This window comes from Alteribacillus sp. HJP-4 (genome assembly GCF_042139015.1).
Classification (GTDB): Bacteria; Bacillota; Bacilli; order Bacillales; family Marinococcaceae; genus JBHIKY01.
Genome location: NZ_JBHIKY010000008.1, coordinates 1 through 57,135 on the forward strand (window position 1 = coordinate 1; position 57,135 = coordinate 57,135).

The 57,135-nt window shown below is 41.0% G+C and carries 61 protein-coding genes, 1 tRNA gene, 2 pseudogenes and 2 riboswitches (1 of these 66 only partly in view); of the genes and pseudogenes, 11 read left to right on the plus strand and 53 right to left on the minus strand.

What is annotated here, in order from left to right; genetic code table 11:
* Window positions 1-159 precede the first annotated feature (159 nt).
* From ACE4RR_RS09050 to ACE4RR_RS09075, 6 genes are all read right to left on the minus strand, one after another.
* Entirely contained in the window at window positions 160-1,410 is a 1,251-nt protein-coding gene (locus ACE4RR_RS09050; RefSeq protein WP_375535100.1) for a dihydrolipoamide acetyltransferase family protein, read from the minus strand.
* Window positions 1,411-1,426: 16 nt separating this feature from the next.
* Window positions 1,427-2,410, minus strand: a complete 984-nt coding sequence (locus tag ACE4RR_RS09055) for an alpha-ketoacid dehydrogenase subunit beta (RefSeq protein ID WP_375535101.1) — start codon at window positions 2,408-2,410, stop codon at window positions 1,427-1,429.
* Window positions 2,410-3,363, minus strand: a complete 954-nt coding sequence (locus ACE4RR_RS09060) for a thiamine pyrophosphate-dependent dehydrogenase E1 component subunit alpha (RefSeq protein WP_375535303.1) — start codon at window positions 3,361-3,363, stop codon at window positions 2,410-2,412. Before ACE4RR_RS09060 ends, ACE4RR_RS09055 begins: the two co-directional genes overlap by 1 nt.
* Window positions 3,364-3,433: 70 nt before the next feature.
* Entirely contained in the window at window positions 3,434-4,855 is a 1,422-nt protein-coding gene (lpdA, locus tag ACE4RR_RS09065; RefSeq protein ID WP_375535102.1) for a dihydrolipoyl dehydrogenase, read from the minus strand.
* Between the two features lie 119 nt (window positions 4,856-4,974).
* The gene (gene bcd, locus ACE4RR_RS09070) at window positions 4,975-6,072 is read right to left on the minus strand and encodes a branched-chain amino acid dehydrogenase (RefSeq protein ID WP_375535103.1); all 1,098 of its coding nucleotides are present in this window, start codon (window positions 6,070-6,072) and stop codon (window positions 4,975-4,977) included.
* 130 nt (window positions 6,073-6,202) lie between these two features.
* A complete protein-coding gene (locus tag ACE4RR_RS09075; RefSeq protein WP_375535104.1) occupies window positions 6,203-7,972 on the minus strand; it encodes a sigma 54-interacting transcriptional regulator in 1,770 nt (589 codons plus the stop codon).
* 103 nt (window positions 7,973-8,075) lie between these two features.
* On the opposite strand from ACE4RR_RS09075, the gene ACE4RR_RS09080 reads away from it, so the two are divergent.
* Window positions 8,076-8,309, plus strand: coding sequence for a DUF2627 domain-containing protein (locus tag ACE4RR_RS09080; RefSeq protein ID WP_375535105.1), 234 nt, complete (start codon window positions 8,076-8,078; stop codon window positions 8,307-8,309).
* Between the two features lie 126 nt (window positions 8,310-8,435).
* On the opposite strand, the gene ACE4RR_RS09085 is transcribed toward ACE4RR_RS09080, so the two are convergent.
* From ACE4RR_RS09085 to ACE4RR_RS09205, 25 genes and pseudogenes are all read right to left on the minus strand, one after another.
* Entirely contained in the window at window positions 8,436-9,263 is an 828-nt protein-coding gene (locus ACE4RR_RS09085; RefSeq protein WP_375535106.1) for a hypothetical protein, read from the minus strand.
* A gap of 338 nt (window positions 9,264-9,601) precedes the next feature.
* Window positions 9,602-10,387 (minus strand): annotated as a pseudogene (spo0A, locus tag ACE4RR_RS09090) (sporulation transcription factor Spo0A).
* Between the two features lie 481 nt (window positions 10,388-10,868).
* Window positions 10,869-12,089, minus strand: a complete 1,221-nt coding sequence (spoIVB, locus tag ACE4RR_RS09095; protein ID WP_375535107.1) for a SpoIVB peptidase — start codon at window positions 12,087-12,089, stop codon at window positions 10,869-10,871.
* A 109-nt stretch (window positions 12,090-12,198) separates the two neighbouring features.
* Window positions 12,199-13,923, minus strand: coding sequence for a DNA repair protein RecN (gene recN, locus ACE4RR_RS09100; protein WP_375535108.1), 1,725 nt, complete (start codon window positions 13,921-13,923; stop codon window positions 12,199-12,201).
* A 27-nt stretch (window positions 13,924-13,950) separates the two neighbouring features.
* Window positions 13,951-14,400, minus strand: coding sequence for a transcriptional regulator AhrC/ArgR (gene ahrC / locus ACE4RR_RS09105; protein ID WP_375535109.1), 450 nt, complete (start codon window positions 14,398-14,400; stop codon window positions 13,951-13,953).
* A 143-nt stretch (window positions 14,401-14,543) separates the two neighbouring features.
* Window positions 14,544-15,359 carry a TlyA family RNA methyltransferase gene (locus ACE4RR_RS09110; protein WP_375535304.1) on the minus strand — a complete coding sequence of 272 codons (816 nt, stop codon included), beginning with the start codon at window positions 15,357-15,359 and terminating at the stop codon, window positions 14,544-14,546.
* On the minus strand, window positions 15,359-17,248 hold the full coding sequence (gene dxs / locus ACE4RR_RS09115) for a 1-deoxy-D-xylulose-5-phosphate synthase (RefSeq protein WP_375535110.1): 1,890 nt from the start codon (window positions 17,246-17,248) through the stop codon (window positions 15,359-15,361). Before dxs ends, ACE4RR_RS09110 begins: the two co-directional genes overlap by 1 nt.
* 273 nt (window positions 17,249-17,521) lie before the next feature.
* On the minus strand, window positions 17,522-18,400 hold the full coding sequence (locus ACE4RR_RS09120; protein WP_375535305.1) for a polyprenyl synthetase family protein: 879 nt from the start codon (window positions 18,398-18,400) through the stop codon (window positions 17,522-17,524).
* A gap of 5 nt (window positions 18,401-18,405) precedes the next feature.
* Window positions 18,406-18,654 (minus strand): exodeoxyribonuclease VII small subunit, encoded by a 249-nt coding sequence (gene xseB, locus ACE4RR_RS09125; RefSeq protein ID WP_375535111.1) that lies wholly within the window; start codon window positions 18,652-18,654, stop codon window positions 18,406-18,408.
* Window positions 18,644-20,032 carry an exodeoxyribonuclease VII large subunit gene (gene xseA / locus ACE4RR_RS09130; RefSeq protein ID WP_375535112.1) on the minus strand — a complete coding sequence of 463 codons (1,389 nt, stop codon included), beginning with the start codon at window positions 20,030-20,032 and terminating at the stop codon, window positions 18,644-18,646. The genes xseB and xseA overlap by 11 nt, the downstream gene beginning before the upstream one ends.
* On the minus strand, window positions 20,029-20,895 hold the full coding sequence (gene folD / locus ACE4RR_RS09135) for a bifunctional methylenetetrahydrofolate dehydrogenase/methenyltetrahydrofolate cyclohydrolase FolD (protein ID WP_375535113.1): 867 nt from the start codon (window positions 20,893-20,895) through the stop codon (window positions 20,029-20,031). Before folD ends, xseA begins: the two co-directional genes overlap by 4 nt.
* Before the next feature lie 13 nt (window positions 20,896-20,908).
* The gene (nusB, locus tag ACE4RR_RS09140; RefSeq protein WP_375535114.1) at window positions 20,909-21,307 is read right to left on the minus strand and encodes a transcription antitermination factor NusB; all 399 of its coding nucleotides are present in this window, start codon (window positions 21,305-21,307) and stop codon (window positions 20,909-20,911) included.
* Window positions 21,308-21,428: 121 nt separating this feature from the next.
* Window positions 21,429-21,830, minus strand: a complete 402-nt coding sequence (locus tag ACE4RR_RS09145) for an Asp23/Gls24 family envelope stress response protein (RefSeq protein ID WP_375535115.1) — start codon at window positions 21,828-21,830, stop codon at window positions 21,429-21,431.
* A gap of 29 nt (window positions 21,831-21,859) precedes the next feature.
* Window positions 21,860-22,246 carry a hypothetical protein gene (locus tag ACE4RR_RS09150; protein WP_375535116.1) on the minus strand — a complete coding sequence of 129 codons (387 nt, stop codon included), beginning with the start codon at window positions 22,244-22,246 and terminating at the stop codon, window positions 21,860-21,862.
* A gap of 289 nt (window positions 22,247-22,535) precedes the next feature.
* A complete protein-coding gene (locus ACE4RR_RS09155) occupies window positions 22,536-23,174 on the minus strand; it encodes a SpoIIIAH-like family protein (protein WP_375535117.1) in 639 nt (212 codons plus the stop codon).
* Window positions 23,174-23,833, minus strand: coding sequence for a stage III sporulation protein AG (spoIIIAG, locus tag ACE4RR_RS09160; protein WP_375535118.1), 660 nt, complete (start codon window positions 23,831-23,833; stop codon window positions 23,174-23,176). The genes ACE4RR_RS09155 and spoIIIAG overlap by 1 nt, the downstream gene beginning before the upstream one ends.
* A complete protein-coding gene (gene spoIIIAF, locus ACE4RR_RS09165; RefSeq protein WP_375535119.1) occupies window positions 23,826-24,452 on the minus strand; it encodes a stage III sporulation protein AF in 627 nt (208 codons plus the stop codon). The genes spoIIIAG and spoIIIAF overlap by 8 nt, the downstream gene beginning before the upstream one ends.
* Window positions 24,453-24,459: 7 nt before the next feature.
* A complete protein-coding gene (spoIIIAE, locus tag ACE4RR_RS09170; protein ID WP_375535120.1) occupies window positions 24,460-25,635 on the minus strand; it encodes a stage III sporulation protein AE in 1,176 nt (391 codons plus the stop codon).
* A 13-nt stretch (window positions 25,636-25,648) separates the two neighbouring features.
* Window positions 25,649-26,047, minus strand: coding sequence for a stage III sporulation protein AD (gene spoIIIAD / locus ACE4RR_RS09175; RefSeq protein WP_375535306.1), 399 nt, complete (start codon window positions 26,045-26,047; stop codon window positions 25,649-25,651).
* Between the two features lie 13 nt (window positions 26,048-26,060).
* Window positions 26,061-26,267, minus strand: a complete 207-nt coding sequence (spoIIIAC, locus tag ACE4RR_RS09180; RefSeq protein ID WP_375535121.1) for a stage III sporulation protein AC — start codon at window positions 26,265-26,267, stop codon at window positions 26,061-26,063.
* A 29-nt stretch (window positions 26,268-26,296) separates the two neighbouring features.
* A complete protein-coding gene (gene spoIIIAB / locus ACE4RR_RS09185) occupies window positions 26,297-26,809 on the minus strand; it encodes a stage III sporulation protein SpoIIIAB (protein WP_375535122.1) in 513 nt (170 codons plus the stop codon).
* 6 nt (window positions 26,810-26,815) lie between these two features.
* The gene (gene spoIIIAA / locus ACE4RR_RS09190; protein ID WP_375535123.1) at window positions 26,816-27,718 is read right to left on the minus strand and encodes a stage III sporulation protein AA; all 903 of its coding nucleotides are present in this window, start codon (window positions 27,716-27,718) and stop codon (window positions 26,816-26,818) included.
* 576 nt (window positions 27,719-28,294) lie between these two features.
* Window positions 28,295-28,852: an elongation factor P gene (gene efp / locus ACE4RR_RS09195; protein ID WP_375535124.1), complete on the minus strand. Its 558-nt coding sequence runs from the start codon at window positions 28,850-28,852 to the stop codon at window positions 28,295-28,297.
* A 68-nt stretch (window positions 28,853-28,920) separates the two neighbouring features.
* A complete protein-coding gene (locus tag ACE4RR_RS09200) occupies window positions 28,921-29,994 on the minus strand; it encodes an aminopeptidase P family protein (RefSeq protein WP_375535125.1) in 1,074 nt (357 codons plus the stop codon).
* 56 nt (window positions 29,995-30,050) lie between these two features.
* Entirely contained in the window at window positions 30,051-30,524 is a 474-nt protein-coding gene (locus ACE4RR_RS09205) for a YqhR family membrane protein (RefSeq protein WP_375535126.1), read from the minus strand.
* 265 nt (window positions 30,525-30,789) lie between these two features.
* Between ACE4RR_RS09205 and ACE4RR_RS09210 the strand changes: the two genes are divergently transcribed.
* From ACE4RR_RS09210 to ACE4RR_RS09220, 3 genes are all read left to right on the plus strand, one after another.
* Window positions 30,790-31,740, plus strand: coding sequence for a DUF1385 domain-containing protein (locus ACE4RR_RS09210; protein WP_375535127.1), 951 nt, complete (start codon window positions 30,790-30,792; stop codon window positions 31,738-31,740).
* Between the two features lie 33 nt (window positions 31,741-31,773).
* On the plus strand, window positions 31,774-32,148 hold the full coding sequence (locus ACE4RR_RS09215; RefSeq protein WP_375535128.1) for an SA1362 family protein: 375 nt from the start codon (window positions 31,774-31,776) through the stop codon (window positions 32,146-32,148).
* A 97-nt stretch (window positions 32,149-32,245) separates the two neighbouring features.
* Complete coding sequence (locus ACE4RR_RS09220; protein WP_375535129.1) at window positions 32,246-33,037, plus strand: phosphatase PAP2 family protein; 792 nt, start codon at window positions 32,246-32,248, stop codon at window positions 33,035-33,037.
* Here ACE4RR_RS09220 and ACE4RR_RS09225 read toward each other — a convergent pair whose 3' ends face one another.
* The 3 genes from ACE4RR_RS09225 to ACE4RR_RS09235 form a co-directional block, all read right to left on the minus strand.
* A complete protein-coding gene (locus tag ACE4RR_RS09225; RefSeq protein WP_375535130.1) occupies window positions 33,038-33,931 on the minus strand; it encodes a patatin-like phospholipase family protein in 894 nt (297 codons plus the stop codon).
* A gap of 272 nt (window positions 33,932-34,203) precedes the next feature.
* The gene (gene mntR / locus ACE4RR_RS09230; protein ID WP_375535131.1) at window positions 34,204-34,632 is read right to left on the minus strand and encodes a transcriptional regulator MntR; all 429 of its coding nucleotides are present in this window, start codon (window positions 34,630-34,632) and stop codon (window positions 34,204-34,206) included.
* Between the two features lie 409 nt (window positions 34,633-35,041).
* Window positions 35,042-37,588 (minus strand): vitamin B12-dependent ribonucleotide reductase, encoded by a 2,547-nt coding sequence (locus tag ACE4RR_RS09235; RefSeq protein ID WP_375535307.1) that lies wholly within the window; start codon window positions 37,586-37,588, stop codon window positions 35,042-35,044.
* A 354-nt stretch (window positions 37,589-37,942) separates the two neighbouring features.
* On the opposite strand from ACE4RR_RS09235, the gene dat reads away from it, so the two are divergent.
* Window positions 37,943-38,788 (plus strand): D-amino-acid transaminase, encoded by an 846-nt coding sequence (dat, locus tag ACE4RR_RS09240; RefSeq protein ID WP_375535132.1) that lies wholly within the window; start codon window positions 37,943-37,945, stop codon window positions 38,786-38,788.
* A gap of 78 nt (window positions 38,789-38,866) precedes the next feature.
* On the opposite strand, the gene ACE4RR_RS09245 is transcribed toward dat, so the two are convergent.
* Entirely contained in the window at window positions 38,867-39,703 is an 837-nt protein-coding gene (locus ACE4RR_RS09245) for a lipoate--protein ligase family protein (protein WP_375535133.1), read from the minus strand.
* A 275-nt stretch (window positions 39,704-39,978) separates the two neighbouring features.
* Between ACE4RR_RS09245 and ACE4RR_RS09250 the strand changes: the two genes are divergently transcribed.
* Window positions 39,979-40,359 carry a rhodanese-like domain-containing protein gene (locus ACE4RR_RS09250; protein ID WP_375535134.1) on the plus strand — a complete coding sequence of 127 codons (381 nt, stop codon included), beginning with the start codon at window positions 39,979-39,981 and terminating at the stop codon, window positions 40,357-40,359.
* A gap of 348 nt (window positions 40,360-40,707) precedes the next feature.
* On the opposite strand, the gene gcvPB is transcribed toward ACE4RR_RS09250, so the two are convergent.
* From gcvPB to gcvT, 3 genes are read right to left on the minus strand one after another with little or no spacing between them, the layout of a single operon-like run.
* On the minus strand, window positions 40,708-42,189 hold the full coding sequence (gene gcvPB, locus ACE4RR_RS09255) for an aminomethyl-transferring glycine dehydrogenase subunit GcvPB (RefSeq protein ID WP_375535135.1): 1,482 nt from the start codon (window positions 42,187-42,189) through the stop codon (window positions 40,708-40,710).
* Complete coding sequence (gcvPA, locus tag ACE4RR_RS09260) at window positions 42,189-43,538, minus strand: aminomethyl-transferring glycine dehydrogenase subunit GcvPA (protein WP_375535136.1); 1,350 nt, start codon at window positions 43,536-43,538, stop codon at window positions 42,189-42,191. The genes gcvPB and gcvPA overlap by 1 nt, the downstream gene beginning before the upstream one ends.
* Before the next feature lie 32 nt (window positions 43,539-43,570).
* A complete protein-coding gene (gene gcvT / locus ACE4RR_RS09265; RefSeq protein ID WP_375535137.1) occupies window positions 43,571-44,674 on the minus strand; it encodes a glycine cleavage system aminomethyltransferase GcvT in 1,104 nt (367 codons plus the stop codon).
* 117 nt (window positions 44,675-44,791) lie between these two features.
* Window positions 44,792-44,872, minus strand: a riboswitch (glycine riboswitch).
* Between the two features lie 2 nt (window positions 44,873-44,874).
* A riboswitch (glycine riboswitch) is annotated at window positions 44,875-44,967 on the minus strand.
* Window positions 44,968-45,105: 138 nt separating this feature from the next.
* On the opposite strand from gcvT, the gene ACE4RR_RS09270 reads away from it, so the two are divergent.
* The 3 genes from ACE4RR_RS09270 (at window position 45,106) to ACE4RR_RS09280 (ending at window position 47,857) form a co-directional block, all read left to right on the plus strand.
* Window positions 45,106-46,737: a DEAD/DEAH box helicase gene (locus ACE4RR_RS09270; protein WP_375535138.1), complete on the plus strand. Its 1,632-nt coding sequence runs from the start codon at window positions 45,106-45,108 to the stop codon at window positions 46,735-46,737.
* Window positions 46,734-47,528 carry a YqhG family protein gene (locus ACE4RR_RS09275; protein WP_375535139.1) on the plus strand — a complete coding sequence of 265 codons (795 nt, stop codon included), beginning with the start codon at window positions 46,734-46,736 and terminating at the stop codon, window positions 47,526-47,528. Before ACE4RR_RS09270 ends, ACE4RR_RS09275 begins: the two co-directional genes overlap by 4 nt.
* Before the next feature lie 182 nt (window positions 47,529-47,710).
* Window positions 47,711-47,857 carry a hypothetical protein gene (locus tag ACE4RR_RS09280; protein ID WP_375535140.1) on the plus strand — a complete coding sequence of 49 codons (147 nt, stop codon included), beginning with the start codon at window positions 47,711-47,713 and terminating at the stop codon, window positions 47,855-47,857.
* Window positions 47,858-47,882: 25 nt separating this feature from the next.
* Here the strand turns inward: ACE4RR_RS09280 and ACE4RR_RS09285 are convergent, their stop codons facing one another.
* Window positions 47,883-48,053 carry a DUF2759 domain-containing protein gene (locus tag ACE4RR_RS09285; protein WP_375535141.1) on the minus strand — a complete coding sequence of 57 codons (171 nt, stop codon included), beginning with the start codon at window positions 48,051-48,053 and terminating at the stop codon, window positions 47,883-47,885.
* 187 nt (window positions 48,054-48,240) lie between these two features.
* Here ACE4RR_RS09285 and ACE4RR_RS09290 point away from each other — a divergent pair, with 187 nt between their 5' ends.
* Entirely contained in the window at window positions 48,241-48,873 is a 633-nt protein-coding gene (locus ACE4RR_RS09290) for an MBL fold metallo-hydrolase (RefSeq protein ID WP_375535142.1), read from the plus strand.
* Between the two features lie 108 nt (window positions 48,874-48,981).
* Here the strand turns inward: ACE4RR_RS09290 and ACE4RR_RS09295 are convergent, their stop codons facing one another.
* The 10 genes from ACE4RR_RS09295 to comGA form a co-directional block, all read right to left on the minus strand.
* Window positions 48,982-49,224 (minus strand): DUF2626 domain-containing protein, encoded by a 243-nt coding sequence (locus ACE4RR_RS09295; RefSeq protein ID WP_375535308.1) that lies wholly within the window; start codon window positions 49,222-49,224, stop codon window positions 48,982-48,984.
* Window positions 49,225-49,369: 145 nt separating this feature from the next.
* Window positions 49,370-49,585 (minus strand): hypothetical protein, encoded by a 216-nt coding sequence (locus ACE4RR_RS09300; RefSeq protein WP_375535143.1) that lies wholly within the window; start codon window positions 49,583-49,585, stop codon window positions 49,370-49,372.
* Window positions 49,586-49,631: 46 nt separating this feature from the next.
* Complete coding sequence (locus ACE4RR_RS09305; protein WP_375535144.1) at window positions 49,632-49,976, minus strand: hypothetical protein; 345 nt, start codon at window positions 49,974-49,976, stop codon at window positions 49,632-49,634.
* On the minus strand, window positions 49,955-50,410 hold the full coding sequence (locus tag ACE4RR_RS09310; RefSeq protein WP_375535145.1) for a ComGF family competence protein: 456 nt from the start codon (window positions 50,408-50,410) through the stop codon (window positions 49,955-49,957). Before ACE4RR_RS09310 ends, ACE4RR_RS09305 begins: the two co-directional genes overlap by 22 nt.
* Window positions 50,394-50,738 carry a type II secretion system protein gene (locus ACE4RR_RS09315; protein ID WP_375535146.1) on the minus strand — a complete coding sequence of 115 codons (345 nt, stop codon included), beginning with the start codon at window positions 50,736-50,738 and terminating at the stop codon, window positions 50,394-50,396. The genes ACE4RR_RS09310 and ACE4RR_RS09315 overlap by 17 nt, the downstream gene beginning before the upstream one ends.
* On the minus strand, window positions 50,722-51,156 hold the full coding sequence (comGD, locus tag ACE4RR_RS09320; RefSeq protein WP_375535147.1) for a competence type IV pilus minor pilin ComGD: 435 nt from the start codon (window positions 51,154-51,156) through the stop codon (window positions 50,722-50,724). Before comGD ends, ACE4RR_RS09315 begins: the two co-directional genes overlap by 17 nt.
* Window positions 51,153-51,464 (minus strand): competence type IV pilus major pilin ComGC, encoded by a 312-nt coding sequence (gene comGC / locus ACE4RR_RS09325; protein ID WP_375535148.1) that lies wholly within the window; start codon window positions 51,462-51,464, stop codon window positions 51,153-51,155. Before comGC ends, comGD begins: the two co-directional genes overlap by 4 nt.
* Window positions 51,449-51,610, minus strand: coding sequence for a hypothetical protein (locus ACE4RR_RS09330; protein WP_375535149.1), 162 nt, complete (start codon window positions 51,608-51,610; stop codon window positions 51,449-51,451). The genes comGC and ACE4RR_RS09330 overlap by 16 nt, the downstream gene beginning before the upstream one ends.
* Before the next feature lie 20 nt (window positions 51,611-51,630).
* On the minus strand, window positions 51,631-52,659 hold the full coding sequence (gene comGB, locus ACE4RR_RS09335; RefSeq protein WP_375535150.1) for a competence type IV pilus assembly protein ComGB: 1,029 nt from the start codon (window positions 52,657-52,659) through the stop codon (window positions 51,631-51,633).
* On the minus strand, window positions 52,652-53,710 hold the full coding sequence (comGA, locus tag ACE4RR_RS09340) for a competence type IV pilus ATPase ComGA (RefSeq protein ID WP_375535151.1): 1,059 nt from the start codon (window positions 53,708-53,710) through the stop codon (window positions 52,652-52,654). Before comGA ends, comGB begins: the two co-directional genes overlap by 8 nt.
* A 134-nt stretch (window positions 53,711-53,844) precedes the next feature.
* Between comGA and ACE4RR_RS09345 the strand changes: the two genes are divergently transcribed.
* Window positions 53,845-53,919 (plus strand) — tRNA-Gln (locus ACE4RR_RS09345).
* Window positions 53,920-54,174: 255 nt separating this feature from the next.
* On the opposite strand, the gene ACE4RR_RS09350 is transcribed toward ACE4RR_RS09345, so the two are convergent.
* The 4 genes and pseudogenes from ACE4RR_RS09350 to ACE4RR_RS09365 all read right to left on the minus strand — a co-directional run.
* A complete protein-coding gene (locus ACE4RR_RS09350) occupies window positions 54,175-54,486 on the minus strand; it encodes an MTH1187 family thiamine-binding protein (RefSeq protein WP_375535309.1) in 312 nt (103 codons plus the stop codon).
* Between the two features lie 129 nt (window positions 54,487-54,615).
* Window positions 54,616-55,236: pseudogene (locus ACE4RR_RS09355) on the minus strand (DUF1385 domain-containing protein); the annotation flags it as partial.
* Window positions 55,233-55,850 (minus strand): hypothetical protein, encoded by a 618-nt coding sequence (locus tag ACE4RR_RS09360; protein WP_375535152.1) that lies wholly within the window; start codon window positions 55,848-55,850, stop codon window positions 55,233-55,235. The pseudogene ACE4RR_RS09355 and the gene ACE4RR_RS09360, both read right to left, overlap by 4 nt.
* A 66-nt stretch (window positions 55,851-55,916) precedes the next feature.
* Window positions 55,917-57,135: the 3' portion of a sigma-54 interaction domain-containing protein gene (locus tag ACE4RR_RS09365; protein WP_375535153.1), read on the minus strand. Its footprint extends 209 nt past the window's final position; 1,219 of the gene's 1,428 nt are visible here — the last part of the coding sequence; the start codon falls outside the window, past its right edge; its stop codon occupies window positions 55,917-55,919.

Sequence of the window (57,135 nt, forward strand, 5' to 3'; positions counted from 1 at the left end):
CTGCCCACTTCACTTCATTTGAATATACGTTTTTGCCCATGCAAAAACACCTCCGAATTAGTACTTTGTTTAAGTGTACCATTCCGAAGGTGTTTTATAGTGTCTCGTTAATTTAGGTTAGTCTACTCCCCCTATCGGGGCAGGACCGGCTTTTATTCTTTAGTATACAGAGTCTTTAAACTGATCAAAGTTTTCAAGCTTTTCTTTTATCCGTGCTAAAAATCTACCGCATATAAGCCCATCAAGAACCCGATGGTCAAGGGAAAGACACAAATTAACCATACTTCGGACAGCCAGCATATCTCCTTGCATTACAACCGGTTTTTTTACAATAGACTCAACAGACAGGATAGCAGCCTGAGGGTAATTAATGATAGGTACAGATTGAACAGATCCGAATGAGCCGGTATTATTTATAGTAAAGGTTCCTTTTTTCATGTCTTCACCGCTTAATTTTCCGTTCCTTGCTTTCTCAGCCAGTCTGTTTACTTCCTTCGCAATACCTTTTATGCTTTTTTCATCGGCATGTGGGATTACTGGTACATACAGGGCATTATCTGCAGATACTGCTATTGATACGTTGATGTCCTTTTTTTGTAATATGTGGTCCCCGCCCCAGACAGAATTTATTTCTGGAAATTCCTGCAGAGATTCGACGACTGCTTTGATAAAGAATGGAAAGAAGGTAATTGGAAAACCTTCTCTTCTTTTAAATTCCTGTTTTATCTGATTCCGGTATGCCACAAGATTAGTCACATCAACCTCTACCATTGTCCAAGCGTGCGGTATTTCCTGTGAACTCTGCTGCATCTTTGAAGCAATTGCTTTTCGAACTCCGCTCAATGGTACTTTTGCATCACCGGCATTAGATGATATGTGAGGATGTTTTTCATTGTCGGTATCCCCTGGTTCTGCTGAACTTCCTGCAGAAGAGACTTCATTATTAATGATGGATTCTAAATCCTTACGGGTAATTCTTCCACCTCGTCCGCTTCCTGTTACTGCAGTAAGATCTATATTATTATCCTGTGCCATTCTTAAGACAGCAGGAGAATACCTGTGTTTTAAAGATTCAGCTGCTGTGTTTTCCTCAGGTGATGCTATTTCACTAGAATCTGTAGGCTCTGTTTTCGGTGCATCGTCCTTGTCGATCTTACGCTTTTGAGTATCTGCTTCTGTTTCAATATAGCAGATTAAACTGCCAACCTGGACGGTTTCATCTTCTTTCACCATTAATTCTTTAATTGTTCCGGCTGCGGAGCAAGGCACTTCAGCGTTCACTTTATCTGTCATTACTTCCGCAATCGGATCATATTTATTCACTTTATCTCCCGGCTTAACAAGCCACTTTGTAATGGTACCTTCGGTTACACTTTCCCCAAGCTGCGGCATTTTGATTTCTTCTGTCATGACCTGTGCTGCCTCCTTAAAACTCCGCTAAGTCGCGGATCGCTTTTTCTACTTTATCCGGATTAATCATAAAATACTTTTCCATCGTAGGAGCATAAGGCATCGCGGGAACGTCCGGACCTGCAAGCCGCTGAATAGGTGCATCAAGATCAAATAAACATTTTTCTGAAATAATAGCAGCTACTTCACTCATAATACTTCCTTCTTTATTTGCTTCTGTCAAAAGAAGAACCTTCCCGGTTTTAGAAGCAGCTTTCGTAATTGCAGCAGCATCGAGCGGATAAACGGTACGAAGATCTAGAATATGAACCGAAATTCCTTCCTTCTCTAGTTTTTCCGCTGCCTGCAGTGCAAAATGCACACACAGCCCATAGGTTATAACTGTTACGTCGCTTCCTTCTTTTTTTATATCTGCTTTTCCAATTGGAAGAGTATAATCATCCGTGGGAACCTCACCTTTAATTAGCCGGTACGCACGCTTGTGTTCAAAAAATAACACGGGATCATTCGAGCGGATAGAAGCTTTTAATAGTCCTTTGACATCATAAGGAGTTGAAGGCATAACGATTTTCAGACCAGGTACATTTGCAAATAACGCTTCAACAGACTGTGAATGATATAAAGCACCATGCACTCCACCGCCGTAAGGCGCTCTTATAGTAATCGGACAATCCCAGTCATTGTTAGAGCGATATCGGATTTTCGCAGCTTCAGAAATAATTTGATTAACTGCAGGCATAATAAAATCCGCAAACTGCATTTCCGCTACAGGCCTCATTCCATACATGGCTGCCCCGATTCCAACGCCGGCAATAGCTGATTCAGCAAGCGGCGTATCGAGTACTCTCGCTTCCCCAAATTCTTGATAAAGCCCGTCTGTTGCCCGAAATACACCTCCCCGTGTTCCAACGTCTTCTCCGAGGATAAATACTTTGTCATCTCTTTTCATTTCTTCTTGAAGTGCAGTTGTAATGGCTTGAATATAGTTAATTATCGGCATTAATTTTCACCGCCTGACTCTTCGTAAACAAATCTTAGCGCAGATTCCGGATCTGCATACGGAGCTTCTTCTCCAATTTCAGTGGCCTCATCAATCAGCTTACGAATTTTTTCATTCATATTTTCTGCTATTTTATCAGTTAATACGTCTGCCTCTCTTAGGTATGTGGCAAAGGTATAGATTGCATCCTTTTTTTTCGCTTCCTCGACTTCCTCCTTCTCCCGGTAAGATCGATCATCATCATCGCTCGAGTGAGGAGTGAACCGGTAGGAAACAGTTTCGATCAGGGTAGGGCCTTTACCACTGCGTGCGCGTTCGGCCGCATTTTTGACAGCTTCATATACCGCAAGTGGATCATTTCCGTCCACTGTAATTCCAGGCATACCATAGCCTGCTGCCCGGTCTGATACTTTTTCACATCCCAGCTGCTTTTCGACCGGAACAGAAATAGCATATTTATTATTTTCACACATAAAAATTACCGGCAGGTTGTGAACTCCTGCAAAATTAAGGCCTTCATGAAAATCCCCTTGATTGGAAGAGCCCTCTCCAAAGGTAACCAGCGCTACAAAATTTTTTTTCTCCATTTTTCCGGCAAGTGCGATTCCTACTGCATGTGGAACTTGTGTTGTTACTGGCGAGGAACCAGTGACAATCCGGTTCTTTTTTTGACCGAAGTGACCCGGCATTTGACGGCCTCCTGAATTAGGATCATCCGCTTTTGCATAACCAGCCAGCATAATATCTGTCGCTGTCATGCCAAATGTAAGGACAATGCCTAAATCCCGATAGTACGGCAGCACATAATCCTGTTTTTTGTCAAGTGCCATTGCGGCACCTACTTGAGCCGCTTCCTGACCCTGGCAGGATATTACAAAAGGGATTTTTCCCGCCCTGTTTAACAGCCACATTCTTTCATCAATTTTTCGTGCAAAGAGCATTGTTTCATACATCGTCAACGCTTCGTTATCTGACAAACCAAGCTCTTTGTGCTTTACCTGACTCAAAGTAACGACCTCCTTATTACGAGTGGATAGCTTTCCCATCAACAGCCAATGCAGCTTCTCCAAAAATTTCAGACAGGCTTGGGTGAGGATGAATTGTTTCTGCGATTTCAAAGGAAGCCGCATCAACGAGCTTCGCGAGTGCTGTTTCAGATATTAGTTCCGTCACATGCGGTCCGATCATGTGAACCCCTAGTAAATCATCATTATTTTTGTCTGCAATTAACTTGACAAAACCGTCCTCATCACCTGCTACCAGCGCTTTGCCGATGGCCTGAAAAGAGAATGTTCCAGTTTTAAATTCAAATCCTTGTTCCCTCGCCTGCTTTTCTGTAATTCCGATACTTGCTGCTTCGGGTCTGCTGTAAATGCAGCGTGGAACCATTGAATAATCTAAAGGGGAAGGTTTTTGATTTAATAGATGCTCTACAGCTATTATTCCTTCTCGGGATGCCGCATGAGCAAGCTGCATTCCACCAATCACATCTCCGACTGCGTAAATATGGGATTCCTTTGTTTGAAAAAATTCATTCACAGAAATCTGATTTTCGACTGTTTCAATATCCGTATTATCTAGCCCGATATCTTTAATATTCGCTTTTCTTCCAACGGAAACCAGGACCTTTTCCGCTTCAAAGACCGCTTCTTCATTATTATGTGCAGCAAAAATGGTGACTTTATTTTGCTTCTTTGTTCTTTCCGGCTTTACGTCAGCACTGCATACCACTGTCACTCCACGCTTCTCTAATTGCTCTTTCATTGCTGAAGAGACTGCTGCATCCTCACTTGGTAAAATCCGTTCTGCATATTCAAGAACCGTAACTTGAACACCAAAGTCGGAAAACATCGAAGCCCATTCGATTCCAATCACTCCGCCTCCTATAATAATAATGGAAGAAGGCAGACTTTCTATATCAAGAGCATCGTCTGATGTCATTATCTGTTTTCCATCTGGTTCTAATCCGGGAAGATGGGCCGGGCGTGAGCCTGTGGCAATGATGACGTTCTTCGGAACAAGCATTTCATTCTCTGTGCCATCACTCATTTCCACTGATATAGTACCTGGAGTCGGAGAAAAAATTGATGGGCCAAGAATTCTGCCATGTCCCTCAAAAATATCTATTTTTCCTTTTTTCATCAGCTGACGCACGCCTTGATAAAGTTTATTGACAATTTTATTTTTTCTCTCCTGCACTTTATCAAAATGCAGCTCCGGGTCTGCAGCAGTGATACCATATGATTCACAATTTTTAATTTGAGCAAATACCTCCGCACTTCTCAGCAGAGCTTTACTTGGTATACACCCTTTATGTAAACATGTGCCGCCCACTTTGCTTTTTTCGACAACTGCTGTTTTTAATCCTGCCTGAGCTGCACGGATAGCAGCTACATAGCCGCCGGTGCCTGCTCCTAAAACTATTAAGTCATATTCCTCTGCCATTTCTAGTCCCCCTGACTGCATAATATCCCTCTGTGGCCTTCATGGTTTGGCACGAGGAAATTACAATACCTTGATTTTATCGTAATATCAAGGACTTTGCTGAGAATTTCCTTTACATATCAGCTTTTCCTGCTTAAAATATGATGTTCATCCCTTAAAAATTGTTTTCTGGACCGCTTCATCTTTTCAATTCTTTCTTCTGCAAGCCGGTCAGCTGCCCTGTAGGTTGGAATTTTATCGCGTTTTGCAATTTCTATCACTTTGGCAATATTGTCATATACACCTTCTACTTTTTTCATCGCTCTGTCGCGGTTATATCCATATAATTCGTCGGCCACATTGATTACTCCTCCAGCGTTAATTACGTAATCTGGAGCGTAGACAATACCATACTCATACAACATATCGCCATGTTTATTTTCTTTAAGCTGATTGTTAGCTGCACCAGCTATAACTTTTGCCTGCAGTTGAGGAATCGTTTCATCATTTATAATTGCCCCCAAAGCACAGGGACTGAAAATATCACATTTTACCTGATAAATGTCGGACGGATCAACAGATAGCGCTTGGAAATCATTGACTGCCCTCATTACGGAGTCTTTATGAATATCGGTCACTATCAGAGATGCTCCTTCTTCATTTAAATGTCTGCATAAATTATACGATACGTTGCCGACTCCTTGTACAGCAACTGTCTTTCCACCGAGATCATCTGTACCAAAAGCTTCTTTTGCTGCGGCTTTCATTCCTACATATACTCCGTATGCGGTGACAGGAGAAGGATTGCCGCTAGAGCCAAATGCTGGGGAAATACCTGTAACAAAATCGGTTTCTTCATGAACAATATCCATATCCTCTTCGGTCGTACCTACATCCTCAGCAGTGATGTAGCGCCCTGCCAGTCCTTGAATGTATCTGCCAAAGGCGCGGAACATTTCCTCATTTTTATCTTTCCGGGGATCTCCAATAATAACTGTTTTTCCACCGCCGAGATTCAGACCAGCTGCTGCATTTTTATACGTCATTCCTTTTGCAAGACGTAATACATCCTCAAAAGCCTCTTCCTCAGATTGATACTTCCACATACGAGTCCCCCCCAGGGCAGGCCCGAGGGTTGTATCATGAATAGCAATAATGGCTTTTAAACCCGAGGTCCGGTCCTGGCAGAGCACGACCTGTTCATAATCATACATTTCCATTTCATTAAATAACTCCACTGCTGTGATCCCCCTTCTATTTCTGCTTTATCTATACAAATATTATGCAAGGAGCATGCCAACTTATTTTTGCAAGCTGCACGAGAAGTTTAACCAATTCTTATATGAAAATTATTGCACACCCTGAAATTTATTGCATGCCATTTTTTGCAATATGATGACGTTCCATCTTATAGTATAGACTACGAAGGGATATGTTAAGCTGATCAGCAGTTTTAGTCTTATTAAATTCATTTTCCTGCAGCTTTTCGATAATTAATTTTTTCTCAAAACTATCTAATTTCTGCTGGAGTGTAAATTGTTCAGCACCCCACTCTGTCCGGGGGGACACTGCTGTTGAAACTTTTTTATACCGATTATGTAATTCAGGAAGATGAGCTGCCTGAATGACGTTTTCTGTATTGCTCATTGAAATAACAGCTCGTCCAAGTAAATTTTCGAGTTCCCTCACATTACCCGGCCAATCATAGCCGTGCAGCACTTGGATGGTCTCTTTGGATATTGCCGTAATATTCCTACCATAATCTCTGTTTATTCGAGTGATCAAATGGGTACAGAGCGGCTCAATATCCTCGATCCTGTCTCTCAGCGGTGGAATTTGAATCGGCATACGGTTTAGACGGTAATATAAATCTTCTCTGAATTTATTTTCCTGTAATGCTTTTTCAAGATTCACATTAGTAGCCGCGATCACTCTTACATCTACCTGGCAAGAGCGCGTCCCCCCTACTTTTATAAATTCCCCTTCCTGAAGAACTCGAAGCAGTTTTACTTGAGTAGATGCTGGTATCTCTCCAATCTCATCCAATAAAATACTGCCTTTATCAGCTTCCTCAAAAAAACCCTTCTTCCCACCATGCCTGGCTCCCGAAAAAGCACCTTCTTCATAGCCGAATAATTCGCTTTCTAATAACGTTTCTGGAATCGCAGCGCAATTTACTCGGATAAATGGATGAAATTTACGATTACTTTCATTATGAATTGCATGTGCAAACAATTCCTTGCCTGTACCGGATTCACCCCTTAATAATACTGTGACAGGCACATTTGCACTACGCTCAGCCTGTTCTTTTACCAGTGTCATTTCTCTGGAACTTCCGATAATATCATCAAAGCTGTATTTTGCTTCTAACGTCCTGATTAACTGTTTAGCTCGTTTCAGCTCTTCCGTGAGAGTTCTTATCTCTGAAACATCATGTATGACCCCCACACTGCCTTTTATATCGCCATCGACAATTACCGGAGCTACATTGACAAGCACATCTTTCTTATTCGGCCCAACTTTTAATCTCACGCCGCGCACTGGCTTTTTCGTATTTAAAACCTTCATATGCATACTTTCACCTTCTGAAATATCAGTATGGGCGGGCTTTCCAATAACCTCCATCGCCGGCAGTCCGGTCAGCCTGGTATATGCAGGGTTTATCATCATACCTAAACCATCTTCATCCACAACTGAAATAGCCTCTTCTGAAGAATTAATTATCGCCTCGAGCATCTGACGTATGCTTTTTAAACTTGTCACTTCCTCAGCTATCTTTTCTATATCTGTAACGTCTTTAAACACTGCAAGAGCACCGATGCATTTATCTCTATGCCACAAGGGCAGCCTGGTAGTTACAATTGTATTTCCATTTGTAAAGGTGAGTTTTTGATTCTCTTCTTCTTTTTTTCTTTGAAGAACCCTCAAAAGTCCGCTTTCCGGCAGTACTCTTTCGAGACGAGAGTCAAGGGCCAACTCCTGCGATATACCTGTTAAATTTGATGCTTTTCGATTAAATAAGACAATTAAACCATCTTTATTAATCGCGATCATTCCTTCATGAATAGCATCAAGAATAGTGCTGTGTATTCGGTGCTGAATTATTAATTCCTTCATCAGCCGGTATTTATATCTCAATAGTGTGACACCCTTCCTTTGGAGCAGACTTTGGACATCCATCTCTATATAGAGTACAATACAAATGACATGATCAACAGTTCATTTTAGGAGAGATTTTTTCATGCGCACAATAGCTCTGCTCATACTTGTTATTCCTGGTTTTTTTGCTGCGTTGGGGATTAAACTTATGAGAGATATGCTTTTTCAAATTCTTCAGCCGCCCTTCCCTTTTTTATGGCTCCAATTTGTAACAGGACTATTGCTGCTTATATTTGGGATCTGGTTTATCTCCGGATTTGTTCTTTACAGGGATAGAAAAAACAATAAAACCGGAGTGCGGTCGACTAAATTTTAGATAACACTATATCACCTAATAAATTGGAAAGAATGGTAACAGTCGATGCATTTATAAACTGTTGCCTTTTTTCTTTTCCCTTCGCGCGGAGGGAAACTTCCGGGAAGCATATATTCATTATTTATTTTAATTATTTGCTAATAATTCACGGAGAAGGTTTATATCCGGCTTATCTATAAGCTTTTTAGTTGTATGTATTTCCTCTTCAAGTTTTGAGAGTGTATTCTGCGTCTTTTCTAAAATTTCATTATCAAAAAATTGTTCCCAAATATCTTTTTTTAAACTTTTTAAGTGATCTTTTTCTGTTTCAAGTCTGAGTATGTGATGCTGTATTAAAAGTTTTTCGTCCATGTCATTTACTGAATTTAGTTTAGAATATAAAGTTTCAAGTTCTTTATAGTCCGGTACCTCCATACTAATTGCTGATCTGAATCGATCATAAAACCTTAGGTCTTCCATTATTTCTACCTGTAAATCGGTTCTTTCAACTTTATCAATATACTTAAGATTGGTTTCACGGAAATATTTTTCATTATATTTTATTTGATATGATTCTTCTTCAGTTAAATCTTTAAATTCCTTTAATAAAAAATCTCTATTCGATTCAGCTAACAACATCCCATTTACAGCATTAGTTAACTCTTCTTCCAGACTAATCAAAGCCGGCAATTGATCAATTGTCCTATTAAACTTATCCCGTAAGAGGTCATCTTCGAGCTGCCTATCCATCTGTTTTTTAACATTTTTAACTTGTGAACTTGCAATAAAATAAGCTACTGCAGCGCTAATTAGACTACCTGAATAACTTCCCCAAAAATTTAACCACGTATTTCCATTTCCAAATGCAAATCTAGAAGTTCCACTAAACAGAACAAAATTAAGGATAATTGGAAATATTAAGGCAAGTAAAGTTCCGGTAAGAAAAATTTTATTATGTTTTACCCATTTCTTCAATTAAGGTCACCCTTTTCCAATGTACGTTTTATTTGAATATCAGTGAAAGGCATTGGCGGGATAAAAATTGGTATAGAATTCGCACTTACGGTGGTGGACTTGAAGGAGCTCACAACCAGGGCACAAAATAAATCCAAGATTTCACATGGTTATTTTATTTTTTTAAGATAACATTTCATAAAATTTCATAAGAAACGCTTCCGACTATCATTATGATAAGCGGAAGCGTTTTTGTACTCTTCAAAAGCAGTTATTCCCCAATCTCAAATTAATCGACGCCTTTTCAGACTTTACGTTTGTATATTGCTATACCTTGTAACACCATATTGTTATTACTTTCAACTGACCTTGTGCTCCAGTCGGAGCTTATCAGCAACCATTGCAATAAATTCGCTGTTTGTAGGCTTCGCTTTTGAAACATTGATGGTGTAGCTGAACATTTTCGAAATTGAATCAAAATTTCCTCTGCTCCAGGCAACCTCAATTGCATGCCTGATTGCCCTTTCTACTCTGCTTGAGGTTGTATTGAATTTCTTTGCGATGTCAGGATATAAAACCTTTGTAATCGATCCTAACAATTCAATGTCGTTATATACCATTGAAATTGCTTCCCTTAAATACATATAGCCTTTTATATGAGCTGGTACTCCGATCTCATGAATAATATTAGTAATGCTCTGGTCAAGATTTATTTCAGCAGGTTTTGTCTCTTTATAGGATGAGTAGGCAGGCTGAAATACAGAACGTTCATTTCCACTTACTTCCCTAATGTTGGAAATAAGCGTTTCCATATCAAATGGCTTGAGGACATAATACGATGCTCCCAGGTTTACAGCTTTTTTTGTTACATCTTCCTGCCCAAAAGCTGTCAGCATGATTATCTTGGGGCGCTTTTCTTTCTGACCTGAATTAATTTTCTCTAAAACAGCGAGACCGTCCAAATGAGGCATAATAATATCAAGCACGAGTACATCCGGATTCTTCTAATCAACGACCTTTAAGCATTCCTGGCCATTATAAGCGTAACCTGTTGCTTCCATATCATCCTGAGCCCCTATATATTCAGTTAGCAGCCCTACTAATTCACGATTATCATCTGCCACACACACTTTAATTTTATCCACTATATTGTTCCTCCTCATGGTAAAGTACCCAAAGTCTATATATTCATTTCGACATGCAGATGAAATTCCCTTTATAATTTAAAAAAATGGTAAAAATAAATTTAAACCTCTAAAATCCTTTCAATATCTATAGGATACGACTTTATTCGACGTTTGACAAAACTCATTTTGTGTGTTTTTGTCGAAAAATATTTATATATATATTTTGTATCCATATTATCACAGTTGACATGACAAAAAAATGCCGCTCGGCATTTTTTTGATAACTGAATGAATTTTAAAAGTCCATATCGAACAGAAGATACGACAAGTCCTGTGCGTCGCGGTACAAGCTATACGTATGATTACTCCTCTACACGAAGAGAGGTTAATCATCTTTTATTTAATTAGGCAGCTTGCTGACGAGGAGGCTTAGAACAAGCCCGCGGTTATATATTCAAAATAGCAATTATGAAATGGATTCAACTGTATATTGGTTTTACTATCCAGCAGGTTTCAAATTATTTACGTTACTACTGTTCGTTTCATTAAGCATCCATTCTATATGACAGGCATATCCTGTCGTCGAATCATTAACAAATACATGAGTCACCGCACCTATAATTTTGCCATTTTGGATAATTGGGCTTCCGCTCATTCCCTGTATTATCCCCCCGGTTCTGTTTAGTAAATCTGGATCTGTCACTTTAATGACCATTCCTTTTGAAGCTGGATACAGCTGCGGAATCGTTTGGACAACTTCTATGTCAAACTCTTCTACCTCCTGGCCTTCCACCACTGTACGCATCTTCGCCGGGCCTTTTTTTACTTCATTTGATTTAGATATTGGCAGAGCTTGTTTTGATAAAACTTCTTCCCCTGTCCAGTTTCCAAAAATACCAAATGGACTGTTTTTAGTTACATTGCCAAGTAACTTATCCTTCGATTTTAAGACAGCCTGCTTTTCCCCCGGGTGCCCGTTGCTGCCTCTTTCAATAGCATTAACGGAGGAACTGACAATTTGTCCTTCCTTAATAGCAATTGGTTTCTTAGTGTCTGAATCACTAATAACATGGCCGAGAGCACCATATTTTTTTGTTTGTGGGTCTACAAAGGTAAGAGTGCCTACTCCCGTGGCTGCATTTCTAATGTAAGCTCCAATCACACTGCCTTCATCGTTTTCATACGCTTTTATTTTTTTTGTCAGTAACTCATTTCCGCGCTTTATTCTGGTGGTGAGAGTTTCTCCAGATTTAGCTGCCTGCAGTCTTGATACTACATCGTCAAGAGAATTCATGCTGATACCATCTATTTCTAAAATGATATCCCCTGCTTTTAAGCCGGCTTCTTCAGCTGGGGAAACTCTCCCATTTTCAGTAATGATCTCATGAAATCCAACGATAATTACCCCTTTTGACTGTAATGTGACTCCAATCGATTCTCCCCCAGGGATCACTTGACGTCTTTCTTCTGAATGAATTTTAATACTCTTTTCTGGAAACCCCGCTGTCTTTACAGCAGCGTAAGTTTCGTCTACCGCAGTAACCTCTGCATTGTCCTTAAGCCCCGACTGCAGTACTTCTTTTTTCTGCATCGGTGTCAATGCTTCATCTATTGCGATTTCGTCTGGAATCGCTAAAAATTGCTGTACATTCTGTTGAGTTAAAAAAACTGTGAGAAGGCACAGCAAGAATATTCCGATCCAGGTATTCCCCCTTTTCATATGGTTTCCTCCCCCGCAATTATTTCTGTGATATCCATAATGTTGCCTCTTCTTTTATTATTTATAAGCGGGAAACAATAGAAAAAGCTGGCTTTGTATGCAGCCAGCTTCAATGTGATCCTGTTTTTATCTTTTTTGCCATTGTCAAAAGCTCCATGGCATTCTCTTTTGTTAGTTCTGTTACCTCCACACCAGAGATCATTCGAGCGATTTCATCGGCTTTTTGTTTTTGGGTAAGCGGGTCCACGGAGGTAATAACCCTTCCGCTATTTTCCGTTTTTTTTATAAAAAGATGCTGATCCGCCATCGCAGCTACTTGTGGAAGGTGGGATATACACAATACCTGAGAACCCTTTGATACAAAGTGTATTTTTTCAGCAATTGCCTGGGCGACTCTGCCGCTGACGCCGGTGTCAATTTCATCAAAGATCAATGAAGTGACATGTTGAAAACCAGATAATATGGTCTTCATGGCAAGCATAATTCTTGATATTTCCCCGCCGGAAGCTACTTTCACTAACGGCTTTACAGGTTCGCCTGCATTTGTTGCCATCAAAAATTCGACTTTGTCCTTGCCGTTTTCATTAAAAATAAATCGATGTTGTTCATATTCGTATGAATAACCTTTTGATGGCTGCTGAAGAGCAATTTCCATTTTAGCTTTTTCCATATAAAGTGCCTGCAGCTCCAACTGAACGCTGCTCGTCAATTCTTCTGCAGCCTGTTTTCGAATGTCAGTTAATGTCTCTGCCTCTGCGAGCATATCCATTGCCGTTATTTCAAGTTCCTTTTCATACTCTGCAATTCGTTCGTCTTTGTTTGAAAGCGATTCTGCTTCTTCTCCAACCGAAGCAGCAAATTCTAATATTTCTGCGACACTCTGCCCATATTTTCTTTTCAGCTGATTAATTTCATCAAGTCGCTTCTCTACTTCATGGAGACGCTCTGGTTCAAACGAAAGAGAATCAATCTGTTCTCTTAAAGAAAATGCCGCTTCTTCAAGCATATAGTAAGAGGAATGAACGGCTTCTGAAATATCAATTAATTCTTCATCAATGGCGGCGGCTTCCTCCATGTTTGCCATAGCCAGACCGTTCCAATCAAGGGCCTTCCCCTCACCGTATAAATTTTCATAAGCCTGGGTTAATTTATTAAAAAGCTTTTCTGTGTTCGCCAGGATATACCTTTCCTTTTCAAGATGTTCGTCTTCTTCAGGCACGAGCTGAGCTTTTTCAATTTCCTGCAGTTGATATTGCATAAAATCAAGTCTGCTGGCCATCTCCTGATCATTTTCCTTAAGCTTTCTTAGTTGATTATGGATCGATATAAATTTTTTATACCTTCCTTTATAATCCAGTAAAGAATCCTGAAGGTTTTTACCGGCAAACCTGTCAAGCATGGGCAGATGCTTTTCAGGCTGCATTAATTCCTGATGTTCATGCTGTCCGTGTATGTCGACAAGCGACTGGCCGATCTCTCTTAGGATAGCAAGAGTAACGAGTTTTCCGTTTATTCTGCAGATGCTTTTTCCTTGATTGGTTATGTCTCTTCGCAGAACAATCATATTCTCATCCGTATCAATACCCGCTTCTTCCAATTTAAAATTTGCCGGATGCTGCGGTTCGATAATGAATAAACCTTCAATTTCTGCCCGCTTTTCACCATGCCGGACAAATTCAACGGACCCTCGTCCGCCGATGAGTAAACCAATTGCATCGATAATAATCGACTTTCCGGCTCCTGTTTCTCCAGTCAGCACGGTTAGTCCCTCACCGAAGGGGACTGTTAATTGGTCGATGATGGCAAAATTCTTTATGGAAAGTTCTTCGAGCATGCTACCACCTCGGAAATGTTAATTTCATTACAGCATATCTAAAAACCGATCTACCACTTCAGATGTTTTATCCTTTTCTCTGCAGATAATTAATATTGTATCATCGCCGCAGATAGTTCCTAATATTTCCTCCCAGTCAAGATTGTCAATTAATACTGCTACAGCATTAGCATTTCCGGGAAGCATTTTCATGACTATCAGGTTGTCTGCCTGATCAACTCCCACAAAGCTGTCGACAAGCGCTCTTTTCAGCTTTTGCATTGGATTAAAACGCTGGTCTGCAGGAAGGCTGTATTTATATCTTCCATCAATCATCGGCACTTTAACCAGGTGTAATTCTTTAATATCTCTTGATACTGTAGCCTGGGTGACGTTAAATCCAGCTTTTTTGAGCCGGTCTACAAGCTCATCCTGTGTTTCTATTTCATCGTTTGTAATAAGGTCTCTGATTTTTATATGTCGCTGTCCTTTATTCATAAATAATCCTCCTTTACTGTCCAAAAAACTAACTGTATCATACCTAATATTTTATATTTATACAAACTCATGAGTAAAAGAAAGTAATTGTGGAATAATAAAGGAGGGAAAAAGCAGGCTGTGCCTGCTTTTCTTATTTAAGATTATTTGAACTGATGTGTGGCCTTCATCACCACTTCCTGGATTATTACCGGGGAGCAGGGAGAGGTTGTGGATTGGTTTTTGGAGATATGCAATAAAAACTCGACGTTTCCATCCCCGCCGGTTATAGGCGAGTAGTCCAGCCCTGTCACAGCAAAACCGGTCGAATGTGCAAAATCACATATATTAGTTATCACTTCTTCATGTACAGCTGTGTCTCGAACGATTCCTTTTTTTCCAACTTTATCACGGCCCGCTTCAAACTGCGGCTTTATGAGAAGGCAGGCTTCTCCATCATCGCTTAGTATTTGATAAAGTGGCGGGAGCATTAATTTTAATGAAATAAAAGAAACATCGACTACAGCGAACTCCGGTTCTCCTTCAGTAAAATCTTCAGGAGATGCATAACGGAAGTTCATTCTTTCTTTTACAATTACCTGCGGATGTACTCTTAATGACCACGCGAGCTGGTTATAGCCTACATCCACGGCGTAGACCCTCGCAGCACCGTGTTGAATCGCACAGTCAGTAAATCCCCCGGTAGAAGCACCGATATCAAGTACTATCTTATTACTACACCTAAGATTAAATACTTGGATAGCTTTTTCAAGCTTTAAACCACCTCTGCTCACATACGGCATCACTTCACCCTTAATCCGCAGTACAGCATCTGTTTTCACTTTCATGCCCGGTTTATCCGCACATTCGTCATCTGCAAAGACTACTCCTGCCATAATTGAACGTTTTGCTTTTTCTCGTGTTTCAAAAAAACCTTTTTGGACAAGCAGAACATCAAGTCTTTCTTTTTTCATTGTAATTACGCCCTTTTGACTCTTCCCGGAATAAGTGATGTTAATCTATCGGCAACTCCTGAAGGTGTAAGGCCTATTTCTTCATACAGCTCAGGAACACTTCCGTGCTCAATATAACGGTCAGGAATACCCATCCGCTCCACGGTCATATGGTGGCAGCCATTATCATGAAAATGCTCTAAAACTGCGCTGCCGAAACTGCCTTTTAAGGACGCTTCCTCAAGAGTTAATATTGGTCTGTTTTCATCCTGAAGCTCCGAGAGCAATCCTTCATCCAGCGGTTTGGCAGATCTTGCATTTACAATGCGTACGTGGATATTCTTTTCTGCCATCAATTCGGCAGCCTGCTCTGCGACAGGAAGCATTGTTCCAAACGTTAATATCGTAGCTTCACTGCCATCCCGGACTATTTCCCATTTCCCGATCTCCATTTTTTTCAATTCATCGTCCATTTCAATACCATAACCGTTTCCGCGCGGATACCGGACGGCAATTGGGCCGGCATCATAACTGACAGCTGTAAACAGCATGTGCTGCAGCTCGTTTTCATCTTTTGGCATAAGTATCTTCATATTAGGAAGATGCCTTAAATAAGCGATATCAAACACACCCTGGTGTGTCTCGCCATCTGCTCCGACCAGGCCGGCTCTGTCAACTGCAAATACAACATTTAGGTTTTGTCTGCAAATATCATGAACGAGCTGGTCATAGCCGCGCTGCAAAAAGGTCGAATAGACAGCAAAAACCGGCTTCATTCCCTGAGTGGCTAACCCCCCGGCCATAGTGGTGGCATGCTGTTCAGCGATTCCTACATCAAACATGCGTTCAGGGAATTTCTTAGCGAACTGATCTAATTTCGTACCGCCGGTCATTGCAGCTGTAATAGCCACAATCCGGTCATCGTTTTCGGCAATTCGTTCAAGCGTGGAGCTGAATACTCCACTGTAACTTGGCGGGCCGGGCTTCTTCACAACTTCACCTGATTCGATTTTATATGGACCGAGTCCATGCCACGTCCCTTTTGCATCATTTTCTGCAGGAGCGTATCCTTTTCCTTTTTTAGTGAGAACATGGACAATTACCGGTCCTTTTGTGTTTCGGGCATATTTAATATTTGAGAGTAGATCATCCAGATCATGACCATCTACCGGACCGAGGTAAGTAAATCCCATTTCCTCGAAGAACATCCCTGAAACGAGCATATATTTCAGACTGTCTTTCACTCTTTCAGCAGTAGCAGCAAGCCTGCCGCCAAAAGCAGGGATTTTCTTTATTAAATATTCCAGATCATCTTTTGCTTTTTGATATTTTCCGGCCGTTCGCAGTCTTCCAAGGATACTGTGCAGAGCACCAACATTTGGAGCGATTGACATTTCATTATCGTTAAGAATAATTGTCAAATCCGTCTGTTCATGCCCGATATGGTTGAGTGCCTCAAGCGCCATACCGCCTGTCAGGGCGCCGTCTCCAATTATAGCCGCTATCTTATCATCTGTTTTTTTGAAATCTCTTGCCAGTGCCATTCCCATTGCAGCAGAAAGAGAGGTAGAACTGTGACCTGTTTCCCAGACATCATGGTCACTTTCATCCCTCTTAGGAAAACCGCATAGACCTTTGTATTTCCGCAGGGTATCAAATTGCCCTGCCCGTCCGGTCAAAATCTTATGCACATAACTTTGATGGCCAACATCCCATACTAATTTATCTCCGGGTGTGTCATACAAAGAGTGCAGCGCGAGAGTCAACTCAACAACTCCTAAATTCGGGCCGAGATGGCCACCGGTTACCGAAAGCTTCTGAACCAGGAAGTTTCGAATATCCTGAGCGAGTTCTTCTAACTCCTTCTGGTTATAAGTTTTTACAAAACCTGGGTCCTTTATCGTTGTAAGATCCATGAAATGAACCCCCACTTTCCATCATTTTAAGCATTCATACAGACTTTACTGCAAAAGTTGTGCCTATTGAAAAAATAGCCGCTAACACCAGCGTGATAACGGCAAAGGATTTATAATATTTCTTTTATATCATTATTTGTCGTAATTTGAAACGTTTTCACCTTATGTATATCACCGATATGGTGATTATAAACATAAACTGAAAGTAAGACCTGACACTTCTTAGTATATCAGAAAGGTATTTACAAGCACAATTGATATTCAGATCCAGCCTCAGTTTCGTCTTTCGACAATATAAGTGACAAATTCCTCCAGAAGACTTCTGTCTGCACTTGTTTTCTGCAGATAAGTCTTCGCTCTCTCAGCATGATATTTCAGTTTATCCTTTGAACCATCAAGTGACAATAGCTTCGGATAAGTACTTTTATCGTTCCCTTCATCACTGCCTGCTGTTTTACCCATTTCCTTTGAATCTCCCTCCACATCGAGAATGTCATCTTTAATTTGAAAGACAAGCCCAAGTTCTCTTGCGAAGGATCGCAGATTTTCAATTTCTCTGCCGGGTGCACCTGCCAATATTCCTCCTGCTACAATTGAAAAACACAATAAATCTCCAGTCTTATGATGATGAATATGTTCAAGTTTATCAATAGAAATTGTCTGTCCCTCTGCTTCAAGATCCGCAGCCTGGCCACCGACCATTCCTTCTGCACCAGAGGCTCTTGAAAGTTCTTGAATGAGAAGGATTTTATCAGCATGGGAAATTCCAGTAATATGACTAATTACTTCAAATGCTTTTGTCAGAAGAGCATCTCCTGCAAGGATCGCTGCTGCTTCTCCATAAACAATATGATTGGTCGGACTGCCTCTTCTGATATCATCATTATCCATCGCCGGCAGATCATCGTGGATGAGAGAATAAGTATGAATCATTTCTACAGCACAGGCAGCATCGTAAGCATGCTCAAACATTTCATGATATGCCTCTATTGTTGCAATCATTAACAAAGGGCGAACTCTTTTTCCGCCGGCATTCAAAGAATAAAGCATAGATTCTTTTAAGGAGGCAGGCGCGTGCTGTTCATTTATATAGCGGGGCAGGCGCATGTCGATTTCTTTCTTAAAACGCTCAATAAATGTCTGAAGGTCCATGACGGTCACTCTTCCTCCTCCTTATCAAGCAGAGGTTTAATTTCTCCGTCTTCCTCAACTATTTTATCCATCTGCTTCTCGACATTTTGAAGCTTTTCGTGACAGACCTTAGATAGAGTCATTCCTTCCTGGTACATTGTAATTGCCTTTTCCAGTGGAACCTCTCCTTCTTCGAGCATTTCCACGATTTCTTCCAGTTTTTCCATCGCATTCTCAAAAGTTATTTCGTCTGAATGCTTTTCGTTATTTTTCATAGCCCCCATCCCCCTTTTTAAAATAATTTTTGTTTTCCGATACATATACAACTTCCGCGTTGATTGTCCCATCCTTAACCTGGAGCTGAAACTCTTCCTCTTGACTCACCTGGGAGACTGATGAAACAATGCTGCCATCTTTATTTCTGGCTACGCTGTAGCCCCGCTCCATTATTTCTAAAGGATTTAAAAGCTGAAGCTTTTGCAGATTGTGGCGAAAATGCCAGGATTTATTATCAATACAGCGCTGCATACTTTTTTGCAGGCTGATGTTCTTACGGCTTAAAACTTCTCTGGACTGAATAAGAAGTTTTTCCGGGTGGCGGCGCTGAAGGCGCTGCTCTAAACTTTTCAAAATATCCATCTGGCGGACACTTTTACCTGTCATTGACCTTTCAAGTCTTTCTAGAAGACCATCAAGATCCTGTTCCTTCTGACGGAGTAATTGAGCAGGATATCGAAAGGCATAAGATCTTCTTATTCTATCAAGACGCTGTATTTCACGTGTCTTTTTTTCAAATAAGCTGCGGTAAAGCCTTGTCTTCAGTTGAGAGACCTGGCGCTGCAGTTCAGTAAGCATTGGAACTGCAAGCTCTGCTGCAGCTGTGGGGGTAGCAGCTCTTAAATCTGCAACAAAATCGGCGATCGTAAAATCTGTTTCGTGGCCTACGGCTGAAATAACTGGAATCGTGAGCTTGGCAATCATTCTGGCCACACTTTCTTCATTAAATGCCCACAATTCTTCAATAGACCCGCCTCCGCGCCCAGTAATAACAAGATCGAAGCCGCCTGCTTCATCGACTCTTTTTAAGGCGTTTGTAATAGAAAACGGAGCTTCCCGTCCCTGGACCAGTACCGGAAATAATGTGATAGAAGCAACGGGAAAGCGGCGTTTCAAAGTTGACACTATGTCTTTAATTGCCGCTCCTGTAGGCGAAGTAACTACTGCAATCTGAGTAGGAAAAGAGGGGATTGATTTTTTTCGTTCGGGAGAAAACAGCCCTTCTTCCTCGAGCATTTTTTTCAGCTTTTCGTACTGGATATAAAGCTGGCCGATACCGTCTGGTTCCATATCATTTACATATAGCTGATATTGTCCAAACGGTTCGTATACTGAAACATTACCTTTAATTAACACCTTCATTCCATTTTCAGGTTCAAAGGTTATGCGCCGGTTATTGCCGGCAAACATCACTGCTGATATTTTTGATTTTTCATCCTTCAGAGTGAAATACATATGGCCGCGACTGTGTCTTTTGAAATTAGAAATTTCAGCGCGCAGCCATACATGTTGAAGATCACTTTCCAAATCAAGCGTACGTTTTATAAGACTTGTTAAACGGGAAACACTCCACCATTTCCCAGAATCTATATTCATTGGCTATGACTCTTTTCATAAATCCTGGCAGCGGACAGGACTGTATTATGCAGAAGCATAGTTATCGTCATTGGTCCAACTCCACCTGGTACTGGAGTGATAAAGGAAGCTTTTTCAGAAGCTTTCTCAAAATCTACATCTCCGCAGAGCTTTCCATCATCTTTACGGTTCATTCCTACATCGATTACAACAGCGCCTTCTTTCAAGTGTGAATCGTTTATAATTTCTGCACGACCCACTGCTGCTATTACTATATCGGCCTGCTTTGTCATTTCAGAAAGATTTTTCGTGCGCGAATGACAGTATGTAACGGTGGCATTATTATTTAACAGCAGCTGGCCTACTGGCTTGCCGACAATATTACTTCTGCCGATTACGACCGCATGTTTGCCTTCCATTGTTATATTTTCTTGTTCAAGCATTTTAATTATGCCAAACGGAGTGCACGGCAAGAACGTTTCCTGGCCAGTCATCATTCTGCCTATACTGATTGGGTGGAATCCGTCCACATCCTTTGCTGGAGAAATGGTTTCAATAACTTTAGTTTCAGATATTTGCTCAGGCAGTGGAAGCTGAACCAAAATTCCATGTATTGAAGGATTGTTATTATAATCTTCTACAATTTGAAGAAGTTTTTTCTCTGTCACGTCTTCGGGCAGTTCACATAATTCAGAGTAAATTCCTGCCTGTGCTGAAGCCTTTTCTTTTCCTTTTACATAAGATCGGGAAGCAGGGTTATCCCCGACTAAAACTACAGCAAGTCCCGGTGTAATCCCTTTGTCAGTCAAATCCGCGGCATCGTTCTTTATTTGTTCCCTAAGTTGTGCGGCTACTTCTTTTCCACTTATCACTTTGGCTGCCATTTGAATCCCTCCACTAATTTTCTTCGTGTTCTTTTAATAGACTGGATAGTACTCCATTAGCAAATCTGCCGGCTTCTGATCCGCCAAATGCTTTTGCAAGTTCAATCGCTTCATTCACACTAACATGGAGAGGAATACTGTCCATATATATCATTTCGTATACAGCTTCCCTTAAAATAGCTCTGTCGACGTTCCCGATTCGCTCGAGAGTCCAATGATCGAGATGTTTTTTTAAGCGTGCATCAATATCTTGTTTATGTTCATTTATTCCTGACACCACTTCATTAATAAATTCATCAGCTGTTTCTTCCGGTTCGAGAGAATTTTCTACTGCCTCCCTCCATCCGGCTTCAGCGACATCCATTTGAAAAAGAGCCTGTACAGCTCGTAACCGTGCTAAGCGTCGATTCATTTCGTTTTACTCCTTTAATTCAATCTAAGATTGATAATAGCATATCTGACATTTGGAAAACAGGAAACAAAAAAAGGCTGGCTGGCAGTGAATTAAGTCACTTTACAGCAGCCTGAGAATATTATAGTTCCTGCTCTGCATTTTCTTCATTCGTTTCAAAATGAATCCCAAGCACGTGCACATTAATGTCGCCTATCTTGACAGAGGTCATTGTCTGAAGGGCCTGCTGAATGTTGGTCTGAACATTTTTAGCTACTTCCGGGACAGAAACGCCGTAATTCATAATCAGTGAGATGCTGATATTTACACCATCTTCTCCTAGATCTGTCTTAACGCCTTTTCCATGATTTTTACGGCCGAGCCGTTCAACAACTCCTGCTGCAAAATTACCTCTTAAGGAAAAAACCCCTTCAACTTCGGTTGCGGCAAGTCCCGCAATCACTTCAATTACTTCCGGAGATATTTCAATCTTTCCTAATTCGTTTTTTTCCTCTTCGAGTTCGGTGAGCTGGTTTTCACTCACTGAACATCACCTCCATGTAATTACAGTGCTTATTCATTTTCCGATACTTCGGCCTGCTGGCGTTCCAGCTGCTCTTTCTGTTCCGCTTCTTTTTGTAAATACTCTTCCTTATATTGACGGAATACAGGAAATTCAGAGAGATTGTCAGGAATTTTCCCATTTTCAAGCAGAATGATTTTTACGACGTTCTTATTTCTGGCCATATGATATTTTTCACCGTATTCATTTTCCTTCGTAAACTTCTTTAAATTTTGATAATCCTCTTCTTGTATTGATACAGTGTATGCACCGTCTCCCTCTCCATATTCATGCTTAAATCCAACTTCAAATTCTACAATTTGTATTTGATCATTTTTCATATTCCTTGTCTGTTCAAGCACCGCTTTGGCGCCATCCGTTAAATCATTCCAATCCATTTTCTATCTCTCCTTAATGGCAGGTTAACTCTCTGCTAATTTGCACGCATTGATTATATCATGATGACGATCTTTTTTCATTATGTCCGGGAGTGAGACAAAGATGTGCATGGAAAATCTTGAAACAAGTTTCTATGTATCCGCTCTGATCAAGCCTGTTTCATTGCTGAGAAATACAGTCTGATTTTTCAACAGGTCTGCAGCTGTGAAATATCGAATTGCAATGCCTTTTCAAGAATGTATAAAAACGGGACAGCTTATTATAAAAGCGGCCCCGTTTTTTATCATGCTACCGGTTTTGATTTTGATAACCGATAACAATATCTTTGATTCCAAGCTGCTCGCCAGCCAGACGATTCAGCGTAACTGCATCTTCTTTACTCATCTCTTCAGCCTGAACTATAATTTTTGCGTTGTTATCTTCTGTTAATACTACGGCTTCTTCATATCCTTCCGACTGAATTAGAGATTCAAGCATTTCCTCTGATTGTTGAAGCTGTTGAATTTCTTCTTTTTTGGCGAAGGCACTGCTTTTTTCTTCTGCTGACACTTCATCCGAAGCAATAACATTTGTGTACTCTTCCGCCATTCTGCTTCTTGCTTCTTCTCTTTGGATCCTCATTTCACTGAAGAAGTCGGCAGAGCCGGTATCATTTAAATTCACTTCAAGTTCTTCGGACGCTGCATCCTCAGCCTTGTCATTCTTTTCCTTGTTTTCACCCTTCGATTTTTCAGCATCCGGCTCCTCTTCTATATCTTCTTCAGCGAGCCACTCAATCCATTCCTCTTCACTCATTTCTGCAGTCATCGGCTCCTCTTCTACTGGTTCTTCAGCTGTTTCAGTAGGTGCCGTTATATAATATACTGCAAGTACAATTGTGAGACTTATCATTGTTAACAACCAGACTGTCTGTTTTTTTAATACCATTATTCATTTCCTCCCTCATCATTTCTTGGCATTACGGATACTTTATGAGGCGCGATATCAAGCGCTCTTGAAACAGCCTCTACAATCATTTCCTTTACTTGTAAACTTCCTGCACCTTCTGCGACTACAAGAACCCCTTCCACGTCTGGTTCAATTGTCTGCTGTATGAGAGGCTCTTCTTTATCACCATTTCGGATAATGACAATTTGGTCTTCTTTTGTTCCATCATCGAGTTTTCTTTCGCCCCCCTCTCTATCCTTTTCCGTCGTAGTCTGCTGACTGATTGTTGAATTTTTTTCATATATGTTTTTTTCGGTGCCGGCAACTTTTACCATAACGGCAACGCCACCCACTCCGGTAATATTTTCAAGCATTTCTTTCATGCGTCCCTGCAACACCGTTTCAATTGAGGAAATTCCTGCTTCCTCTTCTGGTTCAGCATTTACCGGCGCTGCCTCCCGCTCTTCTTCATCCATTAATTGCAATTCTTCTGAATTTGTTTCAGAGGAATCCGGGTTCCCGACAATCATGAATAGAATGCCGGCTAATAATAAAAATAAAACGTAAAAGGATATTGGTGCACGGCTTTTTAATCCGATCGCTTGATTCCAAATTTTTTTTATGTCGGGGAGCTTCGTTTTCTTATTATCATCACTCACGCGCACCTCCCTCCTCAGCGATAATGTGAATTTGCTTTTCTGATATACCCCACTGTTTACTTAAGAAAGAGCGGATGGATGCTTCTGTATCATCATTATTTTCTGTGTCCGCGTTTTCTCCTACGTTGACATCTATATCAATAGGTCCTGGAGCATCTTCCTCTTTCTCCTCGGAGGATGGAGTTAACGCGACCGTTACTTCAAGATCCTGCTGACGCTTATTATCTGTCCTCCAATTTGCATCGATGCTCGAAATCGACCATCCCCATTTTTCTTTCACCTGCTTGTTGACCTGATCTTTCAGCTGATCTGAAACTTTTTCTAAAATATATGCATCTTGTCCAGATTCTATTTCGATTTTCTTTTGTTCCATCAAATTTTTTGTAGTTCCTATTGCTGTCTGAGTGACTTCTTCACTTTCTTCAATAGCTCTCCACGCTTGATTTGCATCCCCTCGGACGATTGATAGAAGCGGATCTAGAATTAAGAGAATTAATATAAAAGACAATAGCAGACGAATATATTTTTGATAGGAAGTAGAAGGGAGCAATAGTTCTAGAAGAAAGGCCGTTAATAAAAATATAATAATGTTGATAACCCATGCTTGAAGCCAGTCCACTAGTGTCTCACCTCACCATCATCGAAATATTTCCAGATGCCACCATCAGCGTCAACGCCAAAAAAAACATAAAGGATAATGCAGCAAGTGCCGCAAACATAGAAAATACAGTTTTCCCGAGCACTGATAATGCCTCGAGCAGAGCTCCTTCCCCAAGAGGCTGAACGAGAGCTGCAGTAAATTGAAATATAAAAGCAATCACAAGCACTTTAAAGGCAGGAAATGCACAAATTAGAAATAAAATGCCTGCTCCTGCGAGTCCTACGGTGTTTTTAAGAAGCACAGAAGCTCCAAGCGCTGTGTCGGCTGCATCGGTAAACATTCTTCCGACAACCGGGATGAAGTTACCTGCAATAAATTTTGCAGTCCGCACTGCAAATCCATCAGTTACTGCTGCAGTTGCTCCCTGGACCGAAATCACTCCTAAAAAGACGGTGAAAAATACAGCGAGTGTGCCCATAGCTGCCGTCCGCATTAGATTCGCAAGCCTTGTAACCTTCACATGGCTGTTTAAGCTGCTGGTAATATGGAGCAAAGCCGCAAAAAACAATAGCGGCAAAATAACAAATTCGATTAATAATCCACTCATTTGCACGAGCATAACGACCAGTGGGTGGAATAAACCTGCGGAAACAAATGCTCCACTCGTAGCGAGAAGTGCCAGCAGCAGCGGCAGCAGTGCCATCATAAAATGGACCATTGCAGCTGCTGTGTCCTGCACGTAATTCATAGCTATATAAAAACTGTTTAATGCAATGATTAACAGAACAATAAAAACAATCGCATAAGCCGTTTTACTTACTGTTTCATTCTCAAATGCATTCTGCACAGCCTTCAATATTGCGCTGAACAGCGCCAGCAAAAGCAGTGTCCCCATTAATTTACCGTTGGCGGTGATTTCATGGAAAATAAAGCGCAAAAATGCGTAGCCCCATTCCTGCAGGGAAAATTTGTTTTCACCACTCATAAAATCCAGCAGAGATCCTTTTTGTGATTCAGGTAGAAAATGTCCATATTCAGTGGAAATTTCTTCCCAAAACTGAGAAATTTCCTGTAAATCTAATTCGTCAAGCTGCTGGTTTTTGTAATCCTCAGCTGTCAAAGTCGCCTTTTCCTCTTCTGCGGCCACAATTGAAGGAGCAAACAGCAAAAGACAGAATAAAATACTAATCGCTGTTTTCATTTGTCTCCTCCTTCTACAAGGCTTGTCCAGGCACGAGCTGCAGTATCGTTTCAATAAGCACCTCGAAAATAGGAATGGCAAGCATTATGATAAACAATTTTCCTGCAAGCTCAATTTTGGAAGCAATTGCCTGCTGACCTGCATCTTTTGCGATCTGTGCCCCAAATTCTGCGATATAGGCGACTCCAATTATCTTCAGCAGAGTCTGAATATATACATGCTCAATTCCAGCACGGTCAGATAACTTCTGCATGAGTTCAATAGCTGATTGTAACGGGGAAAGCAGTACAATAAATATAACGGCACCGACTGATAATACGATAAGCATGGCTATAGCAGGATTTTGGTCTTTAATTATTAAAATCAAAAAAGTGGCCACTAATGCAAATCCGACCACTTGCATGATATCGATGGGAACCGCCTCCTTACCCCTGGAACAAAAACACGCTTTTCATTTTTTGGAAAAGGTCATCAATGATAGATGCCACCATATAAAGCACCACAACAAAACCGATTAACGTCACCCAGTGGGCCCAGTCTTCCTTATCCATCTGTTTCAACACGGTGTGTATCATTGCGACAATAATACCGATTCCTGCAATTTGAAAGATGACGTTAACATCATATGCCATAGGTCTCCTCCTCGTACTGCGCCTTACGGTTATATGAACAGAATGACAAACAGCAGACCACATAAAAAACCAAGTGATTTTGCCATTGCTTCATATTTCTTCTGATGGTCTCTTGCTTCTATTTCTTCCTTCTCAAGATGAATCATTGCCAGCCGAATATGCTTTTGCTGCTGAAGGCGTTCATGTTTTCCAAGAGTTTCCCCGAATTGCTGCAAGATTTCTTTTTCCTGTTCTTTTAATGCGGTCCAATCCCAAATATCTTCTAAACTCCTATTCCACGCTGTGCTAGCATCCGCTTCCCCTTTTTTCAAATAATCTGAGAAGTTATGGAATAAATAGCTAATAGGCTTAGGCAGCTGAGAGCCGATTTTATAGCTTGCTTCAGTAAGAGGACTCATTCCATACATGATTTCTGCCTCAAAACTCTGCAGAGCCACCTTCAATTGACGAAGCTGTTTAGGGCGTTCTGTTATTTTCCTTGCTACTTCAAAGCCTGCCCAGGTGCACCCGCACAATATAAAAATGGCTCCAATCCAGCTCATAGCCTGTCAGCCCCCGTTTTTTTCTTTTCCTAAAAGCCGGCCAGCTTTATTATCATCCAGGATGATAAATTTCTGAAAAATGTCCTGAAGAAATAATTCCTGCAAAGCAGGTCTCTTTCTTACCACTTCTAACGTTCTTCCATGAGCAGTGCAGATTACATGTACTCCGGCAAGTACGGCATCCATAATTGCTTTAGCATCTTCAGCGCGTCCAATCTCATCCACGATAATAAATTCTGGACTCATCGAACGAATAGACATCATGATTCCCTCAGCTTTCGGGCAATTATCGAGTACATCTGTTCTTGGACCGACGTTAAAGGAAGGGATGCCTCTATAGCTGGCTGCAATTTCAGAACGTTCATCAATAACTCCTACTTTTTTGGAAGGGAGAAATTCAGAAATAGTGCCGCTGCTGATATGCTTTGCCAGCTCACGGATAAAAGTTGTTTTCCCAGACTGTGGTGGACCGATTACAAGAACGGAGCAATACTCATTGATAAACAGACGGCGGAGAAAAGAGAGCGGTACTACTGAGGTATCTTTTGCTACTCTAATATTCAATGAACTGATATGTTTAACAGTTAGCACACCGCTGCCGTCCTTGACTACTTGTCCTGATACTCCAACCCTGTGACCGCCTTTTGTGGTGACATAGCCCTCTCTCAGCTTATCCTGAATGGCGTATAACGAAAATTCACTCAGCTGATAAAAAGTGTATTCAATATCTTTTTCAGAGACTTCATGCATCCGGCCGGCTCTGTCCAGTGGGTAAACAACACCTCCGCTTGTAATCAGTTCTAACGGAGCATGTATACGGAGTCTGATTTCTTCTATTTTTCCGGATTCCGGGCTTTCAGTCACAAGGCTGCGAACAGGTTCAGAGAGAATGGAATATACCTCTTCCATTAATGAACCTCCCTTTTTGCTGGCTAGTCTATGTTTATTCGCGTTCAAATTCAGTAGAACAAAATCCTTGAACAGATACGAGTAAGCGTCAAAAGATCCACATCTTTGATTGAAGATGTGGACCTCTTATCTCTTATACTAACTATCCGAAACATCATTTACTCTGCAGTACTCGGGCAGATGATCGGTTCAAGGCAGGAAATCATGTGACGCCTCCGGCGTCTCTGTTAGACGTTATTATTTCCCGAGGAGTTGAGGCGGCGCCCATGGAAAGCGAACGGTTATTTTTCTAAATCAATAATAAAAGATAACAGAGTATCTATTGAAGATAAGTAAAGTATGGCACCTTAAACGAACATAAAGAAGGTGTGTTTGTTTTGACGCTTACAATACGATTTCAAACTGGAGAAAGCAAAAAAGCCCTCCATCAGGAGAGGGCACAAACCACTTGATATTAGACGAAAAGCGGTCCGTATGGAAATTAAATTCCACACAGACCACTTTATTAAAATTCTACTTTTCAAAGTCCTTCAGTTTTTCAGTGGCCTCCACGCAGGAAGGCTTTACTGCATATGTTTACGCTCTTGAAACATAGTCCCCTTTTCTTGTGTCAATTATAAGAACGTCTCCTTCATTGATGAAAAATGGAACCTGCACGGAATGACCTGTTTCAAGAGTGGCAGGCTTTGTTCCGCCGGAAGCTGTATCTCCTTTTATGCCGGGTTCTGTTTCTGTTACTTTCAGCTCTACAGTGTTAGGCAGTTCTAAACCAAGCGTTTCATCTCCGTAGGCAATGATTTGAACTTCCATGTTTTCCTTTAAGAATTTCAGCTCGTATTGGATTTGATCACCATTCAGCTCAATCTGATCAAACGTCTCATTATCCATAAAGGTATGAACATCTCCACTTGCATAAAGATACTGCATTTTTCTTCTTTCAATATGAGCTTTCCCTACTTTTTCTCCGGCTCGAAAAGTCTTTTCCTGAATAGAGCCAGAGCGCAGGCTGCGAAGCTTTGTTCTTACGAAGGCTGCTCCTTTTCCTGGCTTTACGTGCTGAAAATCCATCACCTGCCAAATGTCGTTGTCCACTTCAATCGTCAGGCCGGTCTTAAAATCATTAACTGAAATCATTGCGTTTCCTCCATATCTGCCAATAGTTCAAGCACTATTAAAACTATAACACAGCTGCTCAGCAGCGACTATGAATCTCCAATGATCATTAATTCCTTTTCCGAAAGAGTAAGGCGGGAATTTCCATTTTCCGTTATTACAATATCATCTTCAATACGGGTTCCCCCTGTACCCGGGACATATATTCCAGGTTCTACTGTTACGATCATGCCAGGCCTCAGGAGAGTATCGCCCTTTGGTGACAAACGCGGGTTTTCATGTACTTCCATTCCAAGCCCATGGCCCAATCCGTGTCCGAATGCCTCTCCATAGCCCTGTTTTTTAATATAGTCCCTTGCTACAGCATCCGCATCCGCACCGCTCATGCCTGGTTTAATTTCTTCCAGCGCTTTCATTTGTGCTTCGTAAACAGTTTGGTAGATCTTTTTTAATTCAGCAGATGGTTCTCCGACAGCAAGTGTTCTCGTAATATCCGAGCAATACCCTTGATAATAAGCCCCAAAGTCAAGTGTCACCAGTTCTCCGCTTTCAATTTTCTTATCACTGGCTACTCCATGTGGAAAGGCACTCCTTTTACCTGAAGCGACAATGATGTCAAAAGAAGAGGAAGCAGCTCCTTTCTTTCTCATGAAAAACTCTAATTCGTTACTTACATCAATCTCACGCATTCCCGGCTTAATATAATTTGTGATGTGATCAAAGGCTTCATCTGCTATAACGGCTGCTTTCTGCAGAACAGAAAGCTCATCCTTATCTTTATAAAGACGGATATCCTCTACGAGAGAGGATGTCGCTTTCAGCTCACAGGACATACGTGATTTTAATAATTCATATACTGCAAAAGTTACATGATCCTTTTCAAATGCAAGTGTTTTCACTTGAAAATCATCTGTCAATTCTGCAGCAGTGTGAAATATGGATTGTTTCTGTTCCACCATCTCAAAATCAGGACATTGATTTTTTGCCTGTTCAATGTATCTAAAATCTGTGATGAACATGGCTTTGTCTTTAGTAATTAAAGCTGCTCCAGCTGATCCTGTAAAGCCGGTTATGTATCTTCTGTTCACCGGGCTGTTAATAAAAATTCCACCGCATTCATTTTCAGTAAGAATTTCTCTTAATTTTCTCAACCGAGCTTTCATAAAACTTCCTCCTCTGCAAAAACAGATTAGTCCCTGTAATATTTTAGCATATCCCTTTATTTTTGGGTAGAATGGTCCCGCTCTCTCTTAATTTCATTATATTCATATGAAATTGAATAACCGATGAAAATCCCGTAAAGAACAAATAAACAAATTGTAGTAGTGATGGTTGCTGAACCAAGCCTTTCCACAGGAGGAAGATTTGGAAAGACGGGATGGAGCAGATAAAAAACGATAAGCCATAATATCAGTCCAAAGCACAACCCAGGCCAGATAGATTCTATTTCCTGGAGTGCGGCTCTTACGAGCAGGGTAAGTCCTAAAGAAATAATCGAGATAAATAGTATCCCAGCTATGTGCCCCAAGTAAGTGCTTTTCCATTCAGCAAGTGCCCAAGGATCCATAGCAATAGCAGGTCCTACCTTAGTAAAATGAAAAAAATGTGCCACATAACTTAGAATACTTACAAACAGCCCCCCAAAAAATCCAATTCCAGCAACCTTTTGTGTGTATGATTTATCATTACTCATTTTAACACCTCCATGTAAACAGTATGATCCTGCTTATAAGCCTTCATTCATTACATATAACAAGTAATGGAAGAAGGCAGGAGTGTAAAATTTCGATATTTAGGGAATAAATAAAATATATATACACCAGCCCCTGAAAACTGATATAATCAATTTTTCTCATTTATGTAATCATAGAGGAATGGAACGTTTTCGTGTAGAATATAAGGTATATATACCAAGCATGAAAATAGTTAGTGAATAAATTTGTAGGTTGGTGGCATAAATGAGCAAGTCCAAACAATTCTCATACGGCGGCCAGGCAATTGTGGAAGGTGTTATGTTCGGCGGAAAAAATACTACCGTCAGTGCTATTCGCCGAAACGATAGTTCTATTCATTATTATGAAGAGAAGAAACCGAACCGGCCTGTGCTCGCAAAAATCAAAAAAGTACCATTTTTAAGAGGAATTGCTGGAATTATTGAAGCAAGCGGTATTGGAACCAAACATCTAAATTACTCTACGGATCGTTATGATGTAGATCCTAAGGAAGATGACCAGATCGTACCGCAGGAAAAATCATCAAAAATGTCCATGATATTTGGAGCTGCGGCGGTTGGAATTTTATCCTTTCTGTTCGGCAAATTTGTTTTCACAATAGTGCCGGCACTATTAGCAGAGACACTTCGCTTTGCGTATCCTGGGCATGTAGCTCAGAATTTGATAGAAGGGGTCATTAAACTAATTCTACTGCTTGCCTATATTTACCTTATATCCTTGACCCCCCTTATTAAAAGGGTCTTTCAATATCATGGTGCAGAACACAAAGTGATCAATACTTTTGAGGCAGGAAAACCATTAACAGTAGATGAGGTTCAACGTCATTCAAGACTCCATTACCGCTGTGGAAGCAGCTTTATACTATTTACGGTTATCGTCGGGGTTTTCATTTACCTGCTCGTTCCTTTTGACTCTATGACAGAGAGAATTGTTCAAAGAATAGCATTGCTCCCTGTGGTGCTGGGGGTATCTTACGAAGTCCTGCAAGCCACCAATAAACTTCGAAAGATTCCGGTTCTAAAGTGGCTTGGTCTTCCAGGTCTGTGGCTTCAGCTTCTCACTACAAAAGAACCAAAAGCTGACCAGGTGGAAGTCGCAATTAAATCCTTTGAGAAACTTGTGGACCGAGAAGAACATTATGCCAAGGAAGAAGCGATAGGTGAAAAAGTCGTGTAATATTAAAGGTTTACCAAATGCGGAGGTGATAATATGTCCCGTTTACCGGCTAACCCTTTTACTCTCATATTGTTTGGCCTTGCAGTACTGGGTTTAGGTTACCAGCTTACAACTGATCCTCTTGGTCTTCTCACTTACCTGCTGGTTGGTGCAGCGGTGGCAGTGGGTATATACTTCTTGTTTACCCGTGTCATTTTAAAACGCACCATGATGAATCAATATAGAACGGCAGCGAGACCTAAGACTTCCCCTCGTCAACAGCCACCCGCGAAATCTGCGAAACTGTCGAAAAATACAGTCCAGCCAAAAAAACACCCCTCCCGCGCCATTACAAAAAAGCGCTCTGATCACAATTTAACGGTCATAGAGGGGAAAAAGAACCGGAAGAAAAACCGGGCTCTTTTTTAACCTGAGCCCGGTTTTTCTTTTTTCTATGCAGTAACAAATCCATTAAAGATTCCCGGGCCCACAGACTTTCAAAATGTTTTATCAGGGAGGGAAAGGAATGGGCGCCATGATAGACAATACAGTTACTATTATTTATCATGAATGGTTTTACTTTTTAATTATCCCATTAGTATATTGGCTCATTGATAAGTATACCGGCTTTAAACTACTGCTCGTATTTGGTCTCACTCTTTACTTTCATTCCTTGTTAACTGCAATATTTGAAGGCCGGTCAGCTTTTTCAGACGATCCCGTCTCATTTTCACTGTCTCTGCCGTTGGAAGTACAGCTATCTACTGCTTTCTTAGGTTATTTGATATGGGAAGTTGCCGACCGGCGCTTTACTTTTCTCGCATTTATGGCTATAAGTTTTATATCTTTATTTCGGCTAATAAGCCCAGCTTATTTATTTGAAGATATTTTTATGGCTATTGTTATTGGCGGCTTTACCGTTTATATTGTATATCGTTCGATGGACTGGATGGGAGGCGTTCCCGATGCATACGTTTTCTCTTTTTCTCTCGTACTTCCTTCTTCATTGCTGCTCCTTCATCCGGAAGCCGCTTCATATGCTGGGCTTTTACTTGGAAGTGGGGCTGGTTTCAGCTTTGAGCAGTTAAAGAATCGGATGAGTATATCGAGAGATGTAAAGAAAAAGCTTTCAGCCGCACTGCTGGGATCAGCCGGGCTGCTTATCCTGCTGTCAATCAGAGAATTTCTGACTCCTGTGCCGGTGACGATGTTTTTACATGCTGTACTAGTTACCCTTTGGATCACATATATTGCCCCTGCATTGTTTACAAAAGCAGGTATTTATCAGCACCAGGGCAATTTGAAGACAACTCATTAATTACCCTGTCCACGTTTTTAAATAAGACAGGGTTTGCTGTTGTCCCATATCAATTAACTGCTGTTTTTGTTCCAGCGATAAGGTAAATTGGGTGGTTTTCACATCATCCACTGTTAAAAATACGATGTTTTTAGCATCATTCTTTGATATATAACGTAAATCGTGCGCTTTTCTCATTGTATCAAAGAGGGACTGATACAAAATGACAGCATTTTTTATTTTTTTTACTTCGCCTTCCTCCATTGCTGGAGAAAGCTGAAACCCGATTACCGGGCGCTGCAGCTTTCCTTCTATATCATCTTGAAATATCCACATTGGAAAGTTACTTAACAGGCCACCATCTAAAATAAGGTGGTTTTTCTTTTTCGTCATTTTCCATTTAACCGGCTGAAAAAAATAAGGCAGACTACAGCTCATTCTAATTGCACGTGAAAGTGGAAAAGTGGATATATTCTTGCCGTAGCTGGGGATATCATCCGGAAATACAATCATTCTTCCGGCTGTTACATCCGATGCTATTATTTTAAGACTGCCCTCCGGCAGATCCCGAAAAGAATGCACTCCTTTTCTTCTCAGCAGCTCCTGAATCCAATTTTCGAGTTTCTCCCCTTTATAGAGGCCGAGCTTCCGGTACACTAGCAGCCAGGCAAGCCAGGGTAGATACTCGGTCACCAATGTTTCATCAAGAATGTCCTTTGATTCAACCGGCAGAAGGATTGAGGTTAGTTCCTCTGCTGTATACCCGGCTTTAATGAGAGCTGCTGTAATGGCCCCTGCACTGGTGCCAGCTACTCGTTCTATCGAATAATTGTTTTCCTCAAGTGCTTTCATTGCTCCAATAAAAGTAAAAGCCTTTACCCCTCCTCCGGCAAATACAGCATCGACCTTCATCATACCACTCCTCCCTTTTTCCATCGTATGAATTGGAAAAAGGATAGGTGTTTATTCTTACTATTCCTGCAGACGGATTTTTGTACATAAAACTATACCGGTCTCCGAACGTGGGTCCGGCGGCCGGAAGAAGAGCCAGCTTCCCTGTTATTGAGTCAATAGCAGCCTCCTTTTATGCCGCACTGCTTAACTGTCTTTGCTCCTCAACAGTCCAGCCGGTTTGTTCAGTCGAGTCTGTGAATGAGGGAATGGATCACCAAAACGTTATCGCAGAATTATTCTGAATCTATTTCATTTTGCTGCTGAATGTTTCTTAATTCCTTCACTCTGGATTCATTTTCCTGAAAATACTGAACTACGTCGCCTATTCGATCAATCGCATCCCAGCTTAGATGATGTTCAATTCCTTCTACATCTTCAAATATATACTTTCCTTCTACTCCAATTAATTTCAAAAAGTCTTCAAGTAATTCATGGCGGTAGACGAGCCTTTTTCCAACTTTTTTCCCTTTTGCTGTTAAAATTAACCCCCGGTACTTTTCGTAAATAAGATATTCTTTTTTATCAAGTTTCTGAACCATTTTGGTAACAGAGGAAGGGTGCACATCCAGTGCCTCGGCTATATCGGAAACACGTGCATAACCTTTCTCTTCTATTAACTGATAGATTCGTTCTAAATAATCCTCCATGCTTGGAGTTGGCATACGAACTCCCCCCAATGTCTATAACAATATAGTTTATTTAATGAAAAATTGTTGCACTTGCTTTAGTTTACATGAAAAGTTGACCACGCTCAAATCGATCCTATAAGGAAAGAAAGAAGCATTTACCTGAGTTAACGAAGAAAAGTCAAGAGGCTGGATTAGAAGTGAAGGAAATCATTGGAGATTCAGCTTATTAGGCAAAGGAAAATATCAACTACCCGAAAGAAAGTGAAATCAAACTCATTTCCAAATTGAAATAGAGGGCACAAACCTCTTAAAATTAGTTGAAAAGCGGTCTGTATGGAAGCTAAATTCCACGCAGACCGCTTTTTAAGAAAACTACTTTTCATAGCCATTCAGTTTTTCAGTGGACTCCGTTCAGGCTGCCCCTTTTTCTCTATCTATACATTTAAAGTCCGCATTTTAACTGGGCGTTACAATTCGTGCACGTATTACAGCCGCCAATATCTTCAATCGTTCCTTCGCGACAGACTGGACAAGTGTCCCCGATTTCATTTCCGAAATTTACGGTGGTAGAACGAATGTCTTTTATTGTATCAACAAGTACCACTTTTTGGTCGGGACGTTCTTTCATTTCGTGCTCTTCTTCAAAGCTGTTATCTTCAGCTGTTAAGGAAAGCACCTGGGCTTCGCGGCTTCCATCAACATAGACGGTTCCGCCTTTTGCCCCGCCATTATAGAGCCGTTCATACACCTTCTGCACCTGCTCCACTGTATATCCGCGTGGTGCGTTAACGGTCTTTGAAAGTGAACTGTCCACCCATTTTTGGATAACACACTGAACATCTGCATGTGCTTCTGGAGACAGATCCATCGCTGAGATAAAAAATTCTGGAAGCTCTTCTCCGGCTTCTCCAGGATGACGGCTGAGATACTCTTGTACAATCTCAGCGTTAACTTCAATGAATTTACCCAGACGGCCGCTGCGGAAATACTTAAATGAGAAGTACGGCTCGAGCCCTGTACTTACTCCTACCATCGTACCGGTACTGCCAGTCGGAGCAACTGTAAGGAGATGGGAGTTTCTTATTCCGTGGTCGAGCACGCCCTGCCGGATATCTTCCGGCATTTTCTTCATATAGCCTGAATTAATGAACTGTTCACGAAGCTGTACTGTCTCTTCTTCTGTCTTTCCAATTAAAAATGGAAAGCTTCCTTTTTCTTTTGCCAGTTCAATACTTGTCCGGTATGCAGTTGTTGCAATTGTTTCAAAAATCTGGTCTATTAATACATTGCCTTCTTCTGAACCGTATACTGTTTCTGCATAAATAAGCAGGTCATGAAGCCCCATAACGCCAAGTCCGATGCGGCGCTCACCTTTCGCCTGCTTCGTATTATCCTCGAGAAAATACGGTGTGGCATCAATTACGTTGTCCTGCATTCTTACACCGGTCTTAACCGTGTCTTTTAATTTATCAAAATCTACTCGGCATTCTTCTTTATCAGCCATTTCTGCAAGATTTACCGCAGCCAGGTTGCAGACGGAATAAGGAGCAAGGGGCTGCTCGCCGCAAGGGTTCGTCGCCACCACTTTTTGTCCGTAGCTTTGTGCATTTGTCTGCTCATTGGCATTATCAATAAAGAAAATACCAGGTTCTGCAGAGTAGGTAGCACAAATATTGATAAGCTTCCACAATTCTTTTGCTTTTATCGTGCGATACGTCCGAATGCCGCAGCCTCGTTCTTCCCATTCTCGGACATCACCGCTCTCCTGCCACTCTTTATTGTAAACAGCCATTTCTTCCTGTGAATAATTTTCAACATCTGGAAAACGAAGTGCGTAATCTTCATTATTTTCGACTGCTTTCATAAATTCATCTGTCAGACAGACGGATATATTCGCGCCGGTTAGAAACTCAGGAGAGTTAACAGTAAACGTTCCCCCGGTCTGCAGTTTTTCTTCCGCTTCCCTTATGACTTTTTCGTTGAAGCCGCCCTGGCCTGGAATGGATTTATAATTCAGCACACCTTGATACATTGATTCCTCTGTTTCGGAAAGCGGAGTGAACTTCAGCTTTTCTTTTACAAGCCGTCGGATTTGCTCATCTTCCGTTTTTTCAAGCAGAAAACGAAGAATGCGCGGGTTCTGCATTTTGGAAATAATGAATTCCAGAATATCTGGATGCCAGTCTGCGAGCATTATCATCTGAGCTCCGCGCCTGGATCCGCCTTGTTCTACAAGATGCGTCAGCTTGGCAATGTCATCAAGCCATGATACAGAGCCTGAAGATTTTCCGTTTACTCCCCTGGCAAGCGTGTTTCTCGGTCTTAGTGTGGATCCGTTCGTTCCGACTCCTCCGCCTCTGCTCATAATTTCCATGACTTGTTTGCGGTGCTCAGAGATGCCTTCTCTTGAATCTTCCATAAACGGCATCACATAGCAGTTAAAGTAGGTCACATCCGTCTGGGCGCCTGCTCCGTATAGGACACGCCCTGCTGGAATAAAGTTCATGTTCACCAATTGCTTATAAAACTTTGTAAAGGAACTGCTTCTTCTCTCTTCAGTCGTTTCCACTGAAGCTAGTCCCGTTGCATTTCTTTTAGCTATCTGCTCATAATAAATTTCAAGCGGCTTTTCAATGACATCAAGCGAGCGGGTGACAACTCCGTCAGCTGCCTCCTGGGGGTCATCAATCACATGATGAAAATCTTCATCGACATAAATATCTGCTCTGCCCGCTTCCCAGTTAAGGGCGGTTACATATCCATAGCCTCTTGCAGGGAATTTAGGATCCTCCTTGACGGTCAGAACGACAAAATCCCCTGCCTTTAATGTTTTCTTTTCAGTATCTTTAAAAGTGTATCTATCAAGCATCACGAGACGGGAGACACCTTTTTTTGTAATTTCCATATCCTCGGTGATCGGGTGCACCTGAGGGAAATACGCAATGTCATCATTTAAGCTTTCTTTATTAATTTTCATCACCTGCTGCATTGTTGTGCTCAAGTAATCGTCCTCCCCAAAGAACAGTTTGTATAACTATTCCCTTAGTATGATTTGTTTCAGTTTATCAAAGAAGGAGCAACAAATCAATATATAGTGCTCGATATTTTATAAAATACACCATATATTGATAATAGATAGAATTCGACACTTTTTGTCAACTTTAGAAAAATGCGCATCCATGAGATAAATGACTTATGCTAATGAAAAAGCCGGAGTAATACTTATTATCAATCAATTTTCTGGGTTGCTAAATGTAGAAGAGATCTGTTTATTCTCACTCGCAGTTCACTGTTATTTCATGATAAGGTAAATACGTAAAATGAATGAAGGAGGCATTATTCTATGGAACATGTGTGGATAAATAATAAAATGATCCCAAAAAATGAAGCAGTTATCCCATTTAACGACCGGGGGTATTATTTCGGTGATGGTGTATATGAAGTTATCCGTATATACAACGGGCGCTTTTTTTTAATGAACAAACATATGAAAAGATTACAACGGAGTGCCGCTGAACTCGATTTTTCTCTTCCTTTTACCCAGGATGAAATAGAAAAGCATGCAGCAGCATTAATCTCAAAAAATAACGTAAAAGATGGATATATTTATATTCAGGCCACCCGCGGCGAGCAGGAGAGAAATCATTTATACGAAAGGTCGTTGGCTCCTGTAGTTACAGGGTTTACAAAGGAAGCTCCCGTACCGCTGGAAAAGCAGAAAAAAGGTATAACCTTATATGCGGTGGAGGATATACGCTGGCTGCGCTGCGATATTAAAACGATTAATTTATTAGGGAATGTCATGGCCAAACGAAAAGCGGAAGATAATCAGGCCCATGAAGCTATCCAGCACCGTGGAAATATTATTACCGAAGGATCCTCTACAAATGTATTTATTGTCCAACAAGGTATATTGTACACCCACCCTGCCACTAATTTAATTTTGCACGGGATTACAAGAGAACTGATACTTTCCTTGGCTGAGGAGCATGCCATCCCATGGAAAGAAGAAGCGTTTACCATGCATGAAGCTGCGCTTGCAGATGAGATGTTTGTATCAAGCACTACAATGGAAATTACTCCTGTCACTAAAGTTGAAGGGACATTCAGCGCTGATTATTCTATCGGTACTGTAACTCGAAAACTTCAACAGGCATTTCAGGAAAATATCAGACACGAATGCTTCTAATAGCAGGAAAAGCGTAAGGACTATGAGAGACGCGAATTCGTATAAAGAAAGCGATTCCTAAAGTGCCGGAATCGCTTATTACCTTTTAAAATTCCACTCTGCCGAATTATATCTTTTATTGGCTAGTTCCAGTATCTGCTTTTCTTCTTCCTCAGAAACAGTATATTTCTTCCATTTAACATTTAATCCTTCTGCAAAGCCTTTGTGAAAAGCGGCAGTTAATTCGTCCATAGAGATAGGTTGTTCTGCAATCTCATTAATAGCAACAGCTTTATTTTTGAACGCCCGCTGCATTCTCTCTCTCACCTTTTCGCTTGGGTAATTAAACAAATCAAACAGCTGATCTTCATTAATATCAAGAATGATAGATCCGTGCTGCAAAATCACACCTTTCTGTCTTGTCTGGGCGCTCCCAGCTATTTTTCTTCCTTCCACGACAAGCTCATACCATGAAGAAGCATCAAAACAAACAGAAGATCTAGGATTTTTCAGGGCTGCTTCTTCTTCCTTTGTTTTCGGCACAGAAAAGTCTGCCTGGAGTCCTAAATGACGGAATCCCTGCAGGATTCCCTCTGAGATTACACGATATGCTTCTGTTACTGACGCCGGCATTAAAGGATGGTCCTCTGGAACAATCACACTATAGGTCAATTCTTTGTCATGCAATACGCCCCGTCCGCCTGTCGGTCTTCTTACAAAACCAAGATTGTGCTTTTTTACAGCTTCCATATTTATTTCTTTAAGTACTTTTTGAAAATACCCGACAGAAAGCGTCGGCGGATCCCACCCGTAAAATCGGACGACCGGAGGCATACTTCCTTCACTATTCCAACTCAGAAGCATTTCATCCATAGCCATGTTATAAGCTGGAGAGCGTGTCCCCGAATTTATAAAGTACCATGTTTCCTTATCCATCTGCTTCACCAATCCTTCGAATATAAAAACATGTGCAGAAAAAAGTCTACCAAAGAATCTGTCTAAAAAAAAGAATGATGAACTCTCTTATATCTTTTATAATCGCTTCCACTGCACTAATAAAAAGTGTCTGCGACAAGTGACGGATTTCTTTATACAGCCAGAAAGGGACACGTTATAATAGAATTAACACAAATATTTATTTTGCTTCTGACCCAAAAGATTATTATAATACTTCATGGGACAGGTGTCATCATATAAAGGAGTGGAAAAACATGGTTACTTGGATTTTATGGGGGATATTAATTGGTCTGCTGGCGGTATTGGCGGTGCGGCGCTTGAAAACCCCTGGTTTTTTAACGGAGCTGAGCCAGGAAGAATTCATTAAAGGCTACCGGAAAGCGCAATTAATAGATGTGAGAGAACCAAAGGAATATAACGGCGGTCATATTCTCGGTGCGAGAAATATACCTTTGTCGCAGATGAAGCAGAGAATGAATGAAATTCGTCCGGATAAACCTGTGTATTTATACGACCATACCGGGAGCAGAAGTATTCAGGCAGCCCGGATGCTGAAGAAGAAACGTGGTGCGACAGATTTGTATAATTTGAAAAAAGGCTTCAAAAAATGGACCGGAAAAATAAAAAAAGGTTAATATATTGACGGTTCTTAGTCTCATAAAGGGTCACATGAAGAAAATATGGGCTGCTGGATAGTAAATTTTTCTTCCTGAATATAGTTTTCGTCTCTGAAGAGTAAAAATACGCTTCCGATTATCAGAAATGATAGTCGGAAGCGTTTATTCATTTGATGCGAAATAATTTCCTAAGTCGATTGCGAAATAGAAAATACGAACAATTAAATGCACTTATCATTCGATAATTAAACTTTTTCAGCTTCCTTACGCTCACAAAGTAACAGCTGAAGTCATCAAAGGGAGTGTATGGGCTCCCTTGGTGGCTGAGGCAAAGCACAATTCCCCTTATCCGTCCCCAGCTTTTTATTATACATTAACAGGAGAAGTCGATGCTGCCCGTTCATATTTTAAAACTGGTTTTCTCGCAGCCAATGTCTCATCTAGCCGTTTTACTACCGTAGTATGAGGCGCTTCCTGAACTTTTTCCGGTTCTGATTCTGCTTCCTTCGAAATTTGAATGAGTGAATCAGCGAATTCATCAAGAGTTTCTTTGGATTCTGTCTCGGTCGGCTCAATCATCATGCACTCTTCCACATTGATTGGAAAATATATTGTCGGAGGATGATAGCCAAAATCAAGGAGACGTTTCGCCATATCAAGAGTTCGCACTCCCAGCTTTTTCTGCCTTTTTCCTGAAATAACAAACTCATGCATGCAATGTTTATTATAAGGAAGTTCAAAGTACGGCTCAAGTCGTCTCATTAAATAATTCGCATTGATAACCGCGTATTCAGAAACTTTTCGCAGACCTTCTGCTCCCATCGTCCGAATATACGTATAGGCACGTACATTGATTCCGAAATTCCCGTAATATGGCTTTACTCTACCGATGGAAGCGGGGCAGTCATAATTCCAAGTAAATTGGTTACCTGCTTTTTGAAGCACCGGCTTGGGAAGGTAAGGGGCAAGTTCCTTTTTTACGCCGACCGGACCGCTTCCAGGACCGCCTCCCCCATGCGGACCGGTAAATGTTTTGTGAAGATTTAAGTGAACGACGTCAAAACCCATATCGCCCGGCCTGGTAATTCCAAGAATGGCATTTGAATTTGCTCCGTCATAGTAAAGCTTGCCGCCGGCTTCGTGAATAACCTCAGCCATTTCTACAATGTCTTCTTCAAACAAGCCGAGAGTGTTTGGGTTGGTCAGCATTAATGCTGCTGTATCCTCTCCGGCTACTTCTTTTAAATGTGCAAGATCAACAAGACCCCTCTTATCAGTTTTTACTGTAATTGATTCAAAACCTGCTACAGCAGCGGATGCCGGGTTAGTCCCGTGAGCTGAATCAGGAACAATGACTTTATTGCGCTGAGGCTGGTTATTGGCTTCGTGAAAAGCTCGTATCATCATAAGTCCCGTCCATTCCCCCTGAGCACCTGCAGCTGGCTGCAGGGTCACCTCGTCCATTCCGGTTATTTCTGAAAGGTGAGACTGAAGATTATACATAAGCTCCATAGCTCCCTGAACCTGCTCTTCCGGCTGATAAGGGTGGATATGGGCAAAACCTGCCAATCTCGCTGTGTCTTCATTCATTTTTGGATTGTATTTCATGGTGCAGGAGCCGAGTGGATAAAAGCCGGAATCCACTCCGTGATTTCTTACAGATAACGCAGTGTAATGTCTCATGATCTGCAGTTCTGACACTTCCGGAAGTTCAGGTTCATTTTTTCTTACACAATCAGAAGGCAGAATTTCATCTAAATTGACTTCCGGTACATCCTGTTCAGGAAGGGAGTACCCTGTGCGTCCATCTCTGCTTAATTCAAAAATCAATGCCATTTCCTGCTGCATTACACGAGCACCTCCAATTCTTTCACAAGATGGTCCATTTCTTTTTTTGTCCGAAGTTCGGTAACACACACGAGCATCTGCCCTTCCCGATTTTCATATACTTCAGAAAGGTCAAATCCTCCTATGATATCTTTTTCAAAAAGCTTTTTGTTGTATTCCCTGACTGCTCCAGGCAGCTTTATCACGAACTCGTTAAATACAGGCTGATCATCAATGATAGTGATTCCAGCTCGTTTTAAAGACATTTTTAGGTAATGGGCGTTCTGCAGATTTTGCATTGCCATTTTCCTCACGCCTTTTTTTCCAAGTGCGCTCATTGCTACTGCTGCTGCCAACGCATTTAAGGCCTGATTCGAGCAGATGTTTGAAGTGGCTTTGTCCCTTCGGATATGCTGTTCTCTGGCCTGAAGTGTGAGCACAAAGCCGCGCTTACCATCTTCATCCTGAGTCTGGCCGACAAGTCTTCCCGGCACCTTTCTCATAAATTTTCTGGTTGTGGCGAAATAACCGCAGTGTGGCCCCCCCATCTGAATTGGGATACCGAATGGCTGTGCATCCCCAACAACAATATCGGCTCCAAACTCCCCTGGAGGAGTGAGGGCCCCAAGAGAAAGCGGATTGCTTGATACGATAAATAAAGCATTGTTATCGTGTGTTTTTTCAGCTATAGTTTTTAAGTCTTCCAGGGATCCTAAAAAGTTTGGATATTGAACGATAACTCCTGCTGTGTTCTCATCGACAGCCTTTTCAAGAGCTGATAGATCGGTTTTTCCTTTTTGTACCGGCACTCTCTCCACTGTTAAGCCCGGCCCGCTTACATACGTTTCAAGTACATGGAGTGATTCTGGATGGACTGCTTCTGATACGACAATCTTTTTCCGTTTCATTTTACTTTGACCGGCCGCCAGCAGGGCAGATTCGGCCAGTGCAGTAGGACCGTCATACATAGAAGAATTTGCAATATCCATTCCTGTCAGCTCACATATCATAGTCTGAAATTCAAAGATGGCCTGGAGCTCGCCCTGGCTGATTTCCGGCTGGTATGGTGTATAAGCAGTATAAAACTCTGATCTTCGAATTACGTGATCTACGATTGCAGGAGTATAATGTTCATATACACCAGCACCGAGAAAAGACGGAAGCTCTTTCACATTTACATTATTGCTGCTGAGCGTCTGCATTTCTTTTAAAAGTGACGTCTCATCAGCAGGGAGCGGAAGCTGTAATTCCCCTTTATAACGTATTTTAGCTGGTATATCAGAAAACAGTTCCTCCGCTGACTCTACTCCTATTGTTTTAAGCATCTCTTTTTTATCCTGTTTAGTCATTGGCAGATATCTAAAATTCATACGTTCTCCTCCTCCTCAGACTTCCCAATTGTTTACGACTCTCTTTTATAAAATGGGGTAGTTATTACTTTTGCAGTTAACAGCTTTTTACGAACTTGTACAATTAATTCATTTTCCAGCTCAGCAAGTTCTGCTTTCACCAATGCAAGCCCGATATTTTTTCCGAGTGTAGGCGACTGCGTGCCGGAAGTAATATGGCCGACTACTGAACCGCTTTTATCAAGAACGGCATAACCGCTGCGGGGAATCCCTTTTTCTATCATTTCTATTCCTGCAAGCTTCCTTTTGACTCCAGATTCTTTTTCCTGCAGGAGTGCGTCTTTTCCGATAAAGTCTGAACGCTTTTTTAGTTTAACAGCAAAGCCTAAACCTGCTTCTATCGGGCTGATCGTTTCATCTATTTCCTGCCCGTAAAGTGGAAGCTTGGCTTCAAATCTTAGAGTATCCCGCGCTCCAAGTCCACATGGAAGGAGCCCATCTGCTCTTCCTACATCTAAAATATTCTTCCATAGACCGAGCGCTTCACCGGAAGGACAATATATTTCAAATCCATCTTCTCCTGTATATCCTGTCCTGGAAACTAAAGCAGCAGCACCGCCAATTTCTACATTTTGTCTGAAGCGGAAGAATGAAATCTCTGATAAATCTGTATTCGTTAATTTTTGAAGAATTTTCTGTGACTTTGGGCCCTGCAATGCCAGAAGGGAAAATTCACTGGAAACGTCTTTTACCTGAACGGTATCATCGGCGTTGTTTTGGAGCCACAGTATATCCTTTTCTGTATTCGCTGCATTTAAAACAAGCATGTATTTATCTGCGTCCAGCTGATAGATAAGCAAATCATCAATCGTTCCGCCGTGTTCATTGCACATTAATGTATAGAGAGCCTTGTTGGGCTCAAGCTTTTCAATATCATTCGTTATTATTCGCTGCAGGAAATCCCGGCTTCCAGTCCCAGTTATGAATGCTTCTCCCATGTGGGAAACATCAAAAAGACCAGCCTGATTTCTTACCGCAAAGTGTTCCTGCTTGATTGAAGTGAACTGAACTGGCATTTCCCAACCGCCAAAGTCAATAGTTTTCACTCGCTCTTCTTTATACCATGGCATGATCGGTGTCTGTTTTAAGTGGTCCATCCTTCTCATCCTTTCTGTTTTTCTAATATATTAGAAAGATAGTTTGTGTCTCGTCCGGGAAGAAACCAGAATTTTTCCAGAGTTAATAAAAAACAGAGAACCCCCGTTTAGAAGGGTTCTCTGTCCTATTACCAGAAAGTTTCTTCCTTATTAAAGGAATGTCTTCGTGGGTGGTCCTCTTAGGACGCTCTCCAGAGATGCGTCGAACAAAAGTCTTTTTGCCTGAGAGATTCACTTATTATAGTTTGCTCCTTCGGCGCTGCATCTGCTGCAGTCTCTCCCCTTGTCTTCATCCGCGAGTATATATTTAAATGTGTCTGACTGAATATTTTTCCAGTAAATTCGTGCATACTAGTGATAATGTACTGTTGTTCATTTTATCATTAGCTCGATGCAGTGACAATATTTTTCTGGACAGGGAGACGAACGATATGGAACCTACTATCGAATTTCTTTCGGATTGGGAGTCGGATTCTAACGAGACAGGACGAACTTTTTCGTCTATATGCTCGTGGAAGCAGTTTAAGCTTGCATTTAAAACCGAACAATGGACCACCACTCCCTCATTTGACGGGCTGGCCTGCCAGCGGTATCTTCCTCAGCTTGAGTTATTTGATCATCAAAAAAAAGCAGTTAAACAAGTACTGGAAGAAATGGATGGCAAAGCTATCCTTGCTGATGAAGTTGGTCTTGGAAAAACAATTGAAGCAGGATTAATTCTAAAAGAATATATGATCAGAGGGCTTGTAAAAAAAGCACTAATACTTGTACCTGCCTCCTTGACCGGGCAGTGGGCGGCGGAACTTAATCAAAAATTTTACATACCTGCTGTGACCCAGAGAAAATCCTATGTGTGGGAGAAAGCAGATATTGTTGTCGGATCCATCGATACCGCTAAACGCGCGCCCCACAGGGAGATCGTTTTAAATCAAGAGTATGACATGATCATTATTGATGAAGCCCACCGGCTAAAAAATGCCAACACAAAAAACTATGCATTCGTAAAAGAATTGAAAAAGAAATTCTGCTTAATGCTGACAGCAACTCCAGTACAAAATCATCCTGCAGAGCTGTATCATCTCATAAATTTATTGAAGCCCGGGATGTTCGGCAGTCCCGCTCAATTTAAAGCTCTTTTTGATAAAGAGGACCATGAATCAGTCCGTCACATTGTGAAAAAAGTGATGGTACGCAATCGCCGGGAAGAAACCGGCATTAAATGGACAAAACGAAAAATACACTCCAATTTTATACCCTTCACACCAGAAGAAAGGTCATTTTATGATACGCTTCAATCACTTTTTTTAATAAACAACAGTGCCAGTGGGGGGTTTTTAAAAACAACCTTGCTGAGGGAAGCCTGCAGCAGTAAAGAAGCTGTATTTATGACGGTGAAACGACTGCATGAGCGGGGAGATATTTCGGATGAATCGTTTCAGAATCTGCTTGCCTTAATGCAGAATATTGAGAAAAACAGTAAAGCAGACCGGGCACTTGAAATCATTCAGTCTACTGAAGATAAAGTGGTTTTATTTACAGAATATCGAGCGACTCAGCTTTATCTGCAATGGTATTTTAAACAGCATGGAATTATTTCTGTTCCATTTCGTGGCGGATTTAAACGCGGAAAAAAGGAATGGATGCAGCAGCTGTTCCGGGACCGTGCAAAAGTTCTGATTGCTACGGAAGCAGGAGGAGAAGGGATTAATCTCCAGTTCAGTTCAACAATAATTAATTTTGACCTGCCTTGGAACCCAATGCGTCTTGAACAGAGAATTGGACGTCTGCACCGCCTAGGCCAGAAAAATGATGTAAATATTTTTCATTTTGCTGTGAAAAATACAGTTGATGAACAAATCTTGACGCTTTTATACGAAAAAATCGAAATGTTTGAAAATGTCATCGGAGAAATGGAAGCTATTCTCTCGAAAACTTCCTTTGTCGATTTTGAGGGGTATATGGCTGATGCTGTGCTTCATTCAGATTCTCTACAGGAAACAGAAATCAAGCTAAATCATTTGTATGAACTTGCAAAACAAGGAAAGCAGGTGAACAGCCAGTGACTGGAGAAGAGGAGCTTCATAATTTCTTATTAGATTATTTTACAGAGAATAATGCTACGATAATCGAAAATACAGGGGAAAGGCTGAAAATAAAACTTACGGAAAAGCTTGATGAAGAACTGATGAATCGTCCTTTTTACTGGCATTATGTAAAAAAAACAGGGGGAAATCCTGAGACAATGACAGTAACTTATCAAACGGGATCTCCTCAGGAAAAGGAAAAAGAGTCTTCACATATACATTTTGGGTCTCCACGGCTTCATCAAATTTTTCAATCAGCACGGGACCAGGGAAAATGGACGGTATTATATGAAGAGGTACAGCCTCAAAGACAGCCCGCTGCTCTTTATCCGTGGTTAATAATGAATGTAAAAATTTCCTGTCAATCGCACCAGCGCAAGGACATATTGCTGTCGTTAGGCCTGCAGCTTATTCATGGCCAGATAGTGAATAATGCAATGGACTGGACCAAAAATCTTCAGTTGATAACGACCGTTTCCCCTCACAGCTTTCCGATGAAATCACTCATTCAAGTCACTAGTGGTACTGTAAGGTTAAAGAATTATATTAGAGAGTACCTTGAGAAAGAAAACAAAGACTGGGTGTCTGAGGCAAACAAAAGAATGAAAGAGGAGTGTAAGCTGCTGGATGATTATTATGAAACAGGAGATTTCCTTTCTGATGAGGAGTACGCAAGAGAGAAACAAGCGATCATCAGCCGCTATTCCCCAAAAATAATAGTAGAAACAATAAACAGCGGCATTTTCTATTTAAAAAATTCTTCTAAATAAAGTGGCTGAACAAAAGTAAATTATTCATTGCAAAAATCCAGACGATTCTACTGAATCTGTCTGGATTGTTTGTTAATTATGAGTTTACAAAATATGCTCCGTCAAAACGCTTCGCTTTCCGCGGGCACGGCTCAAGCCTCCACGGCAGAAAGAACACTGCCTGTGGAGGAGTCATAAGACTCGTGCTGTTCCCGCGACGCACAGGACGTGCTAGTGTCGATGTCGGTGACAGGACGTGGCCGGTTTTCATCGACCAGGAGTCTACGCATTTTGACTGCGCAAATGACCTGATTTCTCATTCAAAGAAATTAAAAAGAGGCTTTTTTTGATTTGTCCCAGCCTTTTTGTATTCAGTTAAACACTTGGAGCTCCGCTTACAAATATCGTCATGATAGCAAACCAGCCGAATACAAGGAACGAAATCCCTGCGAAACCAACTGCAAAAAAGTTTCTGTTTTTAATTTCCCGAATCGTAGCGAACCCGCATAGGATAGCTACAATTAGCATGGTAATTCCAAGAGCCAAGACGATCCCCCCTTTATGTATGATTCCGTTTTCACTTGAATTATGAAGGAAAATTCCTTTTACTATTATACCCTTTTTCCGATCAACATGCATCATCAAAATTCATTTCTGTTCACTTTCTAATAGTTCACTTTTTTGTGTTGTGTTAAGCTGAACGAGATGAATGTTCATGGAAAGGAGTATATTTATGGATTGGAAACAACTCCCATTAGGTCCATTACAGACAAATTGTTATATTTTATACGATGTAGACAAAGCAGTAGTATTTGACCCGGGTGGAGACGCCCATATTCTAGAACGCTGGCTCGCAGAAAAGCAGTTGAAGCCGATCGCTATTGTTCTGACACATGCTCATTTTGATCACATCGGTGCTGTTCAGGAGCTTAGAGAAAAATGGGGCATCAGCGTGTTTTTACATGAAAATGAAAAAGGCTGGCTGACAGATCCCTCAAAAAACGGCTCAGCTCTTTTTCTTGGCAACGAAGCCATTACAGCTGCTGAAGCAGATGAATGGATAACTGGTGAAGAGATGCTGCACATTGGACCGTTTGAATTTAAAATTTATGAAACACCTGGACATTCTCCGGGGAGTGTGTCTTTTTATCATAAAGGAACGTCCACCATTTTTTCGGGAGATGTATTATTTTACGGGGGCATCGGTCGCACGGATTTGCCTGGAGGCAATCACGAGCAGCTGATCCGTTCTATTCACGATAAACTATTAAGTCTCCCTGAAGATACAGCCGTCGCATGCGGGCACGGTCCTGTCACTACAATAGAAGATGAAATGAACAGCAACCCGTTTCTTAATGGTTTTTAAAAAACTTATTAAGTCATTGTACACATTTTATTATTAAAGAGACTGCTATGCAGGAAGGCCCGGATTTCAGAATCCGGGCCTTCCTGTTCAACGTTATGTACGTGCTTTTTAATGGCCGAAGCCTGGCTCCATCAAAAACGTTGTATAATACGTGAAGCTGACAAAAAATACAGTTAAATACGCACCAAAAAGATAAATATACATGCGCTCTGACAGCTTCATAAATCCCAGGGCTAAAAAGCCTGCTGTTTGTGCGAAAAATAATATTGCCATATTAAACATATCGCCTACGAAAAATAAAATAGCGAAGACTGCTGTCCAGAAGGCAATCATGCGAAACATGCGATCCATTGCCCTTCCCCCCTCTGCTGCCAATATAGAAGCGCGGATGGCCGGACATTGCATGTGCCGGGCATCTGCATAACTAAAGATATTATATATGAGAGTGCCGCAGTTTGTAAATGCTTTCTTACCATCCAATATGTGAATCCTTGAATTACGAACGAATTCTTTTTCTGCGCTTCAATTTCTGATGTCTTTTTTTCCATTCTACATGAATAGCAAATGGAACCATGCCAAAGAGAGTGTTCGCCACCCGTTTACTTCGATTATAGCGTGAAGTCCGCTGTGTAATTTTTTGATTTTCTATTTTTCTTTCAATGCTCTCGAGTAAACGAGCTGTTATAAATTGAATGAATGGGTATGGTTTCACAATTATTCACCTGCTTCATCCTCAATTATTCCCTGTTTTTAGTATTCTATTCTCCCCCTTTCTCTGCGAAGATGACGAGTTCTTTTTCCCTGCTCTCGATGGTGACCGCTTTAAAGGAAGTTCTAATCTTATTATTGTTATCAATCAATGTCTGAGTGATATAAACTGTACCAGTTGGATAAATAAATTTACTGCTTTGCTCTTCCCAGTTATTTTCATCTCTCCAATTCACCTCAGCATTTCTGATAAGCCAGTCCATTTCAAGAGATTCCTCCTGAAGCACCAAATTTTCTTTCTCATTAACAAATAATTTTATTTGTAATAATAAAAAAGATGTGAACAATAGACAGAGTATTAATGTTATAGGCATTATGGTTCCTTTTTGATCCAATAATTCTCTCCCCCTTTTTTAAAAGAAGGGCTTAGGCTGACCGAAAACGAAAACGGCTTTAAATTCTTTCTTTTTATGAGGATATCAGCACCATAAGGTTGATGAGTGACCTGAAAAACGTCAACTTCCTGCATCACAATTTCATAGCCCTGCCCATTTCTTTTCCGCACGAGATTTGTGCCGGTTTTTTCGAAGGAGAGTTCAGCATTCTCTTCTTCCATATAAAGAATATTCCCCTCGGCTTCTATATTATAGGCTGTCCTGGCATCATACTTTATCTGTTGGGCCGCCATAGATGCATCACGGTCAGGCCTGATAACATCTTTGTCAAAAACCGGAATAAATGATAAAAGTAAAGCTGCACAAACAATCAAAATATTCAATGATACGATGGTTTCAAACAGCGTCATGCCTTTGTCATTCCATCTCGACATAAAGACACTTTTCCTCCTTATCCCCGCTTGGCTGTTTCCAATCAATACATACCATCGCTCCTTCTTGTTTCTCCCGGCTGTTGATCTCATACGGTATATCTTTTCTTATCCCAGTAAAGCTTCCTCCAATGGATACGTCTTCTCCGGTGGCATATTTAATCGATTCACGATCCAAAAGGGCCAAGGCACGCTTTTCTATTTCCATATCATGTTGTTCAGAAATCAGGAATGTATATATAGGCAGCATCGCCATAAATAAAATACTTAATATCGAAAGAGCTGTAATTACCTCTATTAATGTAAGGCCATGCTCATCCTGCCTCAACATAAAATCTCCCCTTGCCGAGTAAATAGACAAATTTATATCTGCCTTCAGGCGTCTCAATAAAAAAAGTTCCAGGCTGGTGTATATTTCCATTTTCCATGAATTTAATATTTGCTGGGGTCAGAGTAGCCCGCATAAAGAAAACACCTTCTGGCAATTCACGGCTTCGGACGATTTCATCCGATAAAATAATTCTATATTCATTGTCTTTTACTTTAAATAAGACAGTTTGTCCTTTAGAGAATGCAAGCTGCTGTGCATATAAGAAATCATCCTCTAAAAGCCGAATAAAATACGAAATAGACTGCGGACGCTCAAGTTTTTGGAATTGAGGAATGGAAATAGTAATCATAGCTGCAAGTACCGCTATAACAATGATCATTTCTATCATTGTGAAACCTTTATTGTTTAAGAGGGTCATTCGGAAACTCGGACAACTTTACCGTTTTGATAATTTAATTTTTCACCATCAGCGCAGGTAACTCTATCAACATAGCCGGCATCAGCAAGTTCTTCGAGTGAGGAAAGCGTGTCCCCTGTTTCGATTTCATAGGCACCAGCCTGTGATTCCAGCAGCTTCACTGTAGCGTCACAGCTTTTTGACTGTGCCATATTGTTGTTTTTGGTCATATTCGGTACGGCAATAAGCAGCAGCAAGGTAATAATTAACAATACAATCATCATTTCAATCATTGTAAACCCATCGTCCTTTTTTAATTTATTGAACATTTATTTCCATCTCCTTTTCTTAATAATGTTAAAATCGCTAAAATGTCGTCTTCTCGTTCCCTTTCTAATTTTTCAATCTTCTGCTTGAGACTATTCAATTCATTTTGTGTATTCATTTCGTAAGTGCTTTTCTTAAGAAACTCCAATACAATTCCTCCTCTTATATTCAAAGTGATGTCATCAGTGAAAACATAGGCAGAAATACTGACAAAAACAGAGACAGAACTATAAATCCTACAAAAGTAAACATTATTGGCTGGACAAGAGCGACGCTTTTGTTTACTTTCTCTTCTAAAAGGTCCGCAGCCCGTATGCTGTATTGATATAAATGCTCTTCGGTAAATCCTGTTTCCTGACCGTGTTTTATTACGAACTTCAGTTCCTTTCTATACCACGGCGCCATCCCGACTGCTTCATATAAAGCAGTACCTTCCTTTAAATGCTGTTTTAATTTCTTTCCTTCCTCGTGTAAAAACATAAAGTGATTCTGTCGTTCAAGAACGTCGCATGATTGATAGATAGACAAACCACCTTTCATCATTATACTGAGCTGCAATGCTAAATAATGAGACAGGAACAGCCTTGCTGAGGAAGATAGGAATGGAATTCTGTAGATTTGCTCCATTTGCCGGTGCGGGGTAATGTGGCGAAATATTTTAAAGTAATAAACGAGGAGGAGCGCAGCTCCCGTAAAAACAGCAACTACATAAATTGGGGAAAAGGAAATAGCTCCCATGACTATTCTTGTGTATAAAGGAAGCTCCATGTCCATTGAGTCGAATAATTGTTTAAATGACGGAAACATGTACTGAAATAAAATAATCCCCAGACAAAACAAAAGCCAAAGCAGAAGCAGAGGATATCTTAATAGCTGCTTTACTTTTCTAGAAGCTTCTATTCTTTTTTTATAAAGCTCACCAGCGCCAATCAGCCCTTTTGAAAGAAATCCGCTTTCTTCAGCAAAGAAGATATATGCAGTAACATCTGCCGGAAAAAACAAATAATTCAATACATCATGAAAAGAATAACCGTTTCTTAAATCAGCAAGCATTTCTTGTAATTGCTGTTTCACACTATCAGTCTGCTCCCAGGATAATAATTCTATCGTTTGATCAAGCGAGTATCCTTCTTCAAGCAGCAGCCCTGTTTTTTTCAAAAACTCCGCTTTCTCTTCTTTCTTCCAGGGCTTATGCATACTTAGATGCTTTCTCGCAGCTACGGTAAGGAATCCAGCCTAATGCCATTCCTTTACAACGCTGTTGTAGTGATGTGTAAGTGAGTGTCTGCTCGGAGAGATCAGGATGGGTAATAGCTTCTGCCAGCTCACGGCCCGCCAGGATGTCATATAAAGCCAAACGGGAATTTCTGCCGAATCTTTTACAATAAGGGGAACATTGGGGGCCGCAAAATGGGCATAAGCGGGAAATTAACTGTTGGGAAGTAATCATTAGGAGAGATTCCTTTAATTCTGCTTTGGAGATTCCAAAATCATAAAATCTTTCTAACGCACCGAAAGGAGTGCGGGCATGCATTGTCGTAAGCACTAAATGACCGCTTAAAGATGCTCTGACTGCTAGTCTGGCTGTTTCAGCATCTCTAATTTCTCCTACTAGCAATACATCAGGATCGTGGCGCAGCGATGCCTTTAACGCCTCTTGATAGGTAATACCGGCTTTGGGATTAATTTCTGTTTGGATCAAAGAGGGATTTCGCATTTCTACCGGATCTTCCGCACTTAAAATTCTTAATGAATAGACCTCTGCTAATTCATTTACAATCGTATAGAGAGTGGTTGTTTTCCCAGTTCCTGTAGCTCCAGTTAATGTAATTAATCCATCTTTATAGAGTACAATACGTCGGAGGAAGTCTGAGACCTGCTGGTCAAATGATAATGAGGATAGGGAGAGATGCTGTTCCTGTGGAAGAATTCTAATGGAGAGACTTTCCTTAAAAGGAGTGGGCATTGTAGAAAAGCGTAAATGCACGGGAGGAGATGAGTGATTTAACAGAAATGCACCGCTCTGCGGGCGTCTCTGCTCGCCTATGTCCATTCCTGCTCTGAATTTGAAATGGGCAATCAGGCGTTCAGCAGCTTTTTTGTTTATTTCGTTCATTTTATACAGCGATCCATGAATTCGAAACCATACAGCATAATGCTGGGTTCCTGGCTGCAGATGGATATCTGAAGTGTGAAGATTGAATGCTCTCTGCAATAGCAGCCTGCTTTCTCTTTCAACATTGTACAATAATACATCACCTGCTTTATTGGTAATTTTTTAGTGCCTTTTACTTATTCTTCGTCGCTATCTGCAATTCCTTCAAAAAAAATAAATATTTTTTGAATAAGCTGAGCTCGTTTGCCTATACTATTAGATGTCAATGGGATGTAGCCAAGCGGTAAGGCATCGGACTTTGACTCCGTGATGCGTAGGTTCGAATCCTGCCATCCCAGCCATTACATATGCTTTAAAAACATAAAAAGGGGCTGTATCATAAATGATACTCGCCCCTTTTTGCATGATAAAAAAAGCAGGGGACAAGTCCTTCGCTTTCCGTGGGCAGCGCTTCAGCTAATCGGGCGAAACCCACGCCCGGCGGATCTTCAGCCGCTGCTCTTCCCACTGGAGTCTTCGGACTTTTCCTCTGCTATCTTCTATTTAGGATACTACTTTTTCTATAAAAAGGGGCTTTTGCTACAGCCCCTTTTTATTTACTTGTTTTGTTTTTCTCTAACCGATTCAATTTTTCCTTCCATGCGTTCTTGGCTTCCGTCCCTTCTGTCATCAATCCGTATATTAGTGGTTACACGCTCTGCCCCTTCATTGAAAGGAATATTATGAAGTGACTGGATCACTTCAAATAAAACAGGCAGCTCGCCTTCTACGATCGTGCTCATTGGTGTCAGCTGATATTTAATTTTTCCACTGTACTGCTCCAGTGTGTCCTGAATTCTAGCTACATCTCCGCTCATGCTTGTTGAACCTGTGCCGACAGGAACAATTGTAATGTCGATGATTGCCATTCGTTTCTCCTCCTTTTCATTTTTAAATACTGATCGATTTGCCTCCAGCTTTTCAGGAAATTCCTCTTTAGCGAGAGCTCGGTATGCTTCTACAGCAGTTAAGAGATGAATCCGGTCCGGGAGGGAGCAGGCTGCTTTTCTTTGCACTGCATAGGAAATGACCAACAATCGTTTTCTTATCCATTTTAAACGGCGCACTTGAATGACTCGGTGCAGCAGAGGTGCTGCTGCAGCCGATATATAGGAAGCGGCAGCAAAAGATGCAGCAGGTCGAATGTCAGCCAGTACCAACAAGAGTGTAGTAATCGGCACGAATAAAAAGAAGATTACCACCGTGTTTGTGGAACAATATCTGTTGGTGATAGAAGCTCTTTTAATTCTGTAAATTTTCGACCGCTTAATTATTCCCTTATAACTGAATACTTTATGCTCTGCTCCATGAAATTTTCTCAATTGCTTTGGAAAAATAAAATGCGTTCCATACATCAGGTAAAAAAGTGAATATATAGGCAGACCAGTCTGCACAAATGGAAAAAACAACGGCAGCATTGCAGCCGCAGTCCATAAGGCAAACACCGCTTTGTACCAATAAGGCATAGCCTGGAATACATACCAGCAAACAGCCAGCATCGTTCTCATAGACAATGCTTTTACTGTTGCTTTTACACGATTATTATCTAAACAGGCCCATCCTATATGTGTTCTTCCAATAAACAGAACGCCGTTTTGATAAGAAAGACCGCGTATCATCCTGCACCTCTGTTCTGCCCTTCTACATTTACAAAGCGCTCCATAACCCAGAAAAAGGATTCATCATCATTTCCTTTACCCGAAAAATCCCTTTCGAAAAACCTTGCATCTTTTGAGTCCAGGCCATTATGTTCCTCCCAGGTGTGCAGATAGCTGATAATCGCTCTTTCCGGTTCAGCTTCCCCGTTAATTTCCACTGCGATGCTGCCTTCGTTTCCAACGGTTTTATTTTCTAACATCGTATTAGGAAATGTAAAAAGCACACCATTTTCTACGGTTTCTGCTTCCGCTTCCACTGACTCATTTTCCCCAATTTGTATATCATAGTGCTGAATAGAATCACTGTTTATAATCTCCCCATTATCATCAAGAATCGTCACACCAATATAGTCGTTTCCGGCAAATCCGTCTTCCGGGCTGACTTCCCAGGACCAGGAGGCATCTAATATAGCTGATTTTTGATTTTCTTCAAATGAGGTGTCCCATTTCACATGTTCATCGAGCTCATCATTCGTTACGATTTCCGCCTGCGTTATGTAGAAACCTCCGCCGGCAAACAATAATATCATTAATAGTGTCGGCAATATCACAACTAATTTATTACCATTAAACAAAGGTCACACTCCCTTCCTCTCCCTAAGGAAAGCTTCTTTTGAAGTATAAGATAAGACGTTTATCATCTAATTTTGTTTCATTTTATTTTTTTCGTAAGTAGAAAATCCTAGTTTTTTCAGCCTGTATTGAAGGGACTGTCTGCTTAGACCTAACGCTTCAGCTGTTTTTGAAATATTTCCACTGTATTGATCTAAGGCATACTTTACATATTTTTTCTCCTGTTGAAATAATACATCATGAAGCGGCTGTATCGGCTTTTCCATTTCATGTGCGCTGCCTTTTTCAGCAGGCTCCGGTTCAATAGATCGGACAGGTCGGAAGTGTGCAGGAAGATGTTTTAATTCAAGCTTTTTTTCGCTTCCGTCCATAATATTCATAGCGCCTTCAATGACGTGCTCAAGTTCTCTTACATTACCGGGCCAGTGATAAGAAGTAAATATATTCATTACATCGGCTGAAATATCATTTACTTCCATACTGAATAATTTATTTAACTTGCCTAAAAATACCGAAGCCAGTTTATCTATATCATCTTTTCTGTCGCGAAGCGGAGGCACAATTACAGTGACCACACTGAGACGGTAAAATAAATCACTGCGAAGCCGGTTTTCTGCTATGGCAGTTTGAGGATCTTCATTCATTGTCGCAATTATCCGGACATTCACCTTTTTCTCTTTCGTATCTCCAATCCTTCTGATTTTTCTTTCTTGGAGCACGCGCAGCAGCTTCGCCTGAAGAGATATACTTAAAGAATTTATTTCGTCAAGCAGAAGAGTTCCTCCTTCTGCTTCTTCAAATAATCCTTCTCTTTCTTTCGACCCTGTAAATGCTCCACTCTTCGTGCCAAAAAGAATACTTTCGACAAGATGCTCAGGTATAGCTGCACAATTCTGCGAAATAAATGGTTTCGCTGACCTTTTGCTTCCAGTATGAATACTTTGGGCAAACAGTTCTTTTCCAGTTCCTGTTTCTCCAATAATGAGTACAGAAGATGAGGTTCTGGTAGCTTTTTTGGATGCTTCAACTACATTCTTTATTAAATCAGTTTCTCCAACAATTTGGTCAAAGGTAAACCTTGCCTGATACGATTTTTTTATATTGCTTCGTATAAGCTTTTCTATCTTTGTAATATCTCGTGATAATTCGACCGCTGCAATGATTCCATTTTCAGTAATAACAGGAAATGTATCATTTAATGTATTTATTTCTGCTCCGTGTTTATTAAAATACGTTTGTTGTACTCCATGTGATGAAGTTCTGTTATTTAAAGCTTCAAGAAGAGTG

Coding starts and splice junctions, on each gene's coding strand:
- ACE4RR_RS09050 (WP_375535100.1), bottom strand. CDS start 1,410: ATGACAGAAGAAATCAAAATGCCGCAGCTTGGGGAAAGTGTAACCGAA.
- ACE4RR_RS09055 (WP_375535101.1), bottom strand. CDS start 2,410: ATGCCGATAATTAACTATATTCAAGCCATTACAACTGCACTTCAAGAA.
- ACE4RR_RS09060 (WP_375535303.1), bottom strand. CDS start 3,363: ATGTATGAAACAATGCTCTTTGCACGAAAAATTGATGAAAGAATGTGG.
- lpdA (WP_375535102.1), bottom strand. CDS start 4,855: ATGGCAGAGGAATATGACTTAATAGTTTTAGGAGCAGGCACCGGCGGC.
- ACE4RR_RS09080 (WP_375535105.1), top strand. CDS start 8,076: ATGCGCACAATAGCTCTGCTCATACTTGTTATTCCTGGTTTTTTTGCT.
- spoIVB (WP_375535107.1), bottom strand. CDS start 12,089: ATGAAAAGGGGGAATACCTGGATCGGAATATTCTTGCTGTGCCTTCTC.
- recN (WP_375535108.1), bottom strand. CDS start 13,923: ATGCTCGAAGAACTTTCCATAAAGAATTTTGCCATCATCGACCAATTA.
- ahrC (WP_375535109.1), bottom strand. CDS start 14,400: ATGAATAAAGGACAGCGACATATAAAAATCAGAGACCTTATTACAAAC.
- dxs (WP_375535110.1), bottom strand. CDS start 17,248: ATGGATCTTACAACGATAAAGGACCCAGGTTTTGTAAAAACTTATAAC.
- ACE4RR_RS09120 (WP_375535305.1), bottom strand. CDS start 18,400: ATGGACCTTCAGACATTTATTGAGCGTTTTAAGAAAGAAATCGACATG.
- xseB (WP_375535111.1), bottom strand. CDS start 18,654: ATGAAAAATAACGAAAAGCATTCAGACGAAATAACTTTTGAGAATGCG.
- xseA (WP_375535112.1), bottom strand. CDS start 20,032: ATGAATATAGATTCTGGGAAATGGTGGAGTGTTTCCCGTTTAACAAGT.
- folD (WP_375535113.1), bottom strand. CDS start 20,895: ATGGCAGCCAAAGTGATAAGTGGAAAAGAAGTAGCCGCACAACTTAGG.
- nusB (WP_375535114.1), bottom strand. CDS start 21,307: ATGAATCGACGCTTAGCACGGTTACGAGCTGTACAGGCTCTTTTTCAA.
- ACE4RR_RS09150 (WP_375535116.1), bottom strand. CDS start 22,246: ATGGATTGGAATGATTTAACGGATGGCGCCAAAGCGGTGCTTGAACAG.
- ACE4RR_RS09155 (WP_375535117.1), bottom strand. CDS start 23,174: ATGGTATTAAAAAAACAGACAGTCTGGTTGTTAACAATGATAAGTCTC.
- spoIIIAE (WP_375535120.1), bottom strand. CDS start 25,635: ATGAAAACAGCGATTAGTATTTTATTCTGTCTTTTGCTGTTTGCTCCT.
- spoIIIAC (WP_375535121.1), bottom strand. CDS start 26,267: ATGGCATATGATGTTAACGTCATCTTTCAAATTGCAGGAATCGGTATT.
- spoIIIAB (WP_375535122.1), bottom strand. CDS start 26,809: ATGAGCTGGATTGGAGCCATTTTTATATTGTGCGGGTGCACCTGGGCA.
- spoIIIAA (WP_375535123.1), bottom strand. CDS start 27,718: ATGGAAGAGGTATATTCCATTCTCTCTGAACCTGTTCGCAGCCTTGTG.
- efp (WP_375535124.1), bottom strand. CDS start 28,852: ATGATTTCAGTTAATGATTTTAAGACCGGCCTGACGATTGAAGTGGAC.
- ACE4RR_RS09200 (WP_375535125.1), bottom strand. CDS start 29,994: ATGAAAGCTCGGTTGAGAAAATTAAGAGAAATTCTTACTGAAAATGAA.
- ACE4RR_RS09205 (WP_375535126.1), bottom strand. CDS start 30,524: ATGAGTAATGATAAATCATACACACAAAAGGTTGCTGGAATTGGATTT.
- ACE4RR_RS09210 (WP_375535127.1), top strand. CDS start 30,790: ATGAGCAAGTCCAAACAATTCTCATACGGCGGCCAGGCAATTGTGGAA.
- ACE4RR_RS09215 (WP_375535128.1), top strand. CDS start 31,774: ATGTCCCGTTTACCGGCTAACCCTTTTACTCTCATATTGTTTGGCCTT.
- ACE4RR_RS09220 (WP_375535129.1), top strand. CDS start 32,246: ATGGGCGCCATGATAGACAATACAGTTACTATTATTTATCATGAATGG.
- ACE4RR_RS09225 (WP_375535130.1), bottom strand. CDS start 33,931: ATGATGAAGGTCGATGCTGTATTTGCCGGAGGAGGGGTAAAGGCTTTT.
- mntR (WP_375535131.1), bottom strand. CDS start 34,632: ATGCCAACTCCAAGCATGGAGGATTATTTAGAACGAATCTATCAGTTA.
- ACE4RR_RS09235 (WP_375535307.1), bottom strand. CDS start 37,588: ATGCAGCAGGTGATGAAAATTAATAAAGAAAGCTTAAATGATGACATT.
- dat (WP_375535132.1), top strand. CDS start 37,943: ATGGAACATGTGTGGATAAATAATAAAATGATCCCAAAAAATGAAGCA.
- ACE4RR_RS09245 (WP_375535133.1), bottom strand. CDS start 39,703: ATGGATAAGGAAACATGGTACTTTATAAATTCGGGGACACGCTCTCCA.
- ACE4RR_RS09250 (WP_375535134.1), top strand. CDS start 39,979: ATGGTTACTTGGATTTTATGGGGGATATTAATTGGTCTGCTGGCGGTA.
- gcvPB (WP_375535135.1), bottom strand. CDS start 42,189: ATGCAGCAGGAAATGGCATTGATTTTTGAATTAAGCAGAGATGGACGC.
- gcvPA (WP_375535136.1), bottom strand. CDS start 43,538: ATGAATTTTAGATATCTGCCAATGACTAAACAGGATAAAAAAGAGATG.
- gcvT (WP_375535137.1), bottom strand. CDS start 44,674: ATGGACCACTTAAAACAGACACCGATCATGCCATGGTATAAAGAAGAG.
- ACE4RR_RS09270 (WP_375535138.1), top strand. CDS start 45,106: ATGGAACCTACTATCGAATTTCTTTCGGATTGGGAGTCGGATTCTAAC.
- ACE4RR_RS09290 (WP_375535142.1), top strand. CDS start 48,241: ATGGATTGGAAACAACTCCCATTAGGTCCATTACAGACAAATTGTTAT.
- ACE4RR_RS09295 (WP_375535308.1), bottom strand. CDS start 49,224: ATGGATCGCATGTTTCGCATGATTGCCTTCTGGACAGCAGTCTTCGCT.
- ACE4RR_RS09310 (WP_375535145.1), bottom strand. CDS start 50,410: ATGTCGAGATGGAATGACAAAGGCATGACGCTGTTTGAAACCATCGTA.
- ACE4RR_RS09315 (WP_375535146.1), bottom strand. CDS start 50,738: ATGTTGAGGCAGGATGAGCATGGCCTTACATTAATAGAGGTAATTACA.
- comGD (WP_375535147.1), bottom strand. CDS start 51,156: ATGACCCTCTTAAACAATAAAGGTTTCACAATGATAGAAATGATCATT.
- comGC (WP_375535148.1), bottom strand. CDS start 51,464: ATGTTCAATAAATTAAAAAAGGACGATGGGTTTACAATGATTGAAATG.
- comGB (WP_375535150.1), bottom strand. CDS start 52,659: ATGCATAAGCCCTGGAAGAAAGAAGAGAAAGCGGAGTTTTTGAAAAAA.
- ACE4RR_RS09350 (WP_375535309.1), bottom strand. CDS start 54,486: ATGGCAATCATCGACATTACAATTGTTCCTGTCGGCACAGGTTCAACA.